A 56,771-nucleotide genomic window follows, 5' to 3' on the forward strand; every position below is an offset into this window, starting at 1 on the left:
GCGGCCTAACTGAAGCGCTGCGTGTTTCCCTGTTCCGCCTGCGCGTAGGTGGCGGCCGCGGAGGCCAGCGCCGCATTGATGGAGGCCAGCGAGGCCTCCACCCTGCCCTGCGTGATGGTCCACTCGGTGATCAAGGCCTGGAAGTTTGTGGCCGCGGAGCCCCGCCAGGACCCCTGGAGCTCATCGAGGCCGCGCTTCATGGTCTGGACGTCGGTGCTGATCCTGTCCACGGTGGCCTGGACGCTGGCCGACTTCAGTTGCAGCAGTTCGGTATCGACGGAGATGATGCTCATGGCTGTGCCTTTCGCTCGCGGCGGGGCAACGCAGGTTGCCCTGGCCCGGCTGGTCCGGGCCGCTGAAACGAGCCTAGGGACGGGCAGGACGGTGGGCCACGGCCACGGAGCTATATGTGGATAACCTTGCCGTCGCTGACCTCGTCCTCGCTGTCCGCCGCGGCCTCGTCCCGGTACGGCAGGCTGACCACCATGGTGGCGCCCCCGCCCTCTGTCTCCTGTACGCGGACCGACCCGCCATGTGAACCAACAATCGCGGCAACGATAGCCAGGCCCAGGCCGCTGCCGCCCGTGTCCCGTGTACGCGAGGTATCTGCGCGGTAGAAACGCTCGAAGACCTTGGATGCGTCTTCCTCGGAGATGCCCGGGCCGTGGTCCCGCACCTCAACCACGGAGCGCGCCTGCCCGTCCACCGTCCGCACGCCGACAGCCAGTTCAATGGGGCTGCCTTCGGGGGTGTAGCGCAGGGCGTTGCCCACAAGGTTTCCCAGCACCTGCCGGATTTTGGCCTCATCGCCGAGTGCCGGTGCCGGCTTGGCCGGTCCGTCGTCGAGCCCGGCGAGCGAGATCACGCGGGACCGGTCGCTGGCCTGGGTGTCCACCACCGCGTCATGTGCGAGGAGCTGCAGGTCCACGGGCTTTTGCTGCAACGGCCGCTGCTCGTCCAGGCGGGCCAGGAGGAGGAGGTCCTCCACCATGGATCCCATGCGCTTGGCTTCGCTTTCGATCCGCCCCATGGCGGTGGCAACGTCCTCGTCCGTGGTCAGGGCTCCGTGGCGGTACAGCTCGGAGAAGCCGCGGATGGTCACCAGCGGGGTCCGCAGTTCGTGCGACGCATCGGCAGCGAAACGCCTCATCCGTGCCTCGGACGCAGTGCGGGCTGCGAAGGCCGTCTCGATATGCGCCAGCATCGCGTTCAGTGAGCTGCTGAGCCGGCCCAGCTCGGTGGCCGGGTTCTCGACGTCCACGCGGCGGGACAGGTCTCCGGCGGCGATGGCGGCGGCGGTCTTTTCCACCCTTGCCAACGGCCGGAAGGAGCGCGAGACGGTCCAGCTGGCAATCAGTGAGGCGAGCAGGAGCGTCAGCAGGCCGACGCCCGTGACCACCAGGGTGGCATGCTTGAGGACGTCATCCACGCCTTCCAACGGAAGTCCGATGACCACCACCGCCGGGCGGTTGTTCGAAAGCACCGTGACGGCAACAACCCGCCAGTTCTGGCCGTCGGTACCGCCCACCTGGAACGGGACGCGGCCCCGGGCCTGGGCCTGTTCGGTGGTGATGGATTTGATGTCCGGGTGGTTGTCGGCGTCGCCGCCGAGCCGGAGGGGCTGCTGGTCGGCGCCATAGAGCAGCAGCGAATAGTCCGTGGGGACCTCCGGGCTGGAGCCCTGCAGCTGTGAAAACGACTGCTGCTGCTGGGCCAGGTCGACTGCGGCGTTGAGCTTGTCATCCACCTGGCCCTGGAGGTAGCTGTGCAGCAGCGCCAGGGTCCCTGCCCCGGTCACCGTCAGGGCGACAATGAGCAGGGCCATGATCATGGCCACCAGCTGCGTCCTCAGGGATGAGGACTTCCACCGTTTCAGCAAGGTCAGCGCTTTTCGGCCGTCCGGAGCACGTAGCCCACGCCGCGTTTGGTCTGGATCAGGGCAGGGGCCTCGGGATCGATGTCCACCTTGCGGCGCAGGTAGGAAATGTAGGACTCCACGATGGAGGCGTCGCCGTTGAAGTCGTACTCCCAGACGTGGTCCAGGATCTGCGACTTGGACAGCACACGGTTGGGGTTCAGCATCAGGTAACGGAGCAGCTTGAACTCGGTGGGGGAGAGTTCAATGACGGTGCCGCCGCGGCGCACTTCGTGGGCGTCGTCGTCGAGCTCGAGGTCGCCCACCCGGATGACGGCGTCGTCGTCGAGGAGCGGCTGCGTGCGGCGGAGCACGGCGCGGATGCGCGCCACCACCTCGTCGAGGCTGAACGGCTTGGTGACGTAGTCGTCCCCGCCCACGGTAAGCCCGGTGACTTTGTCTTCGGTGTCGTCCTTGGCGGTGAGGAACAGGACCGGGAAGTGCTTGCCCGAGGCACGCAGCCGGCGGGTGACGGTGAACCCGTCCATGTCCGGAAGCATGACGTCGAGGACAGCCAGGTCCGGCGCGTGGGCGTCGGCGGCTGCCAGGGCGTCGCGGCCGTTGGCCGCGGACACTACTTCGAAGCCGGCGAACCGCAGTGACGTGGACAGCAGCTCACGGATGTTGGGTTCATCGTCAACAACGAGGAGCTTCGCTTCGGGGCCGTTCTTGTTCATGTTCCCATCATGCTCCCAGTCTCTGGGAGTTGTCTGGATGTTCCATGGAAGAACGTTGCGTATCTTCGGCGCGGCCGCAGGCGGAATCCTCCCATGCCCGAAAGAGGCGGGAAATGCTCCCACCTGCCGCGCGGGCCCACAAGGGTGGAGTGCCCCCTCCCAGCCGCCGGCTTCCCCCTCTTTTACGGCCCGCCCCACTGCCTCCTACCCGTCCGCGCGGGCGTTCCCCACGTGTCGCCGGGGGCTGTTTACAGTGCCTTAAACGCCGCCGTATGGTGCTCATCTAGGAAGGTTGCGGGCAGCCTTGGGCAAGGGAGGATCAGCACGATGAAGAGCAAATTTGCCACCATGGCCCTGGGCGCAGGAGCCCTTGTCATCGCCCTGCTGGCGGGCGGCCCCACGCAGGCCGCGCAGGCAGCCGACGAACCCCTGGTTGGACTGACGTTCGACGACGGGCCGTCGCCACAGCGCACGGCTTACGTCCTGGATGTCCTGAAGGCGAAGAACGTGAAGGCAACGTTCTTCCTGCAGGGGGCCAACGCGCAGCTGTACCCTGACCTCGTGCGGCGGATCAAGGCCGAGGGGCACGTCATCGGCAACCACTCGTGGAACCACGCCGATTTCCTCGAGATCAGCCAGGCGGACCAAAAGCAGCAGATAGACAGCACGAATGCGGCCATCCGGGCCGTGACAGGTGAGACGCCCCGCCTCATGCGGTTCCCGTTCGGCAACAGCACCCCGTACGCAGCGAGTTACCTGCGGACCATCGGCATGAGCGGCGGGATCCTCTGGCGTTGGCACATCGGCCAGCCCGGTGACTTTGAGTGCCCGGGGGCTGCCGGAGTCCAGAAGTTCGTCATGGATGAGGCAGCACCCGGGGCGATCATCCTGCTCCATGATGCCGAAGACGTCCTGGCCTGCCCGGTTTCACAGTGGACATACCTCGCAACCACCATCGACGCGCTGCGTGCCCAGGGCTACGAATTCGGGGTAGTGGCTCCCTCCGCCACCGCCAACCCGCTCAACGAGGGCTCACCCGCCGTAGTGGTTCCCCCGGCCGGCTCCTAGCCGGTGATTGACGCGGCGGAGCTGGCCGTCCCCTCCCTGCTGCGCCAGGACCTGCCGGCAGTGGTGGACGCTGCCCTGGGCCGGCGCGGCATGGTGGTCATCCGGGCCCAGGCACACAGCATCATCCAGCCCGGGGCCAACATGACCACGGGCGGGCTCTGGCGGATCCAGGGAACGGCACAGCAGGCCGGACCAGCCAACGCAGCGGAACCCGTACCCTTCAGCGTTATTGCAAAGCTCACCCAGTCGCCACTGTTGTGGCCCGGCATCCAGGCTGTACCTCCGGAGTTCCGCGGGCAACTGGCGGAGCGCTACCCGTGGCGCACTGAAGCGCAGGCGTACGCCGCCGGGGTCAGCACAGCATTGCCCTTCAACGCCCGGATGCCCGAGGCATTCCGGATCACCGAGCTGGATGCGCAGCGGATCCTCATCTGGCTGGAGGACGTGGACGACGACGGTGCCCAGGGGTGGAGCGATGAGCAGTTTGCGGAGGCGGCCTTTGTCCTGGGCGGCCTCGCGGGCAGCCCGGACGTGGATGCGTGCGTCACGGCAGTGCCGGATGCCACGACATCGCGGCGCCTGGAGTTCTTCCTCGAGGGCGTCGGAACGCAGCTGCTTATCCCGGCGATCATGGACGACGACGTGTGGCGGCACCCGGTGGTGGCCGGCGCTGCGGACCCCGCGGTCATCAGTGGGCTGCGTAGCCTGGCAGGGAGGGCCCCGGACCTGGTAAACGTGCTCGTGGCCCTGCCCCAGTTCCCCATGCACGGCGACGCCAGCCCACAGAACCTGCTGGCCGGCGCATCCAACGTCGGGGACGAAGCGTTCATCCTCATCGACTGGGGAAACTTCGGCAGGGGCCCGGCCGGATTCGACCTGGCGCAGCTCCTGGCCGGACGGGTCAACGACGGCGACATGCCGGGCAGCGACCTTGTCCGGTTGGCGCCGCTGTGCGTGGACGCCTACTGCAATGGAATGGCCGAGGCCGGAACCGAACCCGATGCGTCATCCGTCGCCCGCGGCCACGCCGCAGCCATGGCCGTGTTCACCGGCCTGTCCGCACTGCCGTTGGACCAGCTGGCGGCGCCACGCCCCGGGCTGGAGGACGTGGTGGCCGGGCGGCTGGACATGGTCCGCTTCATCCTGGGACGGCTGGACGCGCTGGGCCTGTAGGCTGTGCCAGGGCAGCCGGACTCACCATCCCAGCGTGCCGGGCTCACCCTTGAACGACCCCACCACGTTGTCGGTGACCCAGCCGCCGTAATAGCCCCCGGCCTGGGGGCGGGCAACTTCGCCGTTCACCTCGCAGCGGTCCATCGGCCCCGCATAGACAGCCACCCGGCCTGCCAGTTCCGCGTAGCCGGGGAGGGGCTGAGGGTAGGACCAGGCGGCCCGCTCTGCGGACCGGCCGCCGCCGCGAACGGTGAAGTACTCGGCCCGGCCCTTGAACTCGCACCAGCTGGTTCCCGGGGCGGGCTCCAGGGCGCCGGGAAGGAACGCCGCGCGCGGAAGGTAGTAGACGGGCGGATGACTGGTTTCCAGAACCCTGAGCCAGTCCGTGGTGTCGAGGATCAGTTCTCCGCCCAGGAAGATCCGGATCCGACCGGAGCCGGGTTCAACCCGCGGCGGGCGCGGATAGTCCCACACGGATTCCTGGCCGGGACCGGGAACCACGGGCTGGGTGGGAAGCGATGGACGTTTGCTCTGCCGCATGCTTCCAGTGTGCACCCGGGCGCGTGGGCCCGGCACGTCAGCCCTACCCGGGCTGGTCCACGTCCTTGGCGTCCATGATCCGGTAGGCGTACCCCTGCTCGGCCAGGAACCGCTGCCGCTTGGCGGCGAACTCCTGGTCCAGCGTGTCGCGGGCCACCAGAGAATAGAAGCGTGCCGCCCGCCCGTCCTTCTTTGGCCGCAGCAGCCTGCCGAGCCGCTGTGCCTCCTCCTGGCGGGACCCGAACGAACCGGACACCTGGATGGCCACCGATGCCTCCGGCAGGTCGATGGAAAAGTTGGCTACCTTGGATACCACGAGCGTCTGGATCTCCCCGGCACGGAAAGCATCAAAGAGCCGCTGCCGCACCTTGACCGAAGTGTCCCCCTTGATGACGGGTGCCTGCAGGCGCTCGCCGAGGTCGTCGAGCTGGTCAATGTACTGGCCAATCACCAGCAGCTGCTCGCCGGCGTGCCGTGCCACCAGCTGTTCCACCACCAGGGATTTGGACTCGGAGGTGGAACACAGCCGGTATTTGTCCGCGTCGTCGGCCATGGCGTAGGCAACCCGTTCGTCCTTCGGCAGGTCCACCCGTACCTCAACACAGTCCGCCGGTGCGATGTAGCCCTGGGACTCGATGTCCTTCCACGGTGCGTCGTACCGTTTCGGCCCGATCAGGCTGAAGACCTCGCCCTCGCGCCCGTCCTCACGGACCAGGGTGGCGGTCAGGCCCAGGCGGCGGCGCGCCTGAAGGTCCGCGGTCATCCGGAAGATGGGAGCCGGCAAGAGGTGCACCTCGTCATAGATGATCAGGCCCCAGTCGTGGCCATCCACCAGTTCCAGATGAGGGTACAGGCCACCGCGTTTGGTGGTCAGGACCTGGTAGGTGGCAATGGTTACGGGGCGCACTTCCTTCAGCGCGCCGGAGTATTCGCCGATTTCATCCTCTGTGAGGGACGTGCGCTTCAGCAGTTCGTCCTTCCACTGCCGCGCGGCCACCGTGTTGGTCACCAGGATCAGCGTGGTGGTGGATCCGGTGGCCATGGCCGCGGCGCCCACCAGCGTCTTACCGGCACCGCAGGGGAGCACCACCACGCCGCTGCCGCCCGACCAGAAGTTTTCGCTGGCCAGCCGCTGGTAGGGGCGCAACTGCCAGCCATCCTCGTTCAGTGCGATGAGGTGTGGGGTGCCGTCAACGTACCCGGCCAGGTCCTCAGCCGGCCAGCCGATCTTCAGCAGGAGCTGCTTCAGCTGGCCCCGCTGCGATGCGTGGACCACTACTGTCTCGCCGTCGATCCGCGGCCCAAGGAGCGGCTGGATCTTCTTGGCCCGGATGACTTCCTCCAGCACCGGATAGTCGTCGGTGCGCATCACCAGCCCGTGCTGGGGATCCTTCTCCAGGCGCAGCCGCCCGTACCTCGACATCGTCTCCTCGATATCGATCAGGAGCGAATGCGGTACGGGAAAGCGGGAATACTTCAGCAGCGTGTCCAAGACCCTTTCGGCGTCCAGCCCGGCCGCGCGGGCATTCCACAGCCCCAGCGGCGTGAGCCGGTAGCTGTGCATGTGCTCGGGTGCCCGCTCCAGCTCCGCGAACGGCGCGATGGCATGCCGGGCCTCGGTGGCGAGCTCGTGGTCCACTTCGAGCAGGATGGTTTTGTCACTCTGGACAATCAGGGGTCCGTCGTTCACGCAGGACAGTCCTTTACTGGTGCAGTTCCTCTGCAGCCTCGATATCGATGATTCGGTGGATGGACAGGACCCGCTCCGTGTCCTTGGCGGGGTCGAAGACACGGACGCGTCCGCCGCTTACTGAAAGCGGAACGACGGTTTCCAGGGTGGCATTCCCCAGGCTGTCCACCACGTTCATGCTGATCCGTTGCTTGAGCCGGATGGCGCGCTGCAGCGCCTCCAGCCCCAGCTGGGTTGCCGCTTCTGCCTTTCGGCCAGCCGCACCGTTGCGGCCAGGCGAGCCGTCCTCCTTGCGCAGCACGGCAAGCTGGGCGTCCACATCGTCGGCCGCCGGTGCAAGGCGGGGCGCCGTGTACACGGGCCGCGGGCTTTCCTGCGGGACCGGTCCGCGCCGGAGCCGGACTGCGGAGTCCTCCACGCCATCCACCGACGGCGAGAGGCCAAGGCCGCGCAGGATCTGCACTGTTTCGCGCGGCGGCAGGGAGGACGCCAGGATGGTGGGAGCGAGCCGGACCAGGCCGAGCGCGGCTGCCCGTGGCCCGGAGAGGAGTTCCTGCAGCGCTTCCTCGTCATCGCTCTGGATGAAACTGGCGGAGGTCCCCACCCGAAGCTGCCCATGGCGGGTGGCGGTGTCCTGGATGAGGTATTCCAGCGGCTGCGGCACCGCGGTGGCGGAGTGGTCGCGCAGGAACTGCAGCAGGCGGCCGGCGTCATACCCGGCGTCCAGTGCGCGCCGGACGGAGGCCTCGGAGAACCGGTAGATCGTGGCTGGTCCCTGGCCCTCGGCGTCGGCCATGGCCAGGAGCTTTTCAGCCAGGTCGGGTGCCAGGTAACCAGGTGCCACTGCTGTCAGGTCGGCCTGGAGCAGCACGTGGTTCAGGGCGGCCGGCAGGTGCTGGCCCAGGAGTGTCATCGCCTCGTCCGGGTTGTCACCGGCGAAGGCGGCTCCCAGTTGGGTCAGGGCCCCGGAGCCCACCAGGCCGAGCAGCTCGGCCTCGGCGAGGACGCCGCGGATCAGGGAGCTGAAGCGCCGCGCCATCCGGGGCTGCGCCCACTCGGCGCGCTGGAGGACCGCCGCCGCGTCCAGCACCGGCGCGGCGCCGTCAGCGGACGCCGCCTCGGTGGTCAGCTCCAGCAGTATCTCCAGGATGCGTTTGCGGATGACGGGGGCGTCGGGCCGCTGCGCTTCCGCAGACAACGGGACAATGGCCCCGCCGGCAGCCGACCGGTGCGCGGCCGGAACTCCGGAGGTTCCGTTGACCGGCTGGCCCACCAGCGACGGTACGCGTTCGCTGGACAGCCAGGCATTGACCAGCCACTGCCATTGCTCCTGCCGGGGCAGCGCCAGCCACTCAAGCTGCGGTGGCAGCACCCAGGACGACGAATCGACGTCCAGGCGGATCAGCCCCGCAAGGCCGCAGAGCTCCAGCAGCAGTCCAACCTGCGGCTGGCTGATCCGCAGCAGCTCACCGAGCCGCCGCGTCTCACGGACCCCTACACCACCGCTGCGCAGCGTGGCCAAGGGCTGGCGCTGGACGGCGTGCAGCAGTTCGCCCACCAGCCGCAGGGTGTCCGAAATGGCACTCAGGGCAGCATTCCGCCGGAGGGCCGCGGTGGTGGTGCCGAGCTCCGGCACCGGCGGCGTCAGGGTGAAGTCGTTGATGATGGCGCCGCCCCGCAGGGACAGCCCTACGCTGTGGGGCAGTTCCACATGGGCGGCGTCCAGCGGAACCAGCAGCCCCCGGGCCAGCAGCCAGTCGATGGGCCCGACGTCGGCGCCCTCGGTGGTGACGGACGCCTTGCGTTGCGCCTGGGGGACGGCACCCATGGCCCAGTTCCGGAACCTGGCGAGCAGCGCCGTCGTCCGCTCCGGGGCAAGGGCGAGGATGTCCTGCACGGCTTCCGGCGAGGACGTCCAGTGCTGCAGGGCCAGCGCCGCCTCCATCGGGGTGGTGGCATCCTGGATCTCGACGCCGCTCCGGTGCAGTTCGGACACAAGCTGAACCGCCCGTTGGGCGAACGCCGGCTGGAGCCGGACAAGTTCCGTGTAGCTGCGGCCCAGCCCCGCGGGATAGATTCCCACCACGTCCTTGAGGCAGCCCACGGGGAGGTAGAAGCGCTGGCGGTTGCCGGCGGGGGTGCCGTGGGGTGGATCGGCCCGGTGCACCAGGGCAAGATCCTGCAGGCGGTCCAGGATCCGTTCCAGGATGGGCACCGAGGAGCCTGCAATCATCTTGTGCAGCGCGGGTGCGCTGGCGCTGTGCCCGGTATCGGTGTTGGTGCACAGATGAAGGGTTTCAAGCACCTGCATCTGTGGCCTGTTGAGCCGCTCCAAGGCACGCTGGACGCTGACCCGCGAGCTGGCCCGGGCCGCCAGGGCAGGGAAGTCAGGCACGGCGGGGGAGAGCAGGTCCGGCCGCGCGGCGAACAGCTCCCGCAGCGAGTCGTCGCTACGGGCTGCCAGGTCCTTGCTGAGCGCGCGAATGAGGGACATCAGTCCAACGTTACCGCTGGTCAGGTTTTCCTGCCCGGCGCCGCCCTGCAACGCCGTCGAGCACCAGGAAAAGCATCAGGACGAATGCGGCGGGCAAGCCGTACAGCGCCGTGTAGGTAACCCACGCAGGAGCCACTGACCCGGCAAAGGCCAGGGCCATGACCGCCGCCACGGCGGCCAGCGAGAGCACTGCAATGACGGCGGCGGCAATCATGATGGGCCGCCGGTAGCGCGAGGGTGTCATGGACGTAACGCTACCGCCCCTCCGGCAGCGCGCGTGAACCCCGGCGTCCGGGGCGGCATGAAGCGGGATTCGGGCGCGGGGCAGGATAACCTTGAAGGATAAAGACCAACACGGTACGCAGCTGCCATACCTTAAACCCGCACAACCGGTGCGGATGCGGTGGCGGCCGGCCGTGTCTCACAACAGCAGAACGAAGAAGGTTGATTCAATGCCTACCGGCAAGGTCAAGTGGTATGACAAGGACAAAGGCTTCGGGTTCCTCGCGGGCGAGGACGGCCAGGAGGTCTTCCTGCCCAAATCGTCGCTGCCCGAGGGCGTAACGGAACTCAAGGCCGGCACCCGCGTGGAGTTCGGCGTGGCCGACGGCCGCAAGGGTGCCCAGGCCCTGGGCCTGCGCGTCCTCGACAAGACTCCCTCCATCGCCAAGGCCAAACGGCCCAGCGCCCGCGACCTTGCCCCCCTGGTCCAGGACCTGGTGACGGTCCTCGACAATCTTTCGGGCACCCTGTCCAACGGCAAGTACCCGGACGGCAACAAGGGCAAGGCCATTGCCGCCGCCCTGCGTAAGGTTGCCGACGAGCTGGACGTTTAGGCAGCAATGAATCCGGAAGCTGAACAGCCCGACGCAGGAATGCAGGCCTCGGAACAGGAGACAGCCGTTACGCCCCAGGCAGCTGCCTCGGAGCGCACTGCCGTCCCCCGCGCCGCCGCGGCCGTGAAGGCGGCCCCCCAACGCAAGGCCGGCGTGCCGGTGTGGCGGACAGGGAAGCCGGACGCGTTTCTGGCCGCCGCCGTCGACGTTGCCAGGACTGCCCTCGAGGGAATCACCTCGGCGTCGGACATCGGTCCACACCTGGCTGCCAAAAGCGAAGGCGACCGCCTGGTGACGCACCTGTTCGAATCCAGGCTGCCTGGCTACTCGGGCTGGCAGTGGTACGCCGTCATCACCCGCAACTCCCGGTCCAAGCTGGTGACGGTCAACGAACTGGGCCTGCTGCCCTCGGAGGATTCGATCCTGGCCCCGGAATGGGTGCCGTGGGCTGAGCGGGTGCGGCCCGAGGACGCCCGGGAAGAGGATCACGAGCAGGAGCGCACGGTTCCCGACGCCCAGGCTGCCGGGGAGTCCGAAGCCGAACCGGAGACTGAAAAGGCAGAGCCTGTGCAGCAGGCCGGGTCCCCGGACGCTGCCCAGGCAGATGACGGGGAGGGCTAGCCAGCCCCCTCATGGTGGTCCCATCGAACCAACCAACAGCAAACGGCGCCGTCCGGGGTAAACCCGGGCGGCGCCGTCGTATGTTCTGTCGCCGGGCCTTGCCGACGGCGGGAGTTACTTGCGCAGCTCGCCCACCACGTAGTCAATGCTGGCCAGCAGGGCTGAAACGTCCTCGGGGTCGATGGCAACGAAGGTGGCGATACGCAGCTGGTTGCGGCCCAGCTTGCGGTAAGGCTCCGTGTCCACGATGCCGTTGGCGCGCAGGACCTTGGCTACCGCGGCGGCATCCACAGAGTCGTCGAAGTCGATGGTGGCAATGACGTTCGAGCGCTCGTCCGGGTTGATGACGAACGGCGTCGCGTACTCAGATGCCTCGGCCCAGGTGTAGATGCGGCCGGCGGAGTCGGCGGTGCGTCCCGCTGCGAAGTCCAGGCCGCCGTTGGAGTTCAACCACTGCACCTGCGCGTCCAGCGTTACCAGCGTGGACAGCGACGGGGTGTTGTAGGTCTGGTTCAGCTTCGAGTTGTCGATGGCGGTCTGCAGGTCCAGGAAATCCGGGATCCAGCGGTCGCCGGCTTTGATCCGTGCTGCGCGTTCGAGGGCGGCGGGGGAGAACAGGCCAAGCCACAGGCCGCCGTCGGAGGCGAAGTTCTTCTGCGGGGCGAAGTAGTAGACATCGCTCTCGGCCACATCGACGTCCAGGCCGCCGGCGGCGGAGGTCGCATCGACCAGTACCAGTGCGCCCTCATCGGCATCCGCTACGCGCTTTACCGGAGCGGCGACGCCGGTGGAGGTTTCGTTCTGCGGCCACGCGTAAACGTCGACGCCGGCCTCGGCCCGGGCTGCCGGGCGGGTGCCCGGGTCCGACGTAATGATGGAGGACGCATCCAGGAAAGGTGCCTTATTGGTGGCTGCGGCGAACTTCGACCCGAACTCACCAAAGGACAGGTGCTGGGCCTTCTTCTCCACGAGGCCGAAGGAGGCAACATCCCAGAACGCTGTGGAGCCGCCGACGCCGAGGACAACCTCGTAACCCTCGGGCGCGCGGAAGAACTGGCTGAGGCCCTCGCGGACCGAGCCCACGAGGTTCTTGACGGGGGCCTGCCGGTGGGACGTGCCCAGGATGGTCTTCGACGCCGCAGAGAGCGCATCGATCTGTTCCTGCCTGACCTTGGATGGCCCGGCTCCGAACCGTCCGTCCCGGGGCAGGAGGTCGGCGGGAATAGTGATGCTGGTTTCGCTCACGGGTGCTCCAATGTCGGCGGGGAGGTGGCTTTAGCCGGTCGGGCGGATAACGCCGCCCGACAGTCGGCAGTGACTGCAATACAGGCCTTTCCCATTCTGCCTGAACAGGCGTAGGCGCGGGAGCCGGAGCCGCTAAAGTCCAAACATTGAGACACGGGAACCTGGAGCCTGCAACTATTAGGACAAAGTCAAAATAGGCTAAGCTTGGCTCCGGACTATGTCGCGCCGCATGGCGGCGGGCCGTGTGGGACAACGCGGAACAACGCAGGGTATTGCGCTCGAGGAGCTGAGCTGGATGACGGATCTGATCGACACTACGGAGATGTACCTTCGGACCATCCTGGAGCTGGAGGAAGAGAACATCGTTGCCCTGAGGGCCCGTATTGCAGAGCGGTTGCGCCACTCGGGCCCTACCGTGTCCCAGACCATCGGCCGGATGGAGCGTGACGGCCTGGTGGTGGTGTCCGGCGACCGACACCTGGAGCTCACCGAGGTGGGCCGCAAACGTGCCACGGAGGTCATGCGCAAGCACCGCCTTGCGGAACGGCTCCTGGCTGATGTCATCGGCCTGGACTGGGCCTACGTCCACGACGAAGCGTGCCGCTGGGAGCATGTGATGAGTGAGCGCGTTGAGCGCCGGATCTACGAACTGCTCAACCACCCCACCGAATCGCCCTACGGAAACCCGATTCCCGGACTGGCCGCACTGGGTGGCCACCCGGACCTGTCCTTGTCCGACGGTGCGATCAGCCTTCTTGAGGCCATGAAGACGTACGGCCCCGCCTCTGCCGTGACCATCAGCCGGTTGGCTGAACCCATCCAGGTGGAACCCGAACTCCTGTCCCAGCTCGACGAAGGCGGCATCCGCCCCGGAGCGGCGGTATCGCTGGAGCGTGTGGGGGACTACATTTCGGTCCGTGTTCCGGGCATTGAAGGCGCCCTGGAACTGCCTCCCGAAGTGGCTGCCCACGTATTCGTAGCCGTCAACTGACACCGTAAAATCCCTGCTTTTACCCCGTGGGAGCTGGATCACGCAAAAATAACGGAATTGTTACTAAGGGACTTAAGCCCCTATAGTTGAACGAAAGCGTTGATACTTAAGCGTTACCTGATCTGGAGCCGAGCTCTGCCAGCGGATCAGGAGCACCAAGTCATAACTGGCAGAGGCGGGGGAACCACAACTGGCAGCGGGGGACTGCCTTGGGGTGAAGTCCGTCAGCAGCAAGCCTCTTCCAGTGAAGGAACCTTCCGGGGATTTCTCTGTGCCGCAGCTTGCTTACGGCGGACCGGGTCTGTGAACTCTCTGACCCGAATCCGACAGCTAACTTCGCAGGCTATCCAGAGAGGAACCCTTCTTGACCATGCAGACCCCCCGGGGCCGCCGCCGCGCGGCGGGCCCCGCTGCTACGCCGCGTGCTGTCGAAGCCGTCCAGGCTGCCGAGACCTCGCGCCCCCGCGATCTCCACCGTGACGCGCGCCGCCGTCGGGGTCCGTTCCGCCAGATAACGGAATTCGCCTCGGCCAGCGGTATCGGCCAGAAGGCCGGCATCGCGCTTGCCGCCACCGGCCTGGTGCTTACCGTTACCGTCCCCGTGACCAGTCCCGTCATGGCAACTGACGCCAGCGGAACCGGTGCCGTTGCCGCCTCATCTGTGACGCCACAGCCCGCGATTTCCGCGGAAGCAGGCGCCCAGATCGACTTCAGCCGCTCCGCCGTGGTCACCCAGGCGGACCCTGACGGCAAGCTCAAGCAGCTGCTCAGCGCCCAGTCCGCAGGATCGGTCTCCCGGGCTGCATCCGCCGGTACCCTGGGGGCCCCGCTGGCCACCATGACCACGGCGTCGCCGTTCGGCTACCGCGTCAGCCCCATCACCGGCGGCACCGGCGACTTTCACCGCGGGCAGGACTATGTTGCCCAGTGCGGTACCTCCGTGATGGCTGCCGCCACCGGAACCGTGACTTTTGTGGGCTGGCACCAGTACGGCGGCGGCAACAGGGTGGTGGTGGACCACGGCAACGGCCTGGAGACCACCTACAACCACCTGTCGTCGTTCAACGTGAAGGAGGGCCAAACCGTCTCCCGGGGCGACGTCATTGCCCTCAGCGGGACCACCGGCGCCTCCACGGGCTGCCACCTCCACTTTGAAGTCCAGGTCAACGGTGAGGTCGTCGACCCCACCGGCTGGCTCTAGCCAAATGATGGTGGACTCTCGAATGGCCGTGACCCGCCGTGACCTGAATGTGACATTCAAACAAAACTGCTGTACCGTCTAAATCGCGTCAACTTTTCCGAAGTTGACGCTCTTGAGTGGATTGCCTAACTCTGCCACCGCTCAAGGTCCGTTCGCATTTCATCGTCTGGCAGGGGCGGGGGAACCAATTTTGGCCTTCTTGTTTCGAAGGCCTTGGGGTTAAGTCACGAAAGCTTCCTTGGAAGCCGTGTGGCCGGGTGACTCCCATCCGAATCCGACAGCTCACCTCGCAGGCATTGGGAGAGGCTACCTTCGTGTCTTCACGCCATAATGCTGCGCGCCACCGTGCGCAAACGGTTCGTACCAACCCTTTGGGCGCCGTGTCCAAGGCTGTAAGTGCCAATGCCGGGACAGTGGGTCGCCAGGCTGCAGTAGTTGCAGCCGCTTCCGGCCTCGTCCTGGCTATGGGCCTGCCGGCCGTCGCGGACACCACCGCGGGCGTCTCGGCATCCACCGAGTCGGGTTCGGCCCAGACCGCCCTGGCTGTCACCGCGGCACCTACCGCCACTGTTTCCTTCGAGCGCCCGGTCATCAAGACCACTGCTGCTCCGAAGCCGGAGCCGGTACGCACCCAGTCCACTGCGTCAGCAGCACGGGATGCCGGCAACGCCGTCACCGCAGCCGCTGGCTCAACCGAAGCTGCTTCCGAGAAGCTCGCGGAAACAGTTTCCTCCGCTGCCACCTCGGGCATCGCGGCCATCGCGTAGACCGGCATTGGCCACCCGTACGTGTGGGGCGGCACCAGCCCCAACGGCTGGGACTGCTCCGGATTCACCCAGTGGGTCTACGCCCAGGCCGGCATCAGCATCCCGCGCGTCAATGCCTGGAACGCCATGAAGCCCACCTCCACCCCCCAGCCTGGCGATCTCGTCATGCAGAACGGCGGCGCACACGTTGGCATCTACGTCGGCAACGGCATGATGATCAGCGCGCTCAACCCGTCCCAGGGCACCCTTCTTCACGCGGTTGCCGCCACGGGAACCTCCTCGTTCTACACCATGAACTAGTTTCTGGGGCCCCAGGCCCCAGAAACTTTTTCTTTGCCCCCGCTTTTCGCTAAATCACACATCCCCGTTCGGGACGCGCCGACGTACCCCCAAGATGCCGGCGCGTCCAAAACCCCCGTGTTGCCTACAGGCCCGGGGATAACGAAAGAGAGAACTGATGACGACTCGTGCTACCGCACGGCATCGCGCCGAAGTCACCAAGACCAACTCAATCGCCATTATCGCCAAGGCTGTTGGCGGCAACGCCGGCGGCGTTGGGCGCCAGGCAGCGGTTATCGCCGCAGCCTCGGGCCTGGTCCTGACCAGCGGCATCGCCGCAAACGCAGCTGACACCAACGTCCAGCGCGACTCCGCTCCTGCATCCGCTTTTGAAGTTGGAACAGCTGTGGAAGCCCCGATCTCCGCGGCTTCCACCATCAACATCTCCTTCGAGAAGCCGGCCGTCAGTACCAGCCCGGCTCCGGTGGTTGAGGCAGAGCCCGAGGTTGAGGTCCAGGAAGCCGCTCCGGCTGCCCAGACACCCGCAACGCAGACCGCTGCAGCGCCGAAGGTCACCGCTACCGTCACGGCGCAGCCCGCATCTGCTCCCCAGGCATCTGCCAGCGGCAAGGGCGCAGCAATCCTGTCCGCAGCGTACGCCCAGCTCGGCGTCAACCAGGACTGCACCATGCTCGTCACCAACTCGCTGGCTGCCGTGGGCATCAACTTCCACGACTGGCCCGCTGGCTACCTCTCCCTGGGCCGCACCGTGAGCGCTGCCGAGGCCCAGCCCGGCGACCTGATCTACTACGCCGACGGCGGCGCCGGCATGGCCCACATCGCTGTTTACGCCGGCAACGGCCAGGCAGTGCACGGCGGCTACAACGGCAACCAGACCGTGGTCTTCAGCGCAAACGTCGGTTCCGGACCGGTCTTCATCCGCGTCAACTGATTCCCCCCGACAGGGCCGGTACGGCCGCCCTTCGGATAAAAGGACCCCTGCCCACGCGGCAGGGGTCCTTTGCCGTTAACGGGCGGTGCGCTCCGGACGCCCTTCCCTGACGATACTTGTGTGCCGTGATTAGCTGATCCTGCATTTCTTTGTTTACTCTTGTGGTGTCGATCCATAGCCCGGACATGCCGAGGGCAGCCGGCCCTCGTGCCCCTGACGGGTGCGGCCGTGAAGAGGTACGTGCATGCGCACTCTCGTTCTGAATGCTGGATATGAACCGCTGGCGGTTATTACTTTCCGCCGGGCGCTGGTGCTTGTGCTCACGGGCAAGGCAAGCGTGGTAGCGGAGGGCGATGATCCCGTGGTGGGTCCGCAGGAAATCCTGGGCCGCCCCTCCGTGATTCTCCTCAACCGTTACATCCGGCCCAGATACAACCATGCCACCGCCGTCAGCCGGCGCGGCGTCCTGAGGCGGGATGGGCACAAGTGTGCGTACTGCGGAAAAGCGGCGCACACGATCGACCATGTGCACCCCAAGTCCCGCGGAGGGGCGGACACCTGGGAGAACCTGGTGGCTGCCTGCCTGCGCTGCAACAACGTCAAAGGCGACCACACACCCGCCGAGATGGGCTGGAAGCTGCGGTTCGAGCCAGCGCCTCCGCACGGCACCATCTGGCAGATCAAGGAATTGGAAAAGCCCACGCCGGCGTGGGACCCGTTCCTCCTGCCGGAGCGGGCAGCCTGACCTTCGCTGACTGCCTGACGCGGGCCGACTAATTGACCTGGGCTGCCCGGTCGACCTGCGCTGACGGGCTGGTGGTCCTGGCGGTGTTGCCTGCGCTGGCCGCCGGGCCTGGGCTGTGGTGGCCGCCTCACCTATTGAGTGCCTGGACTGTCATGACGGCGCCCGGCACTGGCTACGCTTGAACCATGCAAGACGACGTGCCGGCCTTTGATGCCCTCATCCTGGCGGGAGGCCGGTCCTCGCGGCTGGGAGGAGTCCCGAAACAGGGACTGCTGTTTCGCGGAACCACCCTTCTGGAACGCGTCCTTGCGGCAGCTGAAGGAGCCCGGGCCACCGTAATTGTCGGTCCGGACCCCGGCCCGTTGCCCCCCGGAGTGCTCACGTGCCGCGAAGAGCCGGAGTTCGCCGGGCCCGCAGCGGCTATTGCCACCGGACTGGACGTCCTGGACCGGGCGGGGGCGAGTGCTCCGCACACCCTCGTCCTGGCCTGTGACATGCCATTGGTCTCCGGGGCTGTGCGTGCCCTTCTGGATGAGTTGTCCATGGGGCAGGGAGCGGGGACTTACATGGCCTGTACCGAGGATGAACACGGCGCAGGGAGGATGCAGCCGCTGGCCGGACTTTATAGCACAGGCATGCTAAAAAAGTCCGCCCGGGAATTGGCCTCGAACGGCCGGTTGGTCAACGGATCAGTCCGGTCACTCCTTGCTAGTCTGGACGTGCAGCTTGTCGCCGTTCCGGCCGCTTACACGGCAGATGTGGATACGTGGGACGATGCCGCCGCACTGGGGATTGCCGCCGGCAGCCCGGACGTGGAGGACGGGGCCGGGCGCGGCCGCAGTTAACTTGGGAGGCACGTGGTGAAGAGCCAGGACGAAACACTGGAGGAATGGTGCAGGTCGCTGCTCCAGGCCTACGAGCTTGAGGATGTCCAGGTGGACATCAATGCCATCCTTTCCCTTGCCGGCGTCGCGGCGCATTCCGTGGTCCGTCCCGCCGCCCCGCTGACCACCTTCATTGCCGGATTCGCCGCGGGCCTGGCCTCGAACTCCGGCAGTTCGACCGATGCCGTGGCCATGGAAAAGGCCCTTGCCGTCGCCCGCACACTGGCTGCCGACTATGACGCTGAAGCCCCCGGGGCCCCCGGCGAATGACAGAAGCACCCGGGCAGGAAGCAGCATCCCCCACAGGGCATAAACACAGCCATGGTCACAGGCATGAACACAGCCACGACCACAGCAACGGACACCCGCAAGGACAACTGCAGGAACAACCGCTGCGACAGAACGACGAAGGTCAGGCCGGAACCGGCCAGGAACAGGACGCGGGCCAGGGCCACCATCACCTGGCCCACACCTGGGCGGAAGCGCGCCAGGCCGCCTTTGACGCCGCAACGCCCATCCCGCCCGGACCCGTGCCGCTGGATCAGGCCCAGGCCCGCAGGCTGGAGCAGGACATCATTGCGCTCCAGGACATGCCGCACTACGCTTCCTCCGCCATGGACGGATGGGCAGTCAACGGGTCCGGGCCGTGGATCCCCGTCGAAGCCGGAGCCCGCCTGGCGCCGCACCAGGCCAGCCCCATCGTTACCGGCGGACTTATCCCGCCCGGCGGCAAGGGGATCCTGCGCAGCGAAAGCGCCGTCCTCGCCGAGGATGAGGACGGGCTCCCCGTCCTTGCCACGGGTGGCACCGCCCGCCCCGGTGAACCGCGCAACGGCCAGCACGTGCGCAAAGCAGGCGAGGAAGCACAGGAAGGGGACATCCTTGTTCCGGCGGGGGTGACCCTGAACCCGGCGCACCTGGCACTCGCCGCACTGGCCGGATATGACGAGCTGACGGTACAGGGCAAACCCCTGGTGCGCCTGCTGCTGACCGGGTCCGAGGTGGTGGTGCAAGGCCTGCCCGCCCCGGGGAAGGTCCGGGACACGTTCGGCCATCAGCTGCCGGCCGTCGTCGGCATGCTCGGTGGCATCCCGGGCGGACAGCAGCGCATCGGCGACTCCTACGGGGAGTGGCTCGCGGCCTTGGAGGACGTGGTCCCGGAGGGCCCCGGCGCACCCGGGCTCCCGGCCGACGTCGTCATCACCACCGGGGGGACGGGCCGCTCCGGCACGGATCATCTCCGCCGCGCCGTTGCCGAACTCGGCGGCCGCCTGGTGGTTGATGGCGTGGCCATGCGGCCCGGGCACCCGGTGGTGCTGGCCGAACTCCCGGACGGCCGGTTCGTCCTGGGCCTGCCCGGAAATCCGCTCGCCGCCATGATGGCGCTCTTTACGGTGGGCGCGCCCCTGTTGGCCGCCCTGGGTCACGGAACAATGCCGGAGGTGCAGGAAGTGGCCTCCGGAACGCTCATAGACCCGGATCCGGGCCGCACGCGCCTCAAGCCGTTCCGGCTGTTGTACGGGATGGCGTCGCCGGCCCAGCACACCGGCCCGGGCATGATGCGCGGGCTTGCGACGGCCGACGGCGTCATGGTGGTTCCGCCGCACGGCGTGCAGCTGGGGGAGCAGGTACCGGCCTTCGCGCTGCCGTGGGGCCCGCCCATTCCAGCGCCTGCGGAGCCCGCCAAGGCCAAACCGCGAAGCAGCAGGACGTCCCGGACGGCGGCGAAGGCCGGCCCTGCGGGGCCAGTGGACTGGAGCGCCCTTCTCGGCTGAGCCGGGGCTTGGCCGGGCAGGCACCCTGCAGTGCGATGATGGAGACATGAACAGGCAGGACGGTCCATGGGACGCGTGACGCAGCGCCGCAAGGTGCATAAGTATGTCCTGGACGGCTCGCCGAAGGCGCTGGAGTTTCCCGTCCGCTACCGCGAGGATGTCCTGGCAGTGGAGGAACCGTTGGAAATCCGGCTGGGCAGCCTCTCCTATTCGGTCACCATGCGCACTCCGGGCGACGACTTCGACCTGGTAGCCGGCTTCCTGGTGTCCGAGGGCGTGATCTGGACCCCGGACCAGCTGGTATCCCTGCGCTTCTGCGCCGGCGAGGACGAGAACGGTGTCCAGACATTCAACGTGGTGGAGGCCCAGCTGCGTCCTGACGTCCTCCTGCCGGAAACGGGACGGAACGTTTATACGTCCAGCTCCTGCGGCATCTGCGGGACGGACTCCATTGAAGCCGTCCGGAAGTCCTCGCACCACAGCCCCGCGGCGGACCCCCTCACGCTCGACGCGCACGTACTGGCATCCCTGCCCGCACTGCTCCGGAAGTCGCAGCGCCTCTTCGACGATACCGGCGGGGTGCACGCTGCCGGGCTTTTCCGGGTTGAGGACGACGGCGGCGTGCAGCTTATGTGCCTCCGCGAGGACGTGGGACGGCACAACGCGGTGGACAAGGTAGTGGGCTGGGCCCTGCGCGAAGGACTCCTGCCACTGCGCGGCACTGTCCTCCAGGTGTCCGGCCGGGCATCATTCGAGCTGGTCCAGAAGGCGGCTCAGGCGGGTATCCCCGTGTTGGCTGCCGTCAGCGCGCCGTCGAGCCTGGCCGTGGAACTCGCCGAGGCCAGCGGCCTGACGCTTGCCGGTTTCAGCAGGGGAACCAGCCTTAACGTCTACGCGGGGGCAGCCAGGATCATCAGCCCGGTGGCTGCTTCCGCGCCCGCCTGACGCTCCATCAACCCCCTTCGGATGCTGCCGTAAGGGGGTTGGTTTGAGGGCTACCAGCGGGTAGATTTGTCCATCGAATGGACACGATGATCCAATTTTTTCAAGCGCTAAAGAGGGCCCACATTGCATGACGACCGCAGGATCACGGAAGTCCGACTCACCAGGTTTGTGCGTGAGCGCATCGACCCTGCGGTCTACAGCCGGACCGTGCCCCTGACCCTGAGCAGCTGGGACGTACCGGATGAGCCGGTACCCGCCCTCGAAGCGATGCGGCAGCAGTTCCTGCCCCTCGAGCACGGGACGGCATGGGGCAAACCGTGGAGCACCAGGTGGCTCCGGCTGCAGGGCGACGTACCCGAGTCGTGGGGCACCGGCCCGGACACCACGGTCGAAGTGGTGGTGGACCTCGGATTCACCGTCCAGACCCCCGGCTTCCAATGCGAGGGAATTGCCTGGCGGCCGGACGGCACCATCATCAAGGCAGTCTCTCCCCGTAACAGGTACATCCCGCTGAAGCTCCTGGGCACCGGCATGGCGGTGGACTTCTACGTGGAGGCAGCGGCCAACCCGGACCTCGCACAGGACTGGACCTTCGCGGCAACTCCCTACGGTGACAAGTCCACTGCCGGAACGGCCCCGCACTACCGGCTGGGAACCATCGCCATCGCCGAACTCAACCAGACCGTCTGGGAACTGCAGCAGGACGTCTGGACACTGTCCGGGCTGATGGAACAGCTGCCCTTGGAACTCCCGCGGCGGCACGAAATACTCCGGGCCCTGGAACGGATGATGGACGTCATGGACCCGGACGATGTTACCGGGACCGCGGCCGCCGGCCGGGAGGCGCTGGCCGGGGTGCTGGCGCAGCCCGCTTACGCTTCTGCCCACCAACTGGTGGCCACCGGCCACGCGCACATCGATTCGGCCTGGCTGTGGCCGGTACGCGAAACCGTCCGCAAGTGCGCCAGGACCTTCTCCAACGTGGTGGCCCTGATGGACGAGAACCCGGACTTCGTGTTTTCGTGTTCCTCCGCCCAGCAGCTCTCCTGGATCAAGGAGTCATATCCGGAACTGTTCAGCAGGATCCGGGAGAAGGTCCGCGCCGGGCAGTTCGTTCCGGTGGGCGGCATGTGGGTGGAGTCTGACACCAACATGCCCGGCGGCGAAGCGATGGCGCGGCAGTTCATTGAGGGAAAATCGTTCTTCCTGTCCGAGTTCGGCGTCGAGTGCCGGGAGGCGTGGCTGCCGGACTCATTCGGTTATTCCGCCGCCCTGCCGCAGATCGTGAAGTCCGCGGGAAGCCGCTGGTTCCTGACACAGAAGATCTCCTGGAACCAGACCAACCGGATGCCGCACCACACCTTCAACTGGGAAGGCATCGACGGTACCCGGCTGTTTACGCACTTCCCCCCGGTGGACACCTACAACGCCGAGCTCAGCGGCCGCGAGCTTGCGCACGCGGAACGCAACTACAGGGATCACGGCCGGGGCACCGTTTCCCTGGTGCCGTTCGGTTACGGCGACGGCGGCGGCGGACCCACCCGGGAAATGCTCAGTGCCGCCGCCCGCACCGCAGATCTGGAAGGCTCACCCAGGGTTAGGATCGGATCCGCTGAGAGTTTCTTCCGGCAGGCCGAAGAGGAATATGCGGCCTTGCCCGTGTGGGTGGGGGAGATGTACCTCGAGCTGCACCGCGGCACCTACACCAGCCAGGCGCGCACGAAGAAGGGCAACCGGCGCAGCGAGCACCTGCTCCGGGAAGCCGAGCTGTGGTGTGCCACTGCCGCCGTCCGCACCGACGGCGCCTTCGAGTACCCGGCAGCTGAGCTGAAGCGGCTTTGGCAGCTGGTCCTGCTGCAGCAGTTCCATGACATCCTTCCTGGCAGCTCCATTGCCTGGGTACACCAGGACGCCGAGCGCAATTACCAAGCCATCGAGGCCGCCCTGGAAGGCATCATCAGCCAGGCCGCCGCGGCAGCGCTGGGAACAGGGGAACGGACATTCCTGCTCAACGCCGCCCCGCATGCCCGGAACGGAGTTCCGGCGATGGCCGCCGCCGAACCGTCGGACCGGGGCGGAACAGTCCGGGCCAGCAGCGGGGATGGCGGATTCGTCCTGGACAACGGCGTGATCCGGGCGGTCCTGGACGCGGACGGCCTGGTGGCATCCCTGCAGGACTATGCCTCCGGCCGCGAAGCCATAGCACCGGGACAGCGCGGCAACCTGCTGGAGCTGCACCGGGATACCCCCAACGAGTGGGACGCCTGGGATATTGATGAGTTCTACCGGCGCAACGTCACCGCCCTGACCGGCGCGGAATCGGTCCGGCTGGAGGAGGGGTCCGATGGCGCCACTGTTGTGGTGGAACGCCTGGCCGGAACCTCGCCTGTTACCCAGCGCATCACCCTCGCTCCGGGCAGCCCGTCCCTGGCCATCACCACATCAGTGGACTGGCAGGAACGGGAGAAACTGCTCAAGCTCGGATTTGCCCTTGATGTCCGCGCCGACCGGTCGGCGTCGGAAACCCAGTTTGGGCATGTCTTCCGGCCTACCCACACGAACACGTCCTGGGAAGCTGCGAAGTTCGAGATCTGCGCGCACCGCTGGATCCACGTGGGGGAGCCCGGCTACGGCGTCGCAGTTTCCAATTCGTCCACCTACGGCCACGACGTCGCCAGGAACATCAGGGAGGCCGACGGCGGCACCACCACCACGGTGCGCCTCTCGCTGTTGCGGGCGCCGAAGTTCCCGGACCCCACGGCCGACCGCGGCCGGCACGAGCTGACCGTAACCGTCCGGCCCGGTGCTGATATTGGCGCCGCGGTGGAAGAGGGGTACAGGACCAACCTTGCGCCCCGGTTGGTCACGGGTGCCGCGCCGGTTGAGCCGCTGGTCTCGGTGGGCACGCCGGGCCTGGTTGTCGAAGCGGTCAAGCTTGCCGAAGACGGCTCGGGCGACGTCGTGGTCCGCCTGTATGAGTCGCTGGGGCAGCGCACCGCCGGGCGCATCACGGCGAATTTCCCCGTGCGTGACGTTGTGGTGACGGACCTGCTGGAGCGGCCCACCGAGGCTCCCGGGGTGTCCGCGGCTGAGGGTGGCGCGGACCTGCAGCTCCGTCCGTTCCAGTTGGTGACCCTGCGCTTCGTGCGGTAGTACCGGAGGTCATCATCGTCCAGGTCTGGGGGTCCCGCCGGGCCCGCAGACCTGGACGGAAACCGGGGCGTAGACGCGCCTGCGCTGCTAAAAGGACCGTTAAATAGGCTGAGTGGGGGCGGTCCCCAACGGCCGCCACCACTCATCCCCCCAATGCATGCGAAGGCCCCCGAAGCAGGGCGTCGTCCAAGAATTTATCCCCGTTCAAAAACGCGCCGTGCCTCACCTTCACACATTCATGATTGTTTCATATTCTAATGATTTTGTGAAAGGCAGTTTGGTTACTTTTCGGTAAATGACGTCCCGATGCCGGCCCGCTTGTCCTGCCGTATCCGTGCGGCCCAGATCAGTGCCAGGCCAATGACGAAGCACAGCACGGCCGTGTAGTTGACAATGAAGCGCAGCGACCCCAGTTCCGGAGGCACCACCGGGAAGAACAATGTCAGCGCGATGGACAGGCCACCCACCGCCAGGAGTCCGGCGGCAACACGGACCAGGAGGGGCAGGCGGCTTCGCGCCGCGCGGACCATCGCCGGAAAGAGGACGAGTGAAACGAAGGCGGGGTAGGCCCGTCCCGCCGCACCGTAGTACTCCACCAGCACGCCGTTGCGGTGGTCCTTGCCGGAAACTGTCACCAGCCCCGCCGAGGATCCGGCCGTGTCCATCAGGAGGAACACCACCACCACCAGTGCCGAGAGAACAGCCAGCGCCAGCATGCCTGTCCGGCCCGTGATCAGCCGGTATGCATTCGTGGCACCGAAGCCCTTGGTGATGCGGACCCCCACGAAGTAGATGGCGCCGAAGATGACGAACCGCAGCAACAGGTTGGTCAGGTTGATGCCACCCAGCGCCTGGTCGATGGCGACGTAGGGAGCCTCGATGCTGAGCAGGATGGCGAGGGTCATCAGGGCGAAAATATAAAACAGTGACCTGTTCCTGCCGCGCAGGGCGCTGGGGATGCGGGCGATGGCAATCATCGCGCAGATCGCCAAAGTGGTCCATTGAAGGATAGTGATCATCCCAGGTTCTCCCATATTTTTTCCGTCTGTGCCTGGTCCTGCTCCTGTCGGCGCAATACCTTGCCCAATGCCTGCATCCTGTCGCCCACCAAGGCGGTGAGGTCGCCGTCGGACATGCTGTCCAGCGCCTCCTGGCGCGCTCCTGGCGCCCACCCGGCTTCCTCTTCCGTGATCAGGCCGGTGGCTACCAGCCCGCTTGCCGGGCCCACCCCGGCCGCCACCGAGGTGGCCACCGCCAGTTCCGGCGACAACCTGTTGGCTGTCAGCTGGGCGGAGTAATTCTGCGGTGCGATCCCGGTGGCGGCTGACACCCGGTGCCGGACCTCGCCGTCGTCGATCGCATCCACCCAGTTCTTCACCGAGGAGGCATGCGGGACCGGGCTCAGGGGAGCCGGCGCAGCGCCCTGGCGGCCCAAAGGGTCCATGGCCGGACGAGCCAGCGCCGCGCGCAGCAGGTCCGCCGTCGAAATCTGGCTGACCAGCTCACACCGGGTGGGCGGCTGCGGCGGGCCTGCAAGGACGCGATAACTGTCAAAACCCGCAAGGGCGGCCACGGGGTTGATGTTGTACGCGCGGCTGATGCTCACCACCGTGGAGACGGAAACCTTGCCGCGCACCAGTTGCTGGGCGAGCGTGGTCCGCTTGATCCCGGAGACCCGGCAGACGTCTGCCGTGCTGGCATCAGGGGCGATGCCTTGCAGCCAGCGCTGGAACGCCTTGGCGGGAAGGGTCATGAAGTGCTCTCTGCAGGACGGATGGTGAGTCGATTTTACCGTGCCGCGGGACCGCCGATTTTACCCGGGGAGGTGTTTCGACTATGCTTGATGGTCGAGCCCGTTGGTCCGTACACCCCCCAAGTCCGGACCAGCGGGTTCTTTCATGCCCGCGGCCCGGAGCGCCTTTCCCGCGACTGTCCGTACGGCATCGCCGGGCCTGTTCCGGCATGGGACCGGCTGCGCATGCACCCGGGCGAAAGGACGCATCAATGACTGCAACCCTTGTTGCCAAAGACCTCTCCGGCGGCCACGGCCACCGCACGCTTTTCGAAAATCTTTCCTTCACGGTGGCGCCGGGAGACGTGGTGGGCGTAGTGGGCGCCAACGGTGCCGGGAAATCAACGCTGCTGCGTCTCCTCGCCGGCGTCGACCAGCCCCAGGGCGGCTCCGTCAGCCTGGCCCCCGCCGACGCCTTCGTGGGGTGGTTGCCGCAGGAACACGAGCGAGTGTCCGGCGAAACCGTGGCAGCGTACATCGGTCGCCGCACCGGCTGCACCCAGGCCACCGCCGAAATGGAATCCGCCGCAGAAGCCCTAGGCGCCGGAGCTCCCGGAGCGGACGACGCCTACGCCCGCGCCTTCGACCGGTGGATGGCATCGGGCGCCGCAGACCTGGACGAACGCATCCCGCCTGTCCTCGCCGACCTTGGCCTGGCAACGGGCGCCGATGCCCTGATGACCGGGCTGTCCGGTGGCCAGGCCGCCAGGGTCGCCCTGGCCGCGCTGCTGCTGAGCCGGTTCGACGTTGTGCTGCTGGACGAGCCCACCAATGACCTGGACCTTGCCGGGCTGGCCAAACTGGAAGACTTCGTCACCAACCTGCGCGGCGGCGTGGTGCTGGTCAGCCATGACCGCGAGTTCCTGGCCCGCTGCGTCACCACCATCGTGGAACTGGACCTGGCCCAGAACGCCGTGGCGGTCTACGACGGCGGGTACGACGCCTTCCTCGAAGAGCGCGCGGTGGCACGCCGGCACGCCCGCGAGAAATACGACGAATTCGCGGCCACGAAGGCGGACCTGGTGTCCCGTGCCCGGACCCAGCGTGAGTGGAGCTCCCAGGGCGTGCGGAACGCCATGAAGAAGAGCCCGGACAACGACAAGATCCGGCGCGCGGCCAGCACTGAGTCCTCCGAAAAGCAGGCCCAGAAGATCCGCCAGATGGAGTCCCGCATTGCCAGGCTGGACGTGGTGGAGGAGCCCCGGAAGGAGTGGCAGCTCCAATTCAGCATCGGCCAGGCTCCCCGCTCCAGCGCCGTCGTGGCCACCCTGCGCAACGCCGTGGCACGCCAGGGCAGCTTCACGCTGGGACCGGTCAGCCTCCAACTCAACGGCGGCGAGCGCATCGGGATCACCGGGCCCAACGGCGCCGGAAAGTCCACCCTCCTGCGCCTCCTTTTGGGAACGCAGGCACCGGACGACGGCGACGCCTCCATGGGTGCCACGGTGGCCATCGGAGAGATTGACCAGGCCCGCGGGCTGCTGGACGGCGGCTCGCCGCTGGGCGACGCAGTCGAAGCGGTGCTGCCGGACTGGAACAGCGCAGACGTCCGGACGCTCCTGGCAAAGTTCGGCCTCAAGGCGGACCACACCTCACGGACCGTGGATTCCCTGTCCCCGGGGGAGCGGACCCGGGCTTCCCTGGCACTGCTCCAGGCGCGCGGCGTGAACCTGCTGGTGTTGGACGAACCGACCAACCACCTCGACCTGCCGGCCATAGAGCAGCTGGAAGAGGCCCTTGAAAGCTACGACGGAGCCCTGCTGCTGGTCACCCACGACCGTCGGCTGCTGGAAAACGTTCGCCTCGACTACCGGTGGCACCTCGAAGACGGCACGGTCCGGCAACTCCACCACACTGCTAGCCAGGAGAAATAACCATGAGCATGGACCGCGTGGCCTGGAGCTCGCTGTACAACATCAGCACCGCGAAGAGCGGCTCCAAGCCGTTCTCCAAGGAAACCCTGAAACGGGTGCTGGCCTTCGCCGCCCCGCACAAGGGCAAGCTCATCGCCTTCGTGCTCTCATCCATTGCGGCGGCCTTCCTGGCCGTGGCCACCCCGGTGCTCGCCGGCCAGGTGGTTGACGCCATCATTGCCAAGGCAGCCACCGAAACCGTGATCTGGCTTGCCATGCTGATCGCCATCGTGGCTGTGGGAGAGGCCGGCGTGGGGCTGCTGACCCGCTGGTTGTCGTCGATCATCGGCGAAGGCGTCATCGTGGACCTGCGCACCCGGGTGTTCGACCACGTGCAGCGCATGCCCATCGCCTTCTTCACGCGTACCCGGACGGGAGCGCTGGTCAGCCGGCTCAACAATGACGTCATCGGGGCGCAGTCCGCCTTCGCCGGGACCCTCTCCGGCGTGGTGAGCAACTCCGTGGCCCTGGTCCTGACGCTGGCCGTCATGCTCAATACATCGTGGCTGGTGACAGTGCTCGCCATGGTGCTGCTGCCGATCTTCCTGATCCCGGCCCGGCGCATGGGCTCCAAGCTGGCAGACCTGCGCCGCGAAGCCGCCGCCCACAACGCCGCCATGGGCACCCAGATGACGGAGCGGTTCTCCGCGCCGGGTGCCACCCTGGTCAAGCTGTTCGGCCGCCCGGATGAGGAATCCCGCGAGTTCGCTGCCCGCGCAGGCAGGGTCCGCGACATCGGCGTCCGCATGGCGATGCTGCAGTTCACCTTCGTCACGGCCCTGACGCTGGTCTCAGCGCTTGCCTTGGCGCTGGTCTACGGCCTGGGCGGCTGGCTCGCCCTGGGCGGCCAGTTGGCCCCCGGCGACGTGGTGGTCCTGGCGCTGCTTCTGACCCGGCTTTACGCGCCGCTCACGGCGCTGTCCAACGCCCGGGTGGAAGTCATGAGCGCACTGGTCAGCTTTGAACGGGTGTTCGAAATCCTGGACCTGAAGCCGCTCATCCAGCAGAAGCCGGACGCCCGCCCGGTTCCGGCCGGGCCGGTGTCCGTTGAGTTCGACGACGTCCGGTTCGCCTACCCGTCGGCGGACAAAGTCTCCCTGGCCTCGCTCGAGGAAGTCTCCACCCTGGACACCCGCGGCGGCGAGGAAGTGCTGCACGGTGTCAGCTTCCGGGTTGAGCCGGGCCAGACGGTGGCTCTGGTGGGTTCATCCGGCGCCGGCAAGTCCACCATCGCCCAGCTGCTGTCGCGGCTGTACGACGTCGACTCGGGCGCGGTGCGGCTGGGTGGCAACACGCCGGGAACCGGGATGGACGTCCGGGACGCCACGTTTGATTCCCTGCGGGACACGATGGGAATGGTCACCCAGGACGGCCACCTGTTCCACGAGACCATCGCCTCCAACCTTCGGCTTGCGCGCCCGGACGCCACGGATGATGACATGTGGGATGTCCTGCGGCAGGCACGCCTGGAGACGATGATCAGATCGCTGCCGGACGGACTCGAAACCGTGGTGGGCGAGCGCGGCTACAGGCTTTCCGGCGGTGAACGCCAGCGGCTGACCATCGCCCGGCTCCTGATCGCCCAGCCCCGGGTGGTCATCCTGGACGAGGCGACGGCGGCCCTGGACTCCACGAACGAAGCCGCGGTGCAGGCAGCCCTTGGCGCCGCCCTTGAGGGGCGTACCGCCGTCGTGATAGCGCACCGGCTGTCCACCGTCCGCGCGGCCGACGCCATCCTGGTGGTGGAGGGCGGCCACATCGTGGAACGCGGGACGCATACAGAGCTCCTGGCCGCCGAAGGCCGCTACGCGGAGCTCTACCGGACGCAGTTCGCCGAGGCCACGGCCGTCGCAGCAGAAGCCGTCCCCGAGGCCTAGCAGCCTTTCCGCCGCCGGTGGGGCGTCAGGGGCCGGGCGGGGTGGCGTCGGGCGCGGCCAGCGCGGGCAGGATGTGGTCCGTCAGCAGCGGTGCGAGGTCGCCGGGAAGGGGAGCGCCGGCACCCAGCCCGGAAGCGTCCGAACCAGCGGCTTCCGAAACGGCTCCGTCCCGGCCAGCAAGGTCCAGCCAGCGGATCTCCGCAATCTCGGCCGACGGATGGGCCTGCCACGTCCCGGGCGCCATGAACACCGTGGCCTCGATATCCGTATCGGCTTCGTTGGCGGCATCGGCAATCCATACCCCCATCAGCCGGAGCTGGCGTGGCTCGATGACGATGCCCACTTCCTCCTCCAGCTCGCGGGCCGCCGCCTGCACGGCCGTCTCGCCGGGTTCCGGTTTGCCGCCAGGGTGCATGAACATGGTGGTGCCGCGTTTGCGGACGGTGAGGAGGCGGCCGGCATCGTCAAAAACGCAGACGGCGGACACCACGATCCGGTGCTTCATGAGTCCCCATCCCGGGTCAGGTGCGTGGTGAGCAGCAGGTCCTTGTGCGGCCCGGCCACGTCCCAGCTGTAGCTGAACCGGTGCGGGCCCTCGAACGTGTAAGCCACGCGGTAGGTATCGGGATCGCACCAGTGGTTATCCAGGTTGGCCTCCGGGGCGAAGCTCATGCGGTGGAATGGCCGCCCGTCCGGGAAGAAGACGTCCAGGGCGTCCGGCCGGCCGCTGGGCCTGAGCAGGTAGTCGCGGGTGGCGGGGCCGGTGAAGGTGGGCCAGCGCATGGTGCCTTCCTCGCGAAGGTGCAGGCCGGCGTCGGGCGCTGGCGTGAAAAGTACGACGCCGGAAAAGGTTCCGCGGGTGCCGGCCGCCCGGTCCAGCAGGTCCCGTTCGACGGTCCAACGGCCGGGGCTACCCGCATCAGCTGTCCCGTCCGGTGCGCCGGCGGGGCCGAGCAGGTAGGCGCGAAGGTCAAACGCCGGGGACTCGAAATTCAAGTGCCCTCGATTGGAATCGAACCAACGACACCGGCTTTAGGAGAGCCGTGCTCTATCCACTGAGCTACGAGGGCAGGCATCCTGGGGATCGGCGGCGCCGGTCCGGACGGACACGCATACCAGCATACAAGGTACGGAGCCGTACTACGCTCAAGGCATGAGTCCTGCCCCGTCGGCCGCTCCCGCTGCCACCCTCATACCGGACACAGCATCCACCCGGCAGTACATCGGCGCGTGGTCCGTCCTGAGCGTTCTCCAGTACTTTGCGGCGGAGGCCGCCGTGGTCATGGCCTGGGCCGGTCCGCGCCCCTATGACCTGCGCACCGGCTACATCAGCGACCTTGGCGCGCTCAACTGCGGTATCTACGACGGCCGCCAGGTGTGTTCGCCGTTGAACTGGCTGATGAACGCCTCGTTCGTGGTGCAGGGGCTGGGGATGCTGCTGGGCGCGGTGCTGCTGACGTCCGGGCTGTTGTGCGTCGCGGCCCGTCCCGGTGCCCGGGTTGAGCCGGGCCGGCGCCGGCCATGGTTCGCGGCCGCCGCGGTGCGGGTGCTGACGGGAGCGGCAGGGGCGGGAACCGTGGTGGTGGGGCTCGTCCCTGAGGACGCCGGCTCCGGCTGGCACTTCGTCGGTGCCGTTACCTACTTCCTCACCGGCGCGGCGGCGCTGCTGGTGCTGGGCTTCCTCTGGCTGCGGAAGGCCCGCATGGCCTGGTTCCTCCTGGCCTGCGGGGCCGTCTCCCTGGCGGCGCTGGCAACCGGCGGCCTGACCGGCATGGACGTTCCGGAGCCCGGGACGCTGGAACGGCTCATGGGCTATCCGGTCACGGTGGGCATGGCAACGGCGGGCATCGTCATCGCACGGCGGGTCCACAGGCACCGGAAGAACCTGCGGGCCGGGCTCAGCCGGCCGTCGCGGCCTTCCGCTTCCGCGTCCCGATAACCACAGCCGCCGCGCCCGCCAAAAGGCTCAGGACCAGCAGGACCCAACCGGCTACCGTGAGGCCGGACGCGAGGGCCACCTGGCCGGCGTCGGGAGCATCCGGTCCCATCAGTGCGTCAATCGCCACGTTGGCCCAGAGCCGTACCACCACGAACAGCATGGGGAGGGACCACAGCACCCAGCGCAGGGACTTCTTGGCCACATTGGTGCCAATGAGCAGCAGCCAGGTGAACCCGAAGATCAGCGGGAACAGGATGCCGGCGGTCTTGTGGACGTAGTTGAGCTGGCCGCGCGCGTCGTCATTCATGGCGCCGCGCAGATCCTCGATGTAGGCAGGATCGAAGCCGCCCACCAGGGAGTCCGGCATGGGTTTGTCGACAGAGAGCTGGGTGAGCTGGTCCATGGTCAGCAGGTGCAGGTACCAGAACAGGAACAGGCTGGCCACCACGCCCGCGATCAGGATGAGGTTGCTGTTGTTCTGCGCTTTCTCGGGAGTGCGCGCGGTGGTGGGGTTCACCACCGGCGGGAGATGGTGCTGCGGCACGGCAGCCTTTGCGCCGTGCTTCTTGATCCGCTGGGCAGGGGTTTTGGCCATGGCTCCATTATTCCGCCCCATAGACTGAAGCCATGACCATTGGCCGACACAGCGCAGCTGTACTTGACCCTGCACTGGACGACTATCAGCTGGCGGCGGCGCTGGTCCGCGAAGCCGGTCAACTGGCGCTCCTCATGCGGATGGCAGGACTGCAGTCCCAGCAGAAGACTTCTGTTTCCGACGTCGTGACGGCCGCGGACCACGCTGCGGAGGAATACGTCCTCTCACAGCTGCAGAGGTGCCGGCCCGAGGACGGCATCCTGGGCGAAGAAGGCGCCTCCGTGCAGGGGACCAGCGGCCGCACCTGGGTCATCGACCCCGTGGACGGCACCTACAACTTCCTGCATGGCTCCACGTACTGGTGCTCGGCCATTGCGCTCAAGGATGAGCATGACGTCCAACTGGGGGCCATCTTCCAGCCTGAGGAGGACAAGTTGTGGCTGGGCGGCAGCAGCCGGCAGGCCACGCTGAACGGCGACACCATCACCGTCTACAGCGACAACCACGGGGAACGCAACGCCACCGCGGCCGCCCAACTGGGCGCCGCCACCTACATCCACCCCACCTGGCTGATGGACCCGCTCTGCGCCATGCCCTGGCACGCAGCGGCGACCTCCGCCGCGGCGCTGCGCATGCTCGGATCCGGCTCCTGCGACCTGGGCAGGGTGGCCGACGGGCAGCTCGGCTGCTGGTTCCAGCACAGCTGCCCCGAATGGGACTGGCTGCCCGGCAAAGCGATTGTCCGCGCCGCCGGCGGCGCCGTGGACACCGTGCAGGTCAACGGCCTGGAGTGGTTCATGGCCGGGGGCACGACGGCGGTGCGCGAGTTGCGTGCCGCGCTCGAATCAGGCTCGGTGGCCTAAGCCGTTCCGGGCTCTCAGGGGCACGTCATCCACAGGCCGGGAGTGGGTGTCGGTCCCACCGCCTAGACTTGTAGGCACCATGGATATGTTGTTTGACCCGTACTCTGACGGACCGTTCAAGGCCGCCCCCGCATCTGCCACCCATACCAGGACCCGTTCCGACGGCGTGGCCACCGCGGCCGGGCCGGGAGGTTCGGCGTCCGGTGGCCATGCCGCAGGCGGGCACGCGGAGCAGCACCAGTCCGGGCAGCACCACGGCAGGCGCCTGGATCCCGCCAAGCTGACGCAAGGCTTGAACCCCCAGCAGGAGGAAGCGGTCAAGCACGCCGGAACGGCACTGCTGATCGTGGCCGGCGCGGGTTCGGGCAAGACCCGTGTGCTCAGTAACCGGATCGCCTACCTCATCGCCACCGGGCGCGCCCACCACGGTGAAATCCTGGCGATCACCTTCACCAACAAGGCCGCCGCGGAAATGCGGGAACGCATCGAAGCGCTGGTGGGCGGCCGCGCCAAGATCATGTGGATCTCCACGTTCCACTCCTCGTGCGTCCGCATCCTCCGCCAGGAGGCCGCCAACGTGGGCCTGAAATCCAACTTCTCCATCTACGATGCCGCGGACTCGCTGCGCCTGGTCACCCAGGTGTCCAAAGCCCTGGACCTGGACCCCAAGAAGTTTGCGCCCAAAGCCATCCAGCACAAGATCTCCGCGCTGAAGAACGAGCTCATCGACGCCGATTCCTACGCCTCGGACGCCAACTACAACGACCCGTTCGAGCAGGCCGTTGCCGAGGTCTACAAGGGGTACACCCAGCGGCTGCGCCAGGCCAACGCCATGGACTTTGACGACCTCATCGCCGAGACCGTTTACATGTTCCGGGCCTTCCCGGCGCTCGCGGAGTCCTACCGGCGGCGGTTCCGCCACGTCCTGGTGGACGAATACCAGGACACGAACCACGCCCAGTACGCACTGGTCCGCGAAATCGTGGGGGAGGGCCCCGGGGCCTCGGAACTGACAGTGGTGGGCGACTCGGACCAGTCCATTTACGCCTTCCGCGGGGCGGACATCCGCAACATCGTGGAGTTCGAGAAGGACTACCCCGAGGCCCGCACCATCAAGCTGGAGCAGAACTACCGCTCCACGCAAAACATCCTCAGCGCTGCCAACTCGGTGATCTCCCGCAACCCCAACCGCCCCGAAAAGCGGCTGTGGACGGCCGAGGGCGAAGGCCACAAGATCATCGGCTACGTGGGCGAAAACGAACACGACGAAGCCCAGTTCATCGCCAAGGAAATCGACCGGCTCCAGGACGAGGACAACCTCCGCCCCGGTGACGTTGCCATTTTCTACCGCACCAATGCCCAGTCCCGCTCCATTGAGGATGTCCTGGTGCGCGTCGGGTTGCCGTACAAGGTGGTGGGCGGCACCCGCTTCTACGAGCGCAAGGAGATCAAGGACGCCCTCGCCTACCTGCGCGTCCTGGTCAACCCGGACGACGACGTCAACCTCCGGCGGGTGCTCAACGAACCAAAGCGCGGCATCGGCGACCGCGCCGAAGGGGCAGTGGCGGCGCTCGCCAGCCGTGAGCGGATTTCCTTCATGGCCGCTGCCCGCCGCGCCGAGCAGGCGCCCGCCATGGCCACCCGCTCCGTCAACGCCGTCCTGGGCTTCGTGAAGCTCCTGGATGATCTCGCCGAGGTAGCGGCTGGCTCCGGTGCTGCCGCTGCCCTCGAAGCAGTCCTGGAACAGACCGGCTACCTCGCGGGCCTGCGTTCCAGCACCGACCCCCAGGACGAGTCCAGGGTGGAGAACCTCGCCGAACTCGTGGCCGTGGTCCGCGAGTACGAACAGGAGAACCCTGAAGGATCGTTGGGGGCATTCCTGGAGCAGGTGTCGCTGGTGGCTGATGCGGACCAGATTCCGGATGCACCGGGGGCGGATATTGATGCAGCAGTGGCCGAGGCCAAGCGGCTGGGCGTGGTCACGCTGATGACCCTGCACACCGCCAAGGGCCTTGAATTCCCCGTGGTGTTCCTGACCGGAATGGAGCACGGCCTGTTCCCGCACCAGCGGTCCGCTACGGATCCGAAGGAACTGGCCGAAGAACGCCGGCTGGCCTATGTGGGACTGACCCGGGCCCGCAAACGCCTCTACGTCACACGCTCCGAAGTCCGCAGCATGTGGGGCCAGAGCCAGTACAACCCGGCCAGCCAGTTCCTCGAAGAAATCCCTGCGGAGCTGCTGGAGTGGAAGCGCGAGGGAACCAGCCAGCAGGCTGCCTGGGGCGGGGGATCGATCAGTTCCGGCCGGTACAGCGGCTCGTTCTGGGGTGCGGGCACTTCCCGCGGCGCCGCCGCCGATCCTTCGGCAGGCTTCAACGCCGACGTTCCCGCGGCCATCGCCCGGAACAGGGTCCAGCCGCAGAAGGAAATCATCGCCGTCAACGTGGGAGACAAGGTCAACCACACCAGCTTCGGCAATGGAACCGTCCTGGCTCTTGAGGGCGCCGGCGACAAGACCGTGGCGAAGGTGAAGTTCGACGTCGGCGAGAAACGCCTGCTGCTGCGCTATGCTCCGCTGACCAAGGTCGAGGTCCAGTAGTCCGGGCGATGTCGGCTGGCCCCGGCGGCCGGAAGAGCCGGGCGGCCCTTGCCGCCGCCCTGCCGCAGGGCTACAGTTCAGGAAATTTCTGACGCCGAGCCCGGAGCATCGGAGCGGACCATGCGGATTCTTTTCGCCAGCCAGGCCATTGACGGGCACTTCAACCCGATGACCGGCGTCGCTGTCCGGCTGCGGGAGCGCGGCCATGACGTGCGGTGGTACACCGGCCCGGTCTTCGGACCGAAACTCGAAGGGCTCGGGATCCCGCTCCTGCCATTCGAGCGAGCCATCGAACACCGGGCAGACAACCTGTTGGAGCTGTATCCCGAACGGGCGCAGCTCAAGGGGCCCAGGGCCATTGGTTTTGACGGCGAAAAGATCTTCGCGAGCAACGTCAGCCATTTCTTCGAGGACATCCGCGGGCTTGCAGGCGAATTTCCCTTTGATGCGGCAGTGGTGGACAGCACCATGTTCATCCACCGGATGCTCTCCCGGCTGCTGGGCAAACCCGTGGTGAACTTCGTGGTCCTGCCCAACATGGAGAGCGATCCGCTGGTGCCGCCGCTGTTCTTCGGGTTCATGCCGCCCCGGAATCCTGCGGGGAAAGCCCTGCAGGCCACTGCCGGGATCCTGTCCGACCATGTCATCCTGCGCCCCGCCGGCCAGAGCTACCGGCGGCAGCACGCAGCCTACGGGTTGGCGGTGCCCCGCCGCGGCCGCCTCATCGACGAGCCGTACCGATGCTCCGACGCCGTCATCCAGACCGGCCCCGAGGCCCTCGACTTTCCCCGGCGCCACGCCAACCCCAAAGTCCACTATGTGGGAGCCCTGCTCCCGCACCGGGTCCAGAATGTTGCGTCCTCCGGGCCGGACGACGAGTGGCCGCGCTACCCAGCCACAATCCTGGTGACGCAGGGAACGGTGGACAACGCTGACCATGGAAAGCTCATCATTCCCGCATTGGAGGCCGTCAAGGATATGGATGCCCTGGTGGTGGTGGCCACCGGCGGCCGCGGCACAGAGGAACTCCGTGCCCGCTACCCGCAGGCAAACGTCGTGGTCCGCGACTATGTGGACTTCGCCAAGGTCCTGGAATTCACGGACGTGTTTATCAGCAACGGCGGTTTTGGCGGCGTCCAGCTCAGCCTCTCCAAAGGCGTGCCCCTGGTGGTCTCTGGAATCAACGAAGGCAAAAGCGATGTCAACGCCCGCGTTGAGTACGCCGGCGTGGGCATCAACCTCAAAACAGAGCATCCCAGTCCGGCCGCCATCGCCCGGGCGGTGGCCGCCGTCCTCAGCGAACCCCGCTGGAAGGCCCGTGCCCGGCACATGCGGGACCAGTTCGTTGGCGCCGACCCCACAGCGGCCGCCGCCGACGTCGTGGAAGGTGTGCTCCCGCCGTCGTCCGCCTGATTCCGCCATGGAGCATAATGGAGCCCATGCGACGGACTGCTTTGGGGATGCTCGCCGCCCTGCCTCTTGTGACCCTCCTGTTCACCGTTACTGCGTGCAGCGTCACCACTGAGGACCCTGACTACGTCCCGCCGGCGCCGCTGGCACCCATGGCCCAGCTCGAACAGGCCCCGCTGGCCAACCCCGAGGACTTTTCCGGCGGCGGGGAGGACGTTCTGTCCTTCGCCACTGAAGACCGGAGCATCGTCTGCTCGCTCACCTCGGCGCGGGGGGAACACATCAACCTTCCGTACGAAGAGAACAGCTTCAGCGACACCGCCAACAACAAACTCGCAACCGTCCCCGTGGCCCATTGCGAGCTTGCCACCTACGCCGAGCCGGCCCGCGGGGACGTCAAGGACGACTGCGCGGGAACCAACCTCGGCTACCTGGGCGGCGTGGCACTGCTGACCCCGGACGCTGCCCGCTACGGGGAATGCCGTTCCGGCGTCACCCAGACCGAAGCCACGTACGGGCCGGGCGGCAGCAAGGCCGGTCCACTGCTCCAGATACGCGCTTTGGCGAACGGGCAGAACCTGGAACGCAACGGCCTGCGCTGCTCGGCCTACAACGGTGGCGTGGCATGCGGAAACGTCTCGGCCGGGGTGGGGTTCTTTGTCACCCCGCAGAAGTATGAACTGATTTCCGCCCCCGCACCCGGCACCGCCACGGCGCCCGCAGATGCCCCAAAAACCCCGTAATTCCGCGGTTTTTCTACGCCCCATAGAATAGTGTCGTTACTCACATAAGCGGTACTCTGGAACGGCTCCGTCCTTCCAAAGGACTAGAGTTCCCCATGGAGCAACAACGCCGCGTGGCTCGTTTCCAACAGGCCGCCCGTGCGTGCATTCCGCAGCCCGGCCACCGTCTTTCGATGGTGTCCGGCTGTATAGAAACTACTTCGACGTAGAAGGACACTAAACCGTGGACCTGTTTGAATACCAGGCGCGCGATATGTTCGAGGCGCACGGTGTACCCGTGCTGGCCGGCATCGTGGCGTACACCCCTGAAGAAGCAAAAGCAGCTGCCGAAAAGATTGGCGGCGTTACCGTCGTCAAGGCACAGGTCAAGGTTGGCGGCCGCGGCAAGGCCGGCGGCGTCAAGGTTGCAAAGTCCGCTGACGAAGCACTTGAGCACTCCACCAACATCCTGGGCATGGACATCAAGGGCCACACCGTCAACAAGGTGATGATCGCCCAGGGTGCGGACATTGCCGAGGAATACTACTTCTCCGTCCTGCTGGACCGGGCCAACCGCAACTACCTGGCCATGTGCTCGGTTGAAGGCGGCATGGAAATCGAACAGCTCGCCGTCGAACGCCCCGAGGCCCTGGCGAAGATCGCCATCGACCCCGCCGTCGGCATCGACCAGGCCAAGGCTGACGAAATCGTCGCAGCCGCGGGCTTCGCTGAGGAACTGCGCGGCAAGGTCGCCGATGTCATCCTCAAGCTTTGGGACGTCTTCAAGAAGGAAGACGCCACCCTGGTGGAGGTCAACCCTCTGGTCAAGACCGGCGCCGGTGACATCGTCGCCCTGGACGGCAAGGTCTCCCTGGACGAGAACGCCGAGTTCCGCCACGCCAAGCACGCGCAGCTGGAGGACAAGGACGCCGCTGATCCCCTCGAGGCCAAGGCAAAGGCGCAGGACCTCAACTACGTCAAGCTCGACGGCGAAGTGGGCATCATCGGCAACGGTGCAGGCCTGGTCATGTCCACCCTGGACGTCGTTGCCTACGCCGGTGAAAACCACGGCAACGTCAAGCCCGCCAACTTCCTGGACATCGGCGGCGGAGCCTCGGCAGAGGTCATGGCCGCAGGCCTGGACGTCATCCTGGGCGACGAGCAGGTCAAGTCCGTGTTCGTCAACGTCTTCGGCGGCATCACCGCCTGCGACGCCGTCGCCAAGGGCATCGTGGGTGCGCTGGCCGAACTGGGCCACACCGCCAACAAGCCGCTGGTAGTCCGCCTCGACGGCAACAACGTCGAGGAAGGCCGCCGCATCCTCAACGAGGCCAACCACCCGCTGGTTACCCTGGCCGCCACCATGGACGAGGGCGCCGACAAGGCCGCCGAGCTCGCCAACGCAGCTAAGTAAAGGGACGCACCATGTCTATCTACCTCAACAAGGACTCCAAGGTCATCGTCCAGGGCATCACCGGCGGCGAAGGCACCAAGCACACCGCCCTGATGCTCAAGGCCGGCACCAACATCGTCGGTGGCGTCAACGCCCGCAAGGCCGGCACCACGGTGCTGCACGGCGAGAAGGAAATCACCGTCTTCGGCACCGTCAAGGAAGCCATCGCGGAGACCGGCGCTGACGTCTCGATCGTCTTCGTGCCGCCGGCATTCACCAAGGCTGCCGTCGTTGAAGCCATCGAAGCAGGCATCGGACTGGTCGTCGTCATCACCGAAGGCGTTCCGGTCCAGGACTCCGCCGAATTCTGGGCCCTGGCCCAGGCCACGGTTGACGCAGACGGTAACCAGGTCACCCGCATCATCGGACCGAACTGCCCCGGCATCATCACCCCCGGCGAAGCACTGGTGGGCATCACCCCCGCCAACATCACCGGCAAGGGCCCCATCGGCCTCGTCTCGAAGTCAGGCACCCTGACCTACCAGATGATGTACGAACTCCGTGACCTTGGCTTCTCCACCGCCATCGGCATCGGCGGCGACCCCGTCATCGGCACCACCCACATCGACGCCCTGGCTGCGTTCGAAGCCGACCCCGAGACCAAGGCCATCGTCATGATCGGTGAAATCGGCGGTGACGCTGAAGAGCGCGCAGCCGACTTCATCAAGGCCAACGTCACCAAGCCGGTTGTCGGCTATGTTGCAGGCTTCACCGCCCCCGAGGGCAAGACCATGGGCCACGCAGGCGCCATCGTCTCCGGCTCCGCGGGCACCGCACAGGCCAAGAAGGAAGCCCTCGAAGCTGCAGGCGTGAAGGTCGGCAAGACGCCGTCCGAGACCGCCAAGCTGCTGCGCGAGGTCTTTGCAACCCTTTAGGCTGCACCAGCACGAAAAAAGCGGCGCCTCCTGCTGTCCTTCGGGACGGCAGGAGGCGCCGCTTTTTTGGTTTAAAGGACGACGACGGGTGGCAACTTGGCGGCCTGAAGGTGCCGTCCCGCCGTCGCACCCGTTCGTCGGTGCCCGTCAGACCTTGGCGCCGCTCAGCAGCTCGTCCAGCCGCTCGTAGCCTTCGGTCATGCCGCCCTCCATGCCTGACTGCGCCATGCCGTCCCGTGCTTCAAGGCTGGGGTAGACGGAGTGGCCGCGGAGCCTGCACCGGCCGCTGCCGAGGTCCTCGAAGGTCATGAACTCCAGGCTGACCACGTCCGGGTAGCCGCCGAACTCGAAGGTCTGCAGCGCGAACTCATTTTCGCGGACCGTGTGGAAGATCCCGCGGCACTCGTAGGGCACCCCCTCCGGCCCGGTATGGATGTAACGGTAGGTGCCGCCGCTGCGGAAATCGTAGTGGTCCATCTCCATCTTCATGCCGCGCGGGCCCAGCCACTGGATGATCAGGTCCGGTTCCTTGTGGGCGCGGAAGACATCCGCTACGGGAAAGTCGAACTCGCGCTCATAGTCGATGAAGGGCAGGCCTTCGGGGACGGAAAGCTTCAGGGAATTGCTCATCATTTCTCCTTTGCCTTGGCGCCGCGTTGCCCGGCGCTGGATTGAAGTACGGCATCGAGGCTGCGGAACTCACCCTCGCGGACCAGCCGGTACTGGTCGATCCACGCTGTGAGCGCCTCAAGCCGTGCAGGGTTCAGGTGGACGGGCCTGCGCTGGGCGTCCCGGGTGCGGGTCACGAGTTGCGCCTGCTCGAGTACCTGGATGTGCTTTGAGACCGCCTGCTTGGAGATCTCGAATGGTTCCGCCAGTTCATTCACTGTGGCCGGGCCACGGCTCAGCCTGGCGATGATGCTCCGCCGCACGGGGTCGGCCAAGGCCAGGAAGGCCGAGTCCAAGGCCGTGCTGTCGGAGGTCATCGGGAATCCTTGCTGAACTGGGTGGAAGGGTATTCAACCGTTTTGTTGATCAACCTTTCGGTTGATTAAGAGTAAGCCTGCGAGTTGCGGGATGCAAGGGCTGGGTCTTGTTTTCGAATTTCAAAGTTTGTTAGTATGTCAGTACAAACTTTTCGAAGGAGAACTCGAATGCCATTGGTTCGCATTGATGTTAATGAAGGCCGCACCGCGGATGAGCTGCAGCGCCTGAGCCGCGGCATCCACGATGCCATTCTCGCCGAGTATGGCATCCCGGAGCGCGACTACTTCCACATCCTCACCGAGCACCGCCAGGGCCAGATTTTCGCCCAGGACGCGGGGCTTGGGTTCGAGCGTACGGGTGGAGTGGTCATGATCCAGATCTTCACGCAGGCCGGCCGCTCCCAGGAAGCCAAGCAGCAGCTGTTTGCCGCCGTCGCAGGCAAGCTCTCCGAGGTGGGCGTCGCCGGTGAGGATGTCTTCATCGGCTACGTGGAAAATACGGCAGTCGACTGGTCCTTCGGCTACGGTCGCGCCCAGTACGTCACCGGCGAACTGGCCGTCCCCAAGAAGTAGTCCGCTGGCCCCGGCATTGGGGGCGGGGCCACGGAGAAATGCATGTTGTAAGTATGTCAGTACAAACCTTTGACAGGACATTCGATCTAGGGCAAAGTAGTGCCTGTGGCCCACACCACGGCCTTTACGGCCCGGACCACCAGCCTTCCGAAGGTGCCACGTTCCACACCAGAAAGGTCCACGATTACCGTGACCCATGAGCTTCTTACGATCGGGCGCATCAGCGTTGATATTTACCCGAACGACATCGGGGTTGGCCTGGAGGACGTTAACTCCTTCGGCAAGTACCTGGGCGGTTCGCCCTCGAACGTTGCCGTTGCCGCCGCCCGGCACGGCCGCCGGACCGGCGTCATCACCCGCACCGGGGATGACGCGTTCGGAACCTACCTGCACCGCGAACTGCACAAGTTCAACGTCGATGACACGTTCGTGACGCCGGTTCAGGACTGGCCCACCGCCGTCACCTTCTGCGCCATCAAGCCCGCCACGGACGAGTTCCCGCTCTACTTCTACGGGCGCTTCCCCACGGCACCGGACCTGCAGATCAAAGCCGGCGAGCTGGACCTGGACGCGATCCGCGAGGCAGGGATCTTCTGGTCCACTGTCACGGGCCTCTGCCAGGAGCCCAGCCGCAGTGCCCACATCGCCGCGCACGAGGCCCGCCCCCGTACCGGGCTCGCCGAGGGCCAGTTCACCATCCTGGACCTGGATTACCGGCCGATGTTCTGGGCCTCCGAGGAGGAAGCCCGGGCGGAGGTAGCCAAGATCCTGCCGCACGTTACCGTCGCCATCGGCAACGACAAGGAATGCGCCGTCGCAGTGGGGGAGGGAACCCCCGACGAGCAGGCGGACCGCCTGCTGGCCGCCGGCGTGGAGATCGCCGTCGTCAAGCTGGGCGCCGAGGGCGTCATGGCCAAGACCCGCACTGAGCGTGTCGTCTCCGCACCAGTCCCGGTGGAAACCCTGAATGGACTCGGCGCCGGGGATTCGTTCGGCGGTGCCTTCTGCCACGGCCTGCTCTCGGGCTGGCCGCTCGAACAGGTCCTGGACTACGCCAACGCCGCCGGCGCCATCGTCGCCTCCCGCCTCTCCTGCGCTGATGCCATGCCGACGCCGGAGGAAGTCACCTCCTTGCTGGCCGAACGCGGCCGCACCGTGCCGGGTGCCGTTTCCGGCGCCTCCATTCCCGAAGGAGCAGCACTGTGACTCTCACCCCCGTTAGCACTGGCCGGGCCGTGGACGATGATCCCCGCCGGTACGAGCACCTAAGCACTATCCGGCTGGAAGACCCTGAGGCCGTTGCCCGTGCGGCCAAGTCCCGCCGCCGCCACCCGGGCCTGAAGGCCGGCCGGCAGAACTTCATCGTCGCCGCAGACCATCCCGCCCGCGGCGCACTGTCCGTCGGATCGGATCCCGTGGCCATGGCAGACCGCCGCCAGCTGCTGGACCGCCTGCAGATCGCCCTGGCTAACCCGGCCGTGGACGGAGTCCTTGCCTCTCCGGACATCATGGATGACCTGCTCCTGCTGGGCGCCCTCGACGGCAAGCTGGTGTTCGGGTCGATGAACCGCGGCGGCCTGGCCGGCCTGGTCAATGAGTTCGATGACCGGTTCACCGGCCACACCGCGGCCGCCCTTGAAGCCCTCGGTGCCGACGGCGGCAAGATGCTTACCCGCATCTGCTTGGGCGACCCGGATACCGTCGCAACCCTCGAAGCCACCGCCAAAGCCATCGATTCACTGGCTGAGCGGAAGCTGATCGCCATGGTGGAGCCTTTCCTGTCCGTCCGTGAAAACGGCAGGGTCCGCAATGACCTGTCCACCAACGCGGTGATCAAATCCATCGGCATCGCAGCGGGCCTCGGCTCCACCAGCGCCTACACGTGGATGAAACTCCCGGTCGTAGCGGAAATGGAACGCGTCATGGCTGCCACCACCATGCCCACAGTCCTCTTGGGCGGGGACCCGGCAGGGTCCCAGGACGAAGTCTTCGCCACCTGGGGAGCTGCCCTGTCCCTGCCTGGTGTCCAGGGCCTCACCGTAGGCCGGACGCTGCTCTACCCCGCGGACGGGGACGTTGCCGGCGCCGTCGCCAGCGCAGCCTCGCTCCTGCACCACACCACAGAAATTCCGGAGTAAACCGCCATGGGCACAACTACGCGCAGGATGACGGTGGCCCAGGCCGTCGTCGAATACCTTTCCAAGCAGTACACCGTGGACACGGTGAACGGGGTTGAGTACCGCGAGCGGCTCATCCCCGGAACCTTCGGGATCTTCGGGCACGGGAACGTGGCCGGTGTGGGCCAGGCGCTGAAGCAGTACCAGCAGCTGGACCCGGCCATCATGCCGTATTACCAGGGCCGCAACGAACAGGCCCAGGTCCACCAGGCCGTGGGCTACGCGCGGCACACCCGCCGCCGCCAGACCTATGCGATCAGCACCTCCATCGGCCCCGGTTCCTCGAACCTGCTGACTGGTGCCGCGCTGGCAACCACCAACCGCCTGCCCGTGCTGCTGCTGCCCAGCGACACGTTCGCCACCCGGGCCGCGGACCCGGTACTGCAGCAGCTGGAGCAGCCCTACGCCTACGACATCACGGTCAATGACGCGTTCCGGCCGTTGTCCAAGTTCTTCGACCGCGTGAACCGGCCTGAGCAGCTGTTCTCCGCCTTCCACCACGGCCTGCGGGTCCTCACTGATCCGGCCGAGACCGGTGCGGTGACCATTTCCCTGCCGCAGGATGTCCAAGCTGAGGCCTTCGACGTCCCCGGGGAGTTCCTGGCTGAGCGCGAGTGGCGGATCCGCCGCCCCGACGCCGATGATGAGGACATTGCCCGCGCCGTCGCAGCGATCCGCTCCGCGAAGCGTCCGCTGATCATTGCCGGCGGCGGTGTCCTCTACGCCTACGCCAACGACGAACTGGCGAAGTTCGCCGAACTGACCGGCATTCCGGTGGGCAACACGCAGGCCGGCGTCGGCGTCCTGCCCTGGGACCACAAGCAGTCCCTCGGCGCGATCGGTTCCACCGGCACCACGGCGGCGAACGCCATCGCTGCCGAGGCTGACCTGATCATCGGCATCGGCACCCGCTACGAGGACTTCACCACCGCGTCCCGGACCGCTTTCCAGAACCCGGACGTACGCTTCGTGAACATCAACGTTGCCCCGATCGACGCGTACAAGCACGGCACCACGCTGCCGATCGTCGCCGACGCCCGCAAGGCACTGGTCAAGCTCAACGCTGCCCTGGGCGGCTACCGGATCGGCGCCGACCTCGAACAGCAGATTGCCTCCGAGAAGAAGCGCTGGGACGCCACCGTGGACGAGGCATTCGACACCCGCTACACCCCGCTGCCGGCCCAGAACGAGATCATCGGTGCCACCTCGCGGGCCATGGACGCCCGCGACGTCGTGATTTGCGCCGCCGGGTCCCTGCCCGGTGACCTGCATAAGATGTGGCGCGTCCGCGACCCGTTCGGCTACCACGTCGAATACGCCTACTCCTGCATGGGCTACGAGATCCCCGGCGGCCTCGGCGTCAAACGCGCAGCCCTCGCCGAAGCGGCGGGCACGACGGCGGCAGGCGGCTCAGCCGGGACCGGCGCGGAAGAGGTGCGGGACGTCGTCGTGATGGTGGGCGACGGTTCCTACCTGATGATGCATACCGAACTGGTCACCGCCGTCGCGGAGCGCATCAAACTGATCGTGGTGCTGATCCAGAACCACGGCTATGCGTCCATCGGCTCGCTCTCCGAGATGCTGGGCTCGCAGCGCTTCGGCACCCAGTACCGGGCACTGAACGAAGAGCAGCACAGCTTCGACGCGGGGGAGACCCTGCCCGTGGACCTGGCCCTCAATGCCGAGTCCCTCGGTGTGAAGGTCATCCGGATCGAACCGGGCGAGAAGGTCATCGCCGAACTCGAACAGGCGGTCCGCGACGCGAAGGCTGCCCCGGAAGGAACCGGGCCCATCCTGATCCATGTTGAATCCGACCCCCTGCTGGACGCGCCGTCATCGGAATCCTGGTGGGATGTCCCCGTCTCCCAGGTGTCCGAACTGGATTCCACCAAGCAGGCTTTCCAGACCTACGCCGACCACAAGTCCCGCCAGCGCAAACTGCTCGGCTGACCCTGTACCTCCATCCCCTTCGAACCACTCAAGGAAGAGTCCCATGACTGCCACAACCACCGAAACCACCGTCATCAACCACTTCATCAACGGCGCCGAAACCGCAGGTGTTGGTGACCGCACCACCCCGGTCTACAACCCGGCTACCGGCCAGGTCTCCGCCGAGCTGCGCCTGGCCAACCGCGCCGACCTGGACGCCACCGTCGCGGCCGCCCGCGCCGCTGCCGATACCTGGGGCGACATTTCCCTGGCCAAGCGCACCGCTGTTCTGTTCAAGTTCCGTGAACTTGTCGCCGCCCACGTGGACGAACTCGCCCAGCTGATCACCGCCGAGCACGGCAAGGTCCTCTCCGATGCCAAGGGCGAAATTGGCCGCGGCCTCGAAGTCATCGAATACGCCTGCGGCGTCCCCACCCTCCTCAAGGGCGACTACTCCGACCAGGTCTCCACCGGGATCGACGTCTTCTCCTTCCGCGAACCCCTCGGCGTGGTCGCCGGCATCACGCCGTTCAACTTCCCCGTCATGGTGCCGCTCTGGATGGCGCCAATGGCCATCGCCACCGGTAACGCGTTCATCCTCAAGCCCTCCGAACGCGACCCCTCCGCCTCCCTGCTGCTCGCCAAGCTCTGGAAGCAGGCCGGCCTGCCCGACGGCGTGTTCCAGGTCCTGCACGGTGACAAGGAAACCGTGGACGGGCTGCTGACCCACCCGGACGTGGACGGCATCTCCTTCGTCGGGTCCACCCCGATCGCCCAGTATGTCCACGAAACCGCCACCAAGCACGGCAAGCGCGTCCAGGCCCTTGGCGGGGCGAAGAACCACGCCATCATCCTGCCCGACGCCGACCTCGACAACGCCGCCGACCACCTTGCCGCAGCAGCCTTCGGCTCCGCCGGCGAACGCTGCATGGCCATCTCCGTCGCCGTCGCCGTCGGCGAGGCTGCCGACGCCCTCGTCGCCAAGGTCCAGGACCGCGCCGAAGCCGTCAAGGTCAACAACGGCACCGAACCCGACGCCGAAATGGGCCCGGTCATCACCCCCGCCTCCAAGGAACGCATCCTTCGGATTGTCACGGAAGCCGAGACTGCCGGCGCCGCAATGGTGGTTGACGGCCGCGACCTCGTGGTCCCCGGCCACGAAGACGGTTTCTGGGTTGGCCCCACCGTCCTGGACCACGTCAAGACCGAAATGACCGCCTACCAGGAGGAAATCTTCGGACCCGTCCTCGTCGTGGTCCGCGTCGACACTCTCGAAGACGGCATCGCCCTCATCAATGCCAACCCCTACGGCAACGGCACCGCCATCTTCACCTCCTCCGGCGCCGCCGCCCGCAAGTTCCAGCGCTCCGTCACGGTCGGCATGATCGGCATCAACGTGCCCCTGCCCGTCCCGGTGGCTTACCACTCCTTCGGCGGCTGGAAGGCTTCCCTCTTCGGCGACAAGCACATCTACGGCCCCGAAGGCGTATCGTTCTACACCCGCGGCAAGGTCATCACCTCCCGCTGGCCCGAAACCCACCACGCCTCCGGCGCCTCCTACAACTTCCCCTCCAACTGACACCAGAGAGAGACAACGCTGTCATGACTGAGAACAAGCTGATCATCGGCACGGCACCGGACTCCTGGGGAGTCTGGTTCCCGGATGACCCCAAGCAGACCCCGTGGGAACGCTTCCTGGACGAAGTGGTGGAGTCCGGCTACAAGTGGATCGAACTGGGCCCGTACGGCTACCTTCCCGCGGATCCGACCCGTCTGGCCGAAGAGCTCAAGGCCCGTGACCTGAAGATCTCCGCCGGCACCGTGTTCACCGCCTTCCATCGCGGCCTGGACCAGTGGGAAACCGCCTGGGAGCCGGCACGTGAGGTCGCCGAACTCACCGCGGCAATGGGCGGCGAGCACATCGTGGTCATCCCGGCCATGTGGCGGGACGACGTCACCGGTGAAGCGGTGGAAAGCGGCACCCTGACTGAGAAGGCCTGGAGCGACCTGTTTACCGGACACAACCGCCTGGGCAAGACCCTGCTCGAGGACTTTGGCCTGCAGCAGCAGTTCCACTCCCACGCTGACTCCCACGTGGGTGCGCAGCAGGACATCGAAACACTGCTCGGCGCCACTGACCCGCAGTACCTGAACCTCTGCCTGGACACCGGGCACGCCGAATACTGCGGAGCCTCCAGCCTGGACCTGATCAAGAACTACCCGGACCGGATCGGCTACCTGCACCTGAAGCAGATCAACCCGGACATCCTCAAGAAGGTCAACGAGGAAAACATGACGTGGGCAGCTGCCAACCTGGCCGGCGTCATGACCGAACCGCCCAACGGCCTGCCGGACCTCCGTGCAGTCATCGAAGCCGTGGAAGCGCTGGACCGGCCCATCTTCGGCATTGTGGAGCAGGACATGTACCCGGTGGCCTTCGACGTGCCTATGCCGATCGCCAAGCGCACCCGCAACTACCTGCTGTCCTGCGGTTCCCGCACCGCCGTCAGCTGACGGACCAGCACAGCCCACTCCCTCCAGATCCTTAAGGACAGAACAATGACTGAAACCCTCCGCGTCGCCGTCATCGGTGCCGGGCGCATGGGCGCCGACCACATCCAGCGGCTCCACCAGCGAATCCACGGCGCCGAAGTGGCCGCCGTCGTCGACGTCGACCTCGCCCGTGCCGAGGCCGCGATCGAAGGTATCCCGGGCGCTGTGGCCCTCGCTGACGCCGAGGAAGCGCTCAACAACGGTGACGTCAACGCCGTCCTCATCGCCACCCCCGGCTTCCTGCACGAGGAGATCCTTTTCAAGGCCATCGCCAAGGACATCCCTATCCTCTGCGAAAAGCCGCTGACCCCGGATGCAGAGTCCTCGCTGAAGATCGTCGAGGCTGAGGTGGCGCTGGGCCGCAAGCGCATCCAGGTAGGCTTCATGCGGCGCTTCGACGCCGAGTACGCCGCGCTCGGCTCCATCATCCGGAACCAGGAACTCGGCGAACTGCTGATGTTGCACCACCAGCACCGCAACCCCACCACCCCGGCGGGCTTCACCAACGAGATGCTGATCAACGACTCCGTGGTCCACGAGTTCGACGCCATCCGGTTCTTCACCGGCGAGGAGATCACGTCCGTCCAGGTCCGTCTCGGCAAGGCCACCAAGAATGCCCCGGCCGGCCAGCACGACCCCCAGCACGTCCTGATCGAGACCGAATCCGGCGTCCTGGCCGACGTCGAAATCTACGTCAACGCAAAGTACGGCTACGAAGTGGCCACCCAGGCGTCCTTCGAAGAAGGCGTCGTCAGCATCGGCGGTGACAAGGGCCCCTACACCCGCAGCGCCGGACGCTGGGGCGGCAGCGTCACCCCCGGTTTCGAAGAGCGCTTCGGCGCGGCGTACGACGTCGAAATCCAGGCCTGGGTTGACGCGGCACTTAAGGGCGAAATCGGCGGCCCCTCCGCCTGGGACGGGTATGCCACCGCAGCGTGCTGCGAAGCCGGCGTCGAGGCACAGAAGAACGGCGAGAAGGTTGCAGTGAAGCTGGCCGCAAAGCCGGACCTCTACAGCTAGTTCCACCTTTTCGGCCTTCCTGATCCACAATGGAGTGTTTACGTGAAAATCGCACTTGACCCCACCCCGTACCACCACTCGCACAGCCTCCTGGAGTTTCCGCGGGTGGTGGCGGACCTTGGCTACAAGTACATGCAGATGACCCCGCACGGGGACTTCATCCCGTTCTACAACCACCCCAAGGCGGACGACGAGCTGGTGGGCCAGCTGGGCAAGGCGTGCAAGGACGCCGGCATCGAGATCGCCTCCATCCTGCCCGTGCTCCGCTGGTCCGGACCGGACGAGGACGCCCGTGAAGCGGCAGTCCGGTACTGGAAACGGGCCATCCAGATTGCTGTGGACCTCGGCGTCAGCACCATGAACACAGAATTCAGCGGCCGGCCCGAAAAGGCAGAGGAATCCGAGCGGGCGTTCTACCGGTCCATGGAGGAACTGCTGCCCATCATCGAACGTGAGGGCATCGACCTGCTGATCGACCCCCACCCTGACGACTTCGTGGAGGAAGGCCTCGCGGCCATCCGCGTGATCCGGGGCGTGAATTCGAAGAACGTGGGCATGGTCTACGTGGCCTCGCACAGCTTCCACATGAAGAACCAGCCGCTGGAGATCATGCGGGCGGCGGGGGACAAGCTGCGCCTGGTCCACGTGGCCGACACCATGGACCACCACGCCTCGCACGGCCTGCGCTACATCACCAACCCGCCGGGCAACCCGGTCCGCGTCCACCAGCACCTGAAGGTGGGCGACGGCGACGTGAACTGGGATGAGTTCTTTGGTGGCCTCAAGGAAATCGGCTTCCTGGACCGCGAGGACACCGTGATGGTCTCCAGCGTCTTCGCCGAGGACGACAAGGCGGATGAGGTGTCCCGGTACCAATTGGCCACCATGGAGCAGTATGTCCAAAAGGTCAGCGTATGAGTTCGCCTGCTCCTGCCCCTGCCGCAAAAGAAGCGCGGCCCGGAAACCACAAGAAGGCGCTCCGGACCGTCACCATCATCTCCACGTTTGGTGGCCTGCTCTTCGGCTACGACACGGGCGTCATCAACGGCGCGCTGCCGTACATGCAGGAGGACCTGGGGCTGACGCCGCTCACCGAGGGGCTGGTGACGTCGTCGCTGCTGTTCGGTGCGGCGTTCGGTGCCTTGTTCGGCGGCCGGCTGGCTGACCGCAGCGGCCGCCGCAGGATGATCATGGTCCTGGCCGTCATCTTCCTGATCGGGACGCTCGCCTGCACCTTTTCGCCGACCACTGAAGTGATGATCGCTGCGAGGTTCATCCTGGGCCTGGCCGTGGGTGGTGCCTCGGTTACGGTCCCGGTTTACCTTGCGGAAGTATCACCGAGCGACCGCCGCGGGCGGATCGTCACGCAGAACGAGCTGATGATCGTCACCGGCCAGCTGCTGGCGTTCATCTTCAACGCCTACCTCGGCAACACCTTCGGCGAGGCCGGCGGCATCTGGCGCTGGATGCTGGTGATTGCCACCCTTCCTGCCATCGCGCTGTGGATCGGGATGAACTTCATGCCCGAGAGCCCCCGCTGGCTCGCTTCCATGGGCAGCTTCGGCGAAACGCTCAGCGTGCTGCAGCGGATCCGGTCCCAGGAGGAGGCCAGAAAGGAGTTCGAGGAAGTCAAGGCCATGGCCGTGGAGGACTACAAGTCCAAGATGGGCACCTGGAAGGACCTGGGCATACCGTGGCTCCGCCGGATCTTCTTTGTGGGCCTCGGGTTGGCGGTGATCCAGCAGATCACCGGCGTGAACTCCATCATGTACTACGGCACCCAGATCCTGTCGGAATCCGGATTCGGCCGCGAAGCGGCCCTGACCGCCAACATCGCCAACGGCGTCATTTCGGTGCTGGCCACGTTTGTCGGCATTTGGTTGCTGGGCAAAGTGGGGCGCCGCAGGATGCTCATCACCGGACAGGTCGGTACGACGACGGCGCTGCTGCTGATCGGGCTCTTCTCACTGATCCTGCCGGAAGGCTCCGTCCGGGGTTTCGTGATCCTGGCGCTCACCGTGACGTTCCTGGCCTTCCAGCAGGGCGCCATCTCACCGGTCACCTGGCTGATGCTGTCCGAGATTTTCCCGCTGAAGATCCGCGGCCTGGGCATGGGCGCGTCCGCGTTCCTGCTGTGGATCGTCAACTTCCTGGTGGGCTTTGGGTTCCCGCAGCTCCTGGCGGCCATCGGGCTGTCCAACACGTTCTTTGTTTTCGCCGTACTGGGTGTGGGCGCCATCGCGTTCGCCGCGAAGTACGTTCCGGAGACCAAGGACAAGAGCCTCGAGGACCTGGAGCACTACTTCAAGAATGTTGCCGGACAGAGGCCCGGGACCGCCGTCGGGAAGGCGAACTAGCCCAGACCGCATGTCGTAGCCCGCAGACAGGCGATGCCCCTCCGGTGAATCCCGGAGGGGCATCTGCTGTTGGTGCCGGAAGGTGGGCCGTGGCTACGCCGGAACGTGAAGCGTGGGCAGTGCACCCACCAGGGGTGCAAGTTCCGGCAGCGCCTGCGCCTGTTCGAGCGCCCGCTCCAGCGTTGCGTCGTGGACCGGGCGGGCTTCGGCCAGCAGCGTGCTGCCGCTGGGGGTGAGCTCGGTGTAGATGCCCCTCCGGTCGTCATCGCACAGGATCCTGGTGAGCAGCCCCCGGTCCTCGAGCCGGTTCACCAGGCGTGTGGTGGCACTGGGGCTAAGGGCCGTGGCCCGCGCAAGCTGCTGCATGCGCATGTGCCAGCCGTCCTGCCGGTTCAATGCGTCCAGGACGGTGTACTCCACCACGGACAGCTTCGACTCGGCCTGAAGGGACCGTTCCAGTTCGCCCTCGATCAGGCCGTGCAGGGCGGCCAGGGTGCGCCAACCCTGCGCCCGGACTTCGACGGCGTCGTCCTTGATACCCATGGTTGCTCCTTCCGGGAAGCCGGCGACAGAGGGTCGGCGGCGGTGCACACAAGTAGTTGCTTGCGCGGTATATTTGCATGTGCAACAATAAATACCGCGCTTGCAACTATTTTAGGCGCCATCCCCCCACAGAACAACCAGAACAGCTCAAAGGAGCATCACCATGCCTGTAGGCCTGATCGCCCTCGCCCTCGGAGGGTTTGGCATTGGACTCACTGAATTCGTCATCGCGGGCCTCCTGCCTGACGTTGCCGCCGACTTCGGGGTCAGCGAAGCGTCTGCCGGGTGGTTCATCTCGGGCTATGCGCTCGCCGTGGTGGTAGGCGCCCTGGGGTTGACGGCGGCCGTGACCCGGCTGGAGCGCAAGCCGGTCCTGGCCGGCCTGCTGGTGCTGTTCATCGCCGGGAACCTGCTGTCCGCAACGGCTGCGGACTACTGGCCCATGATGTTGGGCCGGGTCATCGCCGCGCTCTCGCACGGCGCCTTCTTCGGCATCGGGGCCGTGGTGGCTGCCGGCATGGTTCCGCCGAGCAAGAAGGCCGGTGCCATCGCCCTGATGTTCACCGGGCTTACTGCCGCCAATGTGCTGGGCGTCCCCTTCGGCACCCTGCTGGGCCAAGCCGCTGGTTGGCGGGCCACCTTCTGGGCCATCACCGTGATCGGTGTGGTGGCGCTCGCGGGCATCCTGGCGCTGGTGCCCAGGCAGGCCGGCGCAGCCGAAGCCGGCGGAAGCCTGCGTTCAGAGCTTGGCGCGTTCCGCTCCGGCCAGGTGTGGCTGTCCATCGTGGTGACGGTCCTGGGCTTCGGCGGCATGTTCGGCGCGTTCACCTACATTGCTTACACCCTCACAGAAGTGTCGGGATTCGCTGCCTCAACCGTCCCGTGGCTCCTGATCGTCTTCGGCGTCGGGCTATTCGCCGGCAACACCCTTGGCGGCAAGGCTGCGGACCGGAACGTGGACCGCACCCTGCTGGTGGTGCTCGCCGTCCTGGCTGTGGTGCTGGTGGCGTTCGCCCTGGTGGCAGCCAACCCCGTGCTGACCGTGGTCTCCCTGGTGCTGATGGGCGGTTTCGGCTTCGCCACCGTGCCGGGGCTGCAGATGCGTGTCATGAAGTACGCCCCGGGTGCGCCCACCTTGGCCTCCGGCGCCAACATCGGCGCCTTCAATGTGGGGAACGCCCTGGGCGCCTGGCTGGGCGGCGTCACCATCACGGCCGGCTTCGGCTACACGTCGCCCATCTGGGCCGGAGCTGTCATTACCCTGGCGGGCGTGGCCGTCATGGCCTTCGCCGCGTCGGCTGCCAAGCGGAGCGAAACCCGCATAGGCACGCCGGCCGAAACCCCGGACGGTGCGACGGCGGAGGCCGCAGGCGCGGTCCGCGTCTGAACTATCCGCCAGGTACGCGATGGAGGCCCGCTTTCCGGGATTTTAGGTGGCCTGGTCCCGAAAGAACATTCAGCGGTCGTCCCGCCTCAGCAAAGTGCGACGGGGGGAAAGACGCGAAACGTAGGAGCAAAAAATCTGGACTCCTATTGGCGCTCTAAGGGTATCTATAGGGCCGGCACCCGGCGCGCCTCGCACGATAGGAAATCATTTTCCGGACACCACGATGCCAGCCAGTGTCCCGCTGTTCCGCTGCCGTAGCTGATCGAGGCGTCAGCCGTTCCATCGGTCAGGATAACGTCAGAATTATGCGCGAACCGTTGATAGTGGCCCTCAGCCTGTTCTTTGTTGTCGGATGCATAGCGACCTTCCTATGGATCCGCGCGTTGGAGCGCAGGACAAGCCACCTCGGATGGTCGGATCGACGTCAGGGGTTCGGTAAGCGACGCCAGATTCAGTTTGCCCTGTGCGCGGCAGCGGCGGCGGCCATCTATTTGCTTGCCGTCTACGGGCCCCTGCGGTTCCCGGGGACCGTAGGAGTTAGCGGAGCTGGGCTGGTACTCCTTCTCGTGTCTACGGTTTGGTTCATATTCCGCAGAGACATAGCGCAGTATCAGTACCAGACCGTCATGACAATGTTCAACCGCAACCGACCCGAGCAGGATGAAGAGCAACGACAAGTCAAAGCCATGGAATCCCTTGGAATTGGTTTCAGTATCTTGTTCTTCTGCACCGGGATTCTGTTGATCACCCTAAGCATCGCGTTTTCTTGACGCTGACCCTCCATCTGCCCGCCGAAGGATCCTCCAAAGGTCGCCTCCCTGTCTTGTGGAACCAAGAAATCGGGTAGGCCAGACTCGGCTGACCCGCCGGCGGTATTTTGATGAGGGGACAGAGTTGGTTTCACCGTTGTAGCTGGTCAGGATCAAAGGAGTTGCAGAGATGAATGAGCGTCAGAGGCTGACTGTTCCCGATCTCGTTGGCCAGCCTGTGCACATTGCCCAAGAGATAGCTGCGAACATTGGGTTTGGTCTCGCCGCCGGGGACCCTGACGGGCCTGGACTTCGTTCGCGGACCTGGCCAGGGTTGTTCTGGGTGACCTCCCAAGATCCGTCCCCTGGGTCGATTCTTGGGCAGGGGAGCCAGATTCGAATTACTTTCGTTCAGGACGGCCAAGCCCGAAGTGACGTGCCGGAGCAGACAGGCGGGCCTAACCCCTCACTTAGGAGTCATGCGGAGCCTGAGACGAACGAGTGAGCCATGTCTGGAGAGGGATCGGCTTACGGGCGCGAGATCCTCTATTGCTGGTAGGGCGTCTCCAACTATTCGAGCTGGCCAAAGTCTCTCGTCATTACCAAACTTTCCCAATGCCAGACGTGCGAGACGTTACGCTGTGGTCAGTCGTAACGTCATAGGTTAAACATAGGAAGATTGATGTCCTCTATCGCAATCGCCGGATTAGCCGTGTTGGCCGTCGGCGGGTTCCTGTGGATGCTCTCCGGTCGAATGGCGAGATTTGGCGCCAGGACCAGGCCGTTTCCCCGACCAGGGTCTGATCCCGAGGCATACAGGAAACGGACGCTTGCTATTGTCCGATTTGTAGCGACCGCCTGGGTCATCATGGGTTTTGGTCTGCTCGTCTATTCGGTCGCCCAGGGGAAGTAGGGGCACGTCGCAAGTAATGAACAGCGGTCACCATGATTGGAGTCTTTTATGGCCTACCGCAGTTCGCAGAAGCGCCCGCAAGCCTATGGCGCACCGCAGCGACGACGCCGCAGGCGGCTCCGGCCAGTCTTAAGTGGGGATCCTTCTTAGGCCTTCGGAGGCTTGGCTCTTGAATTCTTTCCTCTGAAGCGCCACCACAGGTAAAGACCACAGAAGCCGAGTGCAACCGCGAATAGGGATGCAACTCCACGCCACCAGACAAAGGGCTGCCACAGTGCGAACAGGACCGCCCAGGCGAAGAATGAGGCACTTATCCAAGGGTTTGGAATCTTGTTGGCCATGCTGCCACCTTTCGACGCTAAGCCCCCAGTTTTTTTGATGCGACGAACCTACGGCGCAAGTCTCAGAGGCTAGCACTGTCCACTCTTTGATAGAGAGTCAACACCGCCCCCGGTTCTTCCCCCGGAATAAGTGAAGGCCAAACCTAGGGACGGCATGTGCCCATGCCCAGCCACTCCGACGTGTGCCCGTAATACGATCGGTTTACGCGCGTGACAGAACCTTATGAGTGCGGTGGCGTCTATCAGGGCTGGTCTTATCAAAGCGCCGCCGCACTCAATGCTGTCGTGACGCACCGTGCCAGGACCTTGGTCGCAGTTACACGATGGAAGCCCGGTTGATTTCCCAGTAGCGAAGACCGGCTTCCTCAAAGCGTGACTCCAGCGCCTCAAGACCGTCGGCGATTTTGTGGTCCCGTTCGGCTTTTGTAATCGGTAGCAGCCAAAGGAACTCCACGTGACGGTCGCCGACGTGTGCGATCTCCAAGTCAGGGCCAAACGGGTATGGCAAGGACACCAAGAAGTAATCGCACTGGGAGCCGGCCATCCACGGCTCCCCTAAAGGAAGGGTATGCCCGAGGCCCAGCTTTCCTCCTTCGTGGTAGAAGACAGTCATCGCGAGGAGTTCGACGGCTCGAATGTCTTCGGTAGCCGTGCAGAGTATGAATTCAGTCCCAACGTTCTTTGCGTCGGTGGCAGCCCAACCACCCACAGATATGTAGGTCCAGAGTTTTTTGGGACTTGAGGGGGCTACTCTCAACACTCGGAAGTGGGGGTTGTGCTCCAGTATGGGGCCTGAAGGCCAAGTAAAGGCTTGAATTTCGCGCCCATCAAAAAAGTTGCGCACATGCTGTTCGAGCGTCCCGCAGACGTCGTCACAAGGGGGGAAATCGGCCACGGCTACACACTAACCCAGCGGTAGAGAATTCTTGCCGCACCGGCCTATCAACCATGTCCGCAGCTTATTAGTAAATGCTTGCGCGCAGAGGCATCTGCCGCGTCGGTAGAGGATCGGCTTACGGACGAGGTTCCCCTAGGGGGCGACGTCAAGCTTGGTGTTGCTGTGTTTGGAATGGAAGCGTTAGGTCCGGGGCGTGAATTGGACTTGGATGTGCTTGAGCTCAGTGCGGGGAAGCACCGCGGTCACCACGCCGCCGCCTGCCAGTTGGGCTCCGATACCGTAGACGAACGGGTCCGTATCGACCTCTGCACCGGGCATATCGACTCCGTTGATGACGGTCCTGGCCTGGCTGTTGA

At 66.1% G+C, this 56,771-nt stretch carries 52 protein-coding genes, 1 tRNA gene, 1 pseudogene and 2 riboswitches (1 of these 56 cut by a window edge); of the genes and pseudogenes, 35 read left to right on the forward strand and 19 right to left on the reverse strand.

The window, feature by feature from the left end; translation table 11 throughout:
• Positions 1 to 5: 5 nt before the first annotated feature.
• From BLT71_RS05925 to BLT71_RS05935, 3 genes are all read right to left on the reverse strand, one after another.
• Complete coding sequence (locus BLT71_RS05925; RefSeq protein WP_091718423.1) at positions 6 to 293, reverse strand: WXG100 family type VII secretion target; 288 nt, start codon at positions 291 to 293, stop codon at positions 6 to 8.
• Between the two features lie 110 nt (positions 294 to 403).
• A complete protein-coding gene (locus BLT71_RS05930) occupies positions 404 to 1,879 on the reverse strand; it encodes a sensor histidine kinase (protein WP_172829912.1) in 1,476 nt (491 codons plus the stop codon).
• Between the two features lie 2 nt (positions 1,880 to 1,881).
• The gene (locus tag BLT71_RS05935; RefSeq protein ID WP_056083743.1) at positions 1,882 to 2,592 is read right to left on the reverse strand and encodes a response regulator transcription factor; all 711 of its coding nucleotides are present in this window, start codon (positions 2,590 to 2,592) and stop codon (positions 1,882 to 1,884) included.
• Between the two features lie 327 nt (positions 2,593 to 2,919).
• Here BLT71_RS05935 and BLT71_RS05940 point away from each other — a divergent pair, with 327 nt between their 5' ends.
• Positions 2,920 to 3,660 carry a polysaccharide deacetylase family protein gene (locus BLT71_RS05940; RefSeq protein WP_091718425.1) on the forward strand — a complete coding sequence of 247 codons (741 nt, stop codon included), beginning with the start codon at positions 2,920 to 2,922 and terminating at the stop codon, positions 3,658 to 3,660.
• Positions 3,661 to 3,663: 3 nt separating this feature from the next.
• Positions 3,664 to 4,833: a phosphotransferase gene (locus tag BLT71_RS05945; RefSeq protein WP_091718427.1), complete on the forward strand. Its 1,170-nt coding sequence runs from the start codon at positions 3,664 to 3,666 to the stop codon at positions 4,831 to 4,833.
• A 21-nt stretch (positions 4,834 to 4,854) separates the two neighbouring features.
• Here BLT71_RS05945 and BLT71_RS05950 read toward each other — a convergent pair whose 3' ends face one another.
• From BLT71_RS05950 to BLT71_RS05965, 4 genes are read right to left on the reverse strand one after another with little or no spacing between them, the layout of a single operon-like run.
• Positions 4,855 to 5,373 carry a DUF427 domain-containing protein gene (locus BLT71_RS05950; RefSeq protein WP_091718429.1) on the reverse strand — a complete coding sequence of 173 codons (519 nt, stop codon included), beginning with the start codon at positions 5,371 to 5,373 and terminating at the stop codon, positions 4,855 to 4,857.
• Between the two features lie 43 nt (positions 5,374 to 5,416).
• Positions 5,417 to 7,063 carry a DNA repair helicase XPB gene (locus tag BLT71_RS05955; protein ID WP_091718431.1) on the reverse strand — a complete coding sequence of 549 codons (1,647 nt, stop codon included), beginning with the start codon at positions 7,061 to 7,063 and terminating at the stop codon, positions 5,417 to 5,419.
• A gap of 13 nt (positions 7,064 to 7,076) precedes the next feature.
• On the reverse strand, positions 7,077 to 9,557 hold the full coding sequence (locus tag BLT71_RS05960) for a helicase-associated domain-containing protein (RefSeq protein WP_091718433.1): 2,481 nt from the start codon (positions 9,555 to 9,557) through the stop codon (positions 7,077 to 7,079).
• Between the two features lie 10 nt (positions 9,558 to 9,567).
• Positions 9,568 to 9,801 carry a hypothetical protein gene (locus BLT71_RS05965; protein ID WP_091718434.1) on the reverse strand — a complete coding sequence of 78 codons (234 nt, stop codon included), beginning with the start codon at positions 9,799 to 9,801 and terminating at the stop codon, positions 9,568 to 9,570.
• Positions 9,802 to 10,009: 208 nt separating this feature from the next.
• Between BLT71_RS05965 and BLT71_RS05970 the strand changes: the two genes are divergently transcribed.
• Positions 10,010 to 10,393 (forward strand): cold-shock protein, encoded by a 384-nt coding sequence (locus tag BLT71_RS05970; RefSeq protein WP_015936126.1) that lies wholly within the window; start codon positions 10,010 to 10,012, stop codon positions 10,391 to 10,393.
• Between the two features lie 6 nt (positions 10,394 to 10,399).
• Complete coding sequence (locus BLT71_RS05975; protein ID WP_091718436.1) at positions 10,400 to 11,014, forward strand: DUF3027 domain-containing protein; 615 nt, start codon at positions 10,400 to 10,402, stop codon at positions 11,012 to 11,014.
• 114 nt (positions 11,015 to 11,128) lie between these two features.
• Here the strand turns inward: BLT71_RS05975 and serC are convergent, their stop codons facing one another.
• On the reverse strand, positions 11,129 to 12,259 hold the full coding sequence (serC, locus tag BLT71_RS05980) for a phosphoserine transaminase (RefSeq protein WP_091718437.1): 1,131 nt from the start codon (positions 12,257 to 12,259) through the stop codon (positions 11,129 to 11,131).
• Positions 12,260 to 12,554: 295 nt separating this feature from the next.
• Between serC and BLT71_RS05985 the strand changes: the two genes are divergently transcribed.
• From BLT71_RS05985 to BLT71_RS06025, 10 genes and pseudogenes are all read left to right on the forward strand, one after another.
• Positions 12,555 to 13,250 carry a metal-dependent transcriptional regulator gene (locus BLT71_RS05985; RefSeq protein ID WP_091718440.1) on the forward strand — a complete coding sequence of 232 codons (696 nt, stop codon included), beginning with the start codon at positions 12,555 to 12,557 and terminating at the stop codon, positions 13,248 to 13,250.
• 141 nt (positions 13,251 to 13,391) lie between these two features.
• Positions 13,392 to 13,610, forward strand: a riboswitch (cyclic di-AMP (ydaO/yuaA leader).
• Positions 13,611 to 13,620: 10 nt separating this feature from the next.
• Positions 13,621 to 14,451 carry a M23 family metallopeptidase gene (locus BLT71_RS05990; protein WP_091723851.1) on the forward strand — a complete coding sequence of 277 codons (831 nt, stop codon included), beginning with the start codon at positions 13,621 to 13,623 and terminating at the stop codon, positions 14,449 to 14,451.
• 128 nt (positions 14,452 to 14,579) lie between these two features.
• A riboswitch (cyclic di-AMP (ydaO/yuaA leader) is annotated at positions 14,580 to 14,761 on the forward strand.
• A 70-nt stretch (positions 14,762 to 14,831) separates the two neighbouring features.
• Positions 14,832 to 15,518: pseudogene (locus BLT71_RS05995) on the forward strand (C40 family peptidase).
• Positions 15,519 to 15,675: 157 nt separating this feature from the next.
• A complete protein-coding gene (locus tag BLT71_RS06000; protein WP_091718442.1) occupies positions 15,676 to 16,449 on the forward strand; it encodes an NlpC/P60 family protein in 774 nt (257 codons plus the stop codon).
• 244 nt (positions 16,450 to 16,693) lie between these two features.
• The gene (locus BLT71_RS06005; protein WP_091718444.1) at positions 16,694 to 17,194 is read left to right on the forward strand and encodes an HNH endonuclease; all 501 of its coding nucleotides are present in this window, start codon (positions 16,694 to 16,696) and stop codon (positions 17,192 to 17,194) included.
• Positions 17,195 to 17,379: 185 nt separating this feature from the next.
• On the forward strand, positions 17,380 to 18,039 hold the full coding sequence (mobA, locus tag BLT71_RS06010) for a molybdenum cofactor guanylyltransferase (protein ID WP_172829913.1): 660 nt from the start codon (positions 17,380 to 17,382) through the stop codon (positions 18,037 to 18,039).
• 12 nt (positions 18,040 to 18,051) lie between these two features.
• Positions 18,052 to 18,348, forward strand: a complete 297-nt coding sequence (locus tag BLT71_RS20540) for a DUF6457 domain-containing protein (protein ID WP_231994462.1) — start codon at positions 18,052 to 18,054, stop codon at positions 18,346 to 18,348.
• Positions 18,345 to 19,853: a molybdopterin-binding protein gene (locus BLT71_RS06015; protein WP_091718446.1), complete on the forward strand. Its 1,509-nt coding sequence runs from the start codon at positions 18,345 to 18,347 to the stop codon at positions 19,851 to 19,853. The genes BLT71_RS20540 and BLT71_RS06015 overlap by 4 nt, the downstream gene beginning before the upstream one ends.
• Before the next feature lie 66 nt (positions 19,854 to 19,919).
• Positions 19,920 to 20,798 (forward strand): formate dehydrogenase accessory sulfurtransferase FdhD, encoded by an 879-nt coding sequence (gene fdhD, locus BLT71_RS06020; protein ID WP_091718448.1) that lies wholly within the window; start codon positions 19,920 to 19,922, stop codon positions 20,796 to 20,798.
• Between the two features lie 123 nt (positions 20,799 to 20,921).
• Positions 20,922 to 23,951, forward strand: a complete 3,030-nt coding sequence (locus BLT71_RS06025) for an alpha-mannosidase (RefSeq protein WP_091718449.1) — start codon at positions 20,922 to 20,924, stop codon at positions 23,949 to 23,951.
• A 281-nt stretch (positions 23,952 to 24,232) separates the two neighbouring features.
• On the opposite strand, the gene BLT71_RS06030 is transcribed toward BLT71_RS06025, so the two are convergent.
• A complete protein-coding gene (locus BLT71_RS06030) occupies positions 24,233 to 24,970 on the reverse strand; it encodes a hypothetical protein (RefSeq protein WP_091718451.1) in 738 nt (245 codons plus the stop codon).
• On the reverse strand, positions 24,967 to 25,704 hold the full coding sequence (locus tag BLT71_RS06035; RefSeq protein ID WP_091718452.1) for a hypothetical protein: 738 nt from the start codon (positions 25,702 to 25,704) through the stop codon (positions 24,967 to 24,969). Before BLT71_RS06035 ends, BLT71_RS06030 begins: the two co-directional genes overlap by 4 nt.
• Before the next feature lie 251 nt (positions 25,705 to 25,955).
• Here BLT71_RS06035 and BLT71_RS06040 point away from each other — a divergent pair, with 251 nt between their 5' ends.
• Entirely contained in the window at positions 25,956 to 27,617 is a 1,662-nt protein-coding gene (locus BLT71_RS06040; RefSeq protein ID WP_091718454.1) for an ABC-F family ATP-binding cassette domain-containing protein, read from the forward strand.
• A 2-nt stretch (positions 27,618 to 27,619) separates the two neighbouring features.
• Positions 27,620 to 29,533: an ABC transporter ATP-binding protein gene (locus tag BLT71_RS06045; protein ID WP_091718456.1), complete on the forward strand. Its 1,914-nt coding sequence runs from the start codon at positions 27,620 to 27,622 to the stop codon at positions 29,531 to 29,533.
• 25 nt (positions 29,534 to 29,558) lie between these two features.
• On the opposite strand, the gene BLT71_RS06050 is transcribed toward BLT71_RS06045, so the two are convergent.
• The 3 genes from BLT71_RS06050 to BLT71_RS06060 all read right to left on the reverse strand — a co-directional run bounded on the left by BLT71_RS06050 (position 29,559) and on the right by BLT71_RS06060 (position 30,603).
• Positions 29,559 to 30,038, reverse strand: coding sequence for an NUDIX hydrolase (locus BLT71_RS06050; protein WP_091718458.1), 480 nt, complete (start codon positions 30,036 to 30,038; stop codon positions 29,559 to 29,561).
• On the reverse strand, positions 30,035 to 30,529 hold the full coding sequence (locus BLT71_RS06055) for a DUF6314 family protein (RefSeq protein ID WP_091718460.1): 495 nt from the start codon (positions 30,527 to 30,529) through the stop codon (positions 30,035 to 30,037). The genes BLT71_RS06050 and BLT71_RS06055 overlap by 4 nt, the downstream gene beginning before the upstream one ends.
• Position 30,530: 1 nt before the next feature.
• A tRNA-Arg gene (locus tag BLT71_RS06060) sits at positions 30,531 to 30,603 on the reverse strand.
• An 83-nt stretch (positions 30,604 to 30,686) separates the two neighbouring features.
• On the opposite strand from BLT71_RS06060, the gene BLT71_RS06065 reads away from it, so the two are divergent.
• Positions 30,687 to 31,472, forward strand: coding sequence for a DUF998 domain-containing protein (locus BLT71_RS06065; RefSeq protein ID WP_091718462.1), 786 nt, complete (start codon positions 30,687 to 30,689; stop codon positions 31,470 to 31,472).
• Here BLT71_RS06065 and BLT71_RS06070 read toward each other — a convergent pair.
• Entirely contained in the window at positions 31,432 to 32,067 is a 636-nt protein-coding gene (locus tag BLT71_RS06070) for a hypothetical protein (RefSeq protein ID WP_091718464.1), read from the reverse strand. The two genes, BLT71_RS06065 and BLT71_RS06070, sit on opposite strands and share 41 nt — an antisense overlap.
• 32 nt (positions 32,068 to 32,099) lie before the next feature.
• Here BLT71_RS06070 and BLT71_RS06075 point away from each other — a divergent pair, with 32 nt between their 5' ends.
• The 6 genes from BLT71_RS06075 to sucD all read left to right on the forward strand — a co-directional run bounded on the left by BLT71_RS06075 (position 32,100) and on the right by sucD (position 39,989).
• Positions 32,100 to 32,930: an inositol monophosphatase family protein gene (locus BLT71_RS06075; RefSeq protein WP_091718466.1), complete on the forward strand. Its 831-nt coding sequence runs from the start codon at positions 32,100 to 32,102 to the stop codon at positions 32,928 to 32,930.
• A gap of 79 nt (positions 32,931 to 33,009) precedes the next feature.
• The gene (gene pcrA, locus BLT71_RS06080; protein ID WP_091718468.1) at positions 33,010 to 35,529 is read left to right on the forward strand and encodes a DNA helicase PcrA; all 2,520 of its coding nucleotides are present in this window, start codon (positions 33,010 to 33,012) and stop codon (positions 35,527 to 35,529) included.
• Between the two features lie 120 nt (positions 35,530 to 35,649).
• Positions 35,650 to 36,942: a glycosyltransferase gene (locus BLT71_RS06085; protein WP_091718470.1), complete on the forward strand. Its 1,293-nt coding sequence runs from the start codon at positions 35,650 to 35,652 to the stop codon at positions 36,940 to 36,942.
• Between the two features lie 17 nt (positions 36,943 to 36,959).
• On the forward strand, positions 36,960 to 37,682 hold the full coding sequence (locus BLT71_RS06090; protein ID WP_091718472.1) for a hypothetical protein: 723 nt from the start codon (positions 36,960 to 36,962) through the stop codon (positions 37,680 to 37,682).
• A 223-nt stretch (positions 37,683 to 37,905) separates the two neighbouring features.
• The gene (gene sucC / locus BLT71_RS06095; protein ID WP_015936150.1) at positions 37,906 to 39,075 is read left to right on the forward strand and encodes an ADP-forming succinate--CoA ligase subunit beta; all 1,170 of its coding nucleotides are present in this window, start codon (positions 37,906 to 37,908) and stop codon (positions 39,073 to 39,075) included.
• An 11-nt stretch (positions 39,076 to 39,086) separates the two neighbouring features.
• Positions 39,087 to 39,989, forward strand: coding sequence for a succinate--CoA ligase subunit alpha (gene sucD, locus BLT71_RS06100; RefSeq protein WP_056083823.1), 903 nt, complete (start codon positions 39,087 to 39,089; stop codon positions 39,987 to 39,989).
• 147 nt (positions 39,990 to 40,136) lie between these two features.
• On the opposite strand, the gene BLT71_RS06105 is transcribed toward sucD, so the two are convergent.
• Together BLT71_RS06105 and BLT71_RS06110 are read right to left on the reverse strand one after the other, a co-directional pair.
• On the reverse strand, positions 40,137 to 40,619 hold the full coding sequence (locus BLT71_RS06105; RefSeq protein WP_091718474.1) for an SRPBCC family protein: 483 nt from the start codon (positions 40,617 to 40,619) through the stop codon (positions 40,137 to 40,139).
• Positions 40,619 to 40,975, reverse strand: a complete 357-nt coding sequence (locus BLT71_RS06110; protein ID WP_091718476.1) for an ArsR/SmtB family transcription factor — start codon at positions 40,973 to 40,975, stop codon at positions 40,619 to 40,621. The genes BLT71_RS06105 and BLT71_RS06110 overlap by 1 nt, the downstream gene beginning before the upstream one ends.
• A gap of 168 nt (positions 40,976 to 41,143) precedes the next feature.
• Here BLT71_RS06110 and BLT71_RS06115 point away from each other — a divergent pair, with 168 nt between their 5' ends.
• From BLT71_RS06115 to BLT71_RS06155, 9 genes are all read left to right on the forward strand, one after another.
• Positions 41,144 to 41,548, forward strand: a complete 405-nt coding sequence (locus BLT71_RS06115; protein ID WP_091718478.1) for a tautomerase family protein — start codon at positions 41,144 to 41,146, stop codon at positions 41,546 to 41,548.
• Between the two features lie 189 nt (positions 41,549 to 41,737).
• Complete coding sequence (gene iolC / locus BLT71_RS06120; protein ID WP_091723852.1) at positions 41,738 to 42,754, forward strand: 5-dehydro-2-deoxygluconokinase; 1,017 nt, start codon at positions 41,738 to 41,740, stop codon at positions 42,752 to 42,754.
• Positions 42,751 to 43,686, forward strand: a complete 936-nt coding sequence (locus BLT71_RS06125) for a Cgl0159 family (beta/alpha)8-fold protein (protein ID WP_091718480.1) — start codon at positions 42,751 to 42,753, stop codon at positions 43,684 to 43,686. The genes iolC and BLT71_RS06125 overlap by 4 nt, the downstream gene beginning before the upstream one ends.
• 6 nt (positions 43,687 to 43,692) lie before the next feature.
• The gene (iolD, locus tag BLT71_RS06130) at positions 43,693 to 45,675 is read left to right on the forward strand and encodes a 3D-(3,5/4)-trihydroxycyclohexane-1,2-dione acylhydrolase (decyclizing) (RefSeq protein ID WP_172829914.1); all 1,983 of its coding nucleotides are present in this window, start codon (positions 43,693 to 43,695) and stop codon (positions 45,673 to 45,675) included.
• Between the two features lie 43 nt (positions 45,676 to 45,718).
• On the forward strand, positions 45,719 to 47,233 hold the full coding sequence (locus tag BLT71_RS06135; RefSeq protein ID WP_091718484.1) for a CoA-acylating methylmalonate-semialdehyde dehydrogenase: 1,515 nt from the start codon (positions 45,719 to 45,721) through the stop codon (positions 47,231 to 47,233).
• Between the two features lie 23 nt (positions 47,234 to 47,256).
• Positions 47,257 to 48,168, forward strand: coding sequence for a sugar phosphate isomerase/epimerase family protein (locus BLT71_RS06140; RefSeq protein WP_091718486.1), 912 nt, complete (start codon positions 47,257 to 47,259; stop codon positions 48,166 to 48,168).
• Positions 48,169 to 48,213: 45 nt separating this feature from the next.
• Positions 48,214 to 49,227, forward strand: coding sequence for a Gfo/Idh/MocA family protein (locus BLT71_RS06145; protein ID WP_091718488.1), 1,014 nt, complete (start codon positions 48,214 to 48,216; stop codon positions 49,225 to 49,227).
• A gap of 42 nt (positions 49,228 to 49,269) precedes the next feature.
• Positions 49,270 to 50,145, forward strand: coding sequence for a sugar phosphate isomerase/epimerase family protein (locus BLT71_RS06150; RefSeq protein WP_091718490.1), 876 nt, complete (start codon positions 49,270 to 49,272; stop codon positions 50,143 to 50,145).
• On the forward strand, positions 50,142 to 51,584 hold the full coding sequence (locus tag BLT71_RS06155) for a sugar porter family MFS transporter (RefSeq protein ID WP_091718491.1): 1,443 nt from the start codon (positions 50,142 to 50,144) through the stop codon (positions 51,582 to 51,584). Before BLT71_RS06150 ends, BLT71_RS06155 begins: the two co-directional genes overlap by 4 nt.
• A 93-nt stretch (positions 51,585 to 51,677) precedes the next feature.
• On the opposite strand, the gene BLT71_RS06160 is transcribed toward BLT71_RS06155, so the two are convergent.
• Complete coding sequence (locus tag BLT71_RS06160; RefSeq protein ID WP_091718493.1) at positions 51,678 to 52,127, reverse strand: MarR family winged helix-turn-helix transcriptional regulator; 450 nt, start codon at positions 52,125 to 52,127, stop codon at positions 51,678 to 51,680.
• Positions 52,128 to 52,290: 163 nt separating this feature from the next.
• Here BLT71_RS06160 and BLT71_RS06165 point away from each other — a divergent pair, with 163 nt between their 5' ends.
• The 3 genes from BLT71_RS06165 to BLT71_RS06175 all read left to right on the forward strand — a co-directional run bounded on the left by BLT71_RS06165 (position 52,291) and on the right by BLT71_RS06175 (position 54,768).
• Positions 52,291 to 53,514, forward strand: coding sequence for an MFS transporter (locus BLT71_RS06165; protein WP_091718495.1), 1,224 nt, complete (start codon positions 52,291 to 52,293; stop codon positions 53,512 to 53,514).
• 305 nt (positions 53,515 to 53,819) lie between these two features.
• Positions 53,820 to 54,284: a hypothetical protein gene (locus BLT71_RS06170; RefSeq protein ID WP_091718497.1), complete on the forward strand. Its 465-nt coding sequence runs from the start codon at positions 53,820 to 53,822 to the stop codon at positions 54,282 to 54,284.
• A gap of 169 nt (positions 54,285 to 54,453) precedes the next feature.
• Complete coding sequence (locus tag BLT71_RS06175; protein ID WP_091718499.1) at positions 54,454 to 54,768, forward strand: PASTA domain-containing protein; 315 nt, start codon at positions 54,454 to 54,456, stop codon at positions 54,766 to 54,768.
• Between the two features lie 1,065 nt (positions 54,769 to 55,833).
• Here the strand turns inward: BLT71_RS06175 and BLT71_RS06185 are convergent.
• Positions 55,834 to 56,412, reverse strand: coding sequence for a suppressor of fused domain protein (locus BLT71_RS06185; protein ID WP_091718502.1), 579 nt, complete (start codon positions 56,410 to 56,412; stop codon positions 55,834 to 55,836).
• Between the two features lie 183 nt (positions 56,413 to 56,595).
• A protein-coding gene (locus BLT71_RS06190; protein ID WP_231994463.1) for a hypothetical protein crosses the window boundary here: on the reverse strand, positions 56,596 to 56,771 show its 3' portion. The gene runs 160 nt beyond the window's last position; the window shows 176 of its 336 coding nt (coding positions 161–336); the start codon falls outside the window, past its right edge; its stop codon occupies positions 56,596 to 56,598.

Source organism: Pseudarthrobacter equi, from assembly GCF_900105535.1.
Classification (GTDB): Bacteria; Actinomycetota; Actinomycetes; order Actinomycetales; family Micrococcaceae; genus Arthrobacter; species Arthrobacter equi.

Coding starts and splice junctions, on each gene's coding strand:
- BLT71_RS05925 (WP_091718423.1), bottom strand. CDS start 293: ATGAGCATCATCTCCGTCGATACCGAACTGCTGCAACTGAAGTCGGCC.
- BLT71_RS05935 (WP_056083743.1), bottom strand. CDS start 2,592: ATGAACAAGAACGGCCCCGAAGCGAAGCTCCTCGTTGTTGACGATGAA.
- BLT71_RS05940 (WP_091718425.1), top strand. CDS start 2,920: ATGAAGAGCAAATTTGCCACCATGGCCCTGGGCGCAGGAGCCCTTGTC.
- BLT71_RS05950 (WP_091718429.1), bottom strand. CDS start 5,373: ATGCGGCAGAGCAAACGTCCATCGCTTCCCACCCAGCCCGTGGTTCCC.
- BLT71_RS05960 (WP_091718433.1), bottom strand. CDS start 9,557: ATGTCCCTCATTCGCGCGCTCAGCAAGGACCTGGCAGCCCGTAGCGAC.
- BLT71_RS05965 (WP_091718434.1), bottom strand. CDS start 9,801: ATGACACCCTCGCGCTACCGGCGGCCCATCATGATTGCCGCCGCCGTC.
- BLT71_RS05970 (WP_015936126.1), top strand. CDS start 10,010: ATGCCTACCGGCAAGGTCAAGTGGTATGACAAGGACAAAGGCTTCGGG.
- BLT71_RS05975 (WP_091718436.1), top strand. CDS start 10,400: ATGAATCCGGAAGCTGAACAGCCCGACGCAGGAATGCAGGCCTCGGAA.
- BLT71_RS05985 (WP_091718440.1), top strand. CDS start 12,555: ATGACGGATCTGATCGACACTACGGAGATGTACCTTCGGACCATCCTG.
- BLT71_RS05990 (WP_091723851.1), top strand. CDS start 13,621: ATGCAGACCCCCCGGGGCCGCCGCCGCGCGGCGGGCCCCGCTGCTACG.
- BLT71_RS06000 (WP_091718442.1), top strand. CDS start 15,676: ATGACGACTCGTGCTACCGCACGGCATCGCGCCGAAGTCACCAAGACC.
- BLT71_RS06005 (WP_091718444.1), top strand. CDS start 16,694: ATGCGCACTCTCGTTCTGAATGCTGGATATGAACCGCTGGCGGTTATT.
- mobA (WP_172829913.1), top strand. CDS start 17,380: ATGCAAGACGACGTGCCGGCCTTTGATGCCCTCATCCTGGCGGGAGGC.
- BLT71_RS06015 (WP_091718446.1), top strand. CDS start 18,345: ATGACAGAAGCACCCGGGCAGGAAGCAGCATCCCCCACAGGGCATAAA.
- fdhD (WP_091718448.1), top strand. CDS start 19,920: ATGGGACGCGTGACGCAGCGCCGCAAGGTGCATAAGTATGTCCTGGAC.
- BLT71_RS06030 (WP_091718451.1), bottom strand. CDS start 24,970: ATGATCACTATCCTTCAATGGACCACTTTGGCGATCTGCGCGATGATT.
- BLT71_RS06035 (WP_091718452.1), bottom strand. CDS start 25,704: ATGACCCTTCCCGCCAAGGCGTTCCAGCGCTGGCTGCAAGGCATCGCC.
- BLT71_RS06040 (WP_091718454.1), top strand. CDS start 25,956: ATGACTGCAACCCTTGTTGCCAAAGACCTCTCCGGCGGCCACGGCCAC.
- BLT71_RS06045 (WP_091718456.1), top strand. CDS start 27,620: ATGAGCATGGACCGCGTGGCCTGGAGCTCGCTGTACAACATCAGCACC.
- BLT71_RS06050 (WP_091718458.1), bottom strand. CDS start 30,038: ATGAAGCACCGGATCGTGGTGTCCGCCGTCTGCGTTTTTGACGATGCC.
- BLT71_RS06065 (WP_091718462.1), top strand. CDS start 30,687: ATGAGTCCTGCCCCGTCGGCCGCTCCCGCTGCCACCCTCATACCGGAC.
- BLT71_RS06070 (WP_091718464.1), bottom strand. CDS start 32,067: ATGGCCAAAACCCCTGCCCAGCGGATCAAGAAGCACGGCGCAAAGGCT.
- BLT71_RS06075 (WP_091718466.1), top strand. CDS start 32,100: ATGACCATTGGCCGACACAGCGCAGCTGTACTTGACCCTGCACTGGAC.
- pcrA (WP_091718468.1), top strand. CDS start 33,010: ATGGATATGTTGTTTGACCCGTACTCTGACGGACCGTTCAAGGCCGCC.
- BLT71_RS06085 (WP_091718470.1), top strand. CDS start 35,650: ATGCGGATTCTTTTCGCCAGCCAGGCCATTGACGGGCACTTCAACCCG.
- BLT71_RS06090 (WP_091718472.1), top strand. CDS start 36,960: ATGGAGCCCATGCGACGGACTGCTTTGGGGATGCTCGCCGCCCTGCCT.
- sucD (WP_056083823.1), top strand. CDS start 39,087: ATGTCTATCTACCTCAACAAGGACTCCAAGGTCATCGTCCAGGGCATC.
- BLT71_RS06105 (WP_091718474.1), bottom strand. CDS start 40,619: ATGAGCAATTCCCTGAAGCTTTCCGTCCCCGAAGGCCTGCCCTTCATC.
- BLT71_RS06110 (WP_091718476.1), bottom strand. CDS start 40,975: ATGACCTCCGACAGCACGGCCTTGGACTCGGCCTTCCTGGCCTTGGCC.
- BLT71_RS06115 (WP_091718478.1), top strand. CDS start 41,144: ATGCCATTGGTTCGCATTGATGTTAATGAAGGCCGCACCGCGGATGAG.
- iolD (WP_172829914.1), top strand. CDS start 43,693: ATGGGCACAACTACGCGCAGGATGACGGTGGCCCAGGCCGTCGTCGAA.
- BLT71_RS06135 (WP_091718484.1), top strand. CDS start 45,719: ATGACTGCCACAACCACCGAAACCACCGTCATCAACCACTTCATCAAC.
- BLT71_RS06140 (WP_091718486.1), top strand. CDS start 47,257: ATGACTGAGAACAAGCTGATCATCGGCACGGCACCGGACTCCTGGGGA.
- BLT71_RS06145 (WP_091718488.1), top strand. CDS start 48,214: ATGACTGAAACCCTCCGCGTCGCCGTCATCGGTGCCGGGCGCATGGGC.
- BLT71_RS06155 (WP_091718491.1), top strand. CDS start 50,142: ATGAGTTCGCCTGCTCCTGCCCCTGCCGCAAAAGAAGCGCGGCCCGGA.
- BLT71_RS06160 (WP_091718493.1), bottom strand. CDS start 52,127: ATGGGTATCAAGGACGACGCCGTCGAAGTCCGGGCGCAGGGTTGGCGC.
- BLT71_RS06165 (WP_091718495.1), top strand. CDS start 52,291: ATGCCTGTAGGCCTGATCGCCCTCGCCCTCGGAGGGTTTGGCATTGGA.
- BLT71_RS06170 (WP_091718497.1), top strand. CDS start 53,820: ATGCGCGAACCGTTGATAGTGGCCCTCAGCCTGTTCTTTGTTGTCGGA.
- BLT71_RS06175 (WP_091718499.1), top strand. CDS start 54,454: ATGAATGAGCGTCAGAGGCTGACTGTTCCCGATCTCGTTGGCCAGCCT.